The organism is Streptomyces sp. f51 (assembly GCF_037940415.1).
In the GTDB taxonomy this organism is placed as follows: Bacteria; Actinomycetota; Actinomycetes; order Streptomycetales; family Streptomycetaceae; genus Streptomyces.
The window spans coordinates 6,698,366-6,753,808 of record NZ_CP149798.1 but is presented as its reverse complement, the minus strand read 5'-3'; the positions used below and the strand labels follow the sequence as shown (position 1 = coordinate 6,753,808).

The window sequence follows — 55,443 nt, the reverse complement described above, 5'->3', positions numbered from 1 at the left end:
GTACGTCATCACGCGCCCGCTCGGCGCTTCCGTTGCCGACTGGATGGCGCTCAGCCACGCCCGCGGCGGTCTCGCGCTCGGCCTCGGCCCGGTCACCGCCTCCTGGACGGTCGCCATCGTCGGCTTCGTCGCCTTCCTCGCCCTGTCCCGCCGCGACGTCCAGAACGACTCGGCGGGCGAGATCCCGACCGTCTGACCCCCCACCCAGGACTGCGGCACGCCCAGGGAGGCGGCGGGTCCGGTTCCTCCCCGTCGAGCGAGCCCGGTCGCACAGGCGGCACCCGAACGGTGTCCCCCGACCGGGCTTCGCCTCATCCACCGCCACGTGGACTTCGGTCTTCCTCCCGCACCTCGGCCACAACAACCGTCGCCAGGCGTTCGTCACATGACCAGGCGGTCGGGGCCCACAGCTCCGCCCGGTCCGCAACACCCGTGAGCGCGCCTAATCCCCGGCCGCGTCCGCGCCGCTCCTCCGCACTTCCTCACCCTTCACTCAGCCAAGGGCAAAGCGGTCGCAACGGGGATGTCAGAGCCCCGACCACTGGCTCACGAGGGAAGCGACCTGCACGAAGGCCGTTGTGTTGGCGATCCTCGAGCAAGAGAAGCCGCAAGAGATCTCGCATGAGATGCGGCAAGAGTTGGTGCACGAGATGCCGTCGCGAGGTGCAGTCGCGGCGCGTTTCGAACGGGAGTTCCGTAGGGCCGTAGCATCGGTGTACCGCTCTGGTCGACGTCCGAGGCGAACTCGGTCAGGTCCGCGCGGATCCGTGGATGCTCTTCCTGCGGGTGCCGTGGTCGACCGAACCGCTGGACCAAGGGAGAGGCGCGAGAACCCTTGACGGATGCCCTTCCGCTCCGCCTCCCTCGGACTGGGATCCCGAGGATGCGGCGGATCCCGCCCGGCTGAGGGCGAGGCAGCGCGGACGCGCGGCGCCGATTGTCACCCGCGCGTACTGGAGCGGCTGCGCTCCGGGCGGTGTCTCAGTCCCGGGGGCGGACTCCAGCTCAGGAGTGCATGGCGGTCGACGCCACCGGTCGGACGCTGCCGGATTCCCGTACCCGTCGCGCGACATCAGATGCAAGACCAGATCAACCGCGAGCAAGCCGAGGTCGAGGGAACCGACTGGTGCGGCCGTGCCATCCCCCACGGACCAGGGCCCACACTCCTCGGATTGCGCGGGCGGTAGGCAGCAGGTCCCTTGCTGCGCAGTCCCACCGCAGCGCCATCGACAACGGTCTCACTCCGTGATGGGCAGGCGGACGATACGCGGGAAATGCTCTCCCCATCGTCAGCCCCTCCGCGTGTTCGTCTCTGCTTTCCACACACGAGCCCGACTACGCAACTCTGCCGAACAGCCAACCGCAGGACATCAGAAAGACGGCACAGCCTTCCCTCCTCAGTGCGCACTGCGCAGACAGGCTGCGCAACCCGTTGCACAACCAGAAGGGAGCGGCAGCTGCACAGTGCAGCGCCTGGTCGTGTTCACGGCACGACGTCACCTGCCGGCCACGGAGCACGACTTAGCCGCGCAGAGACTCCCCGACCACGACTGCCAGGTTCAAGACCACCTGGCGTCTGCGCTGGCCGTGGTGGCAGATCCACCGCAACCACGAGAGGCTCAAATACCCTCACCCGAAAACGTCCGCAGCACGATCTACACCGTAGACACCGCGACATCGACCACTGAGGAAATCACCTTCCGGCACATCACCAACGTCGGCTTCCCACCCTCGACCACAGCCCCCACCACAGCAGGTCGACGCCGTGCTGGACCCTCGGTGTCCCCGGGCACATGGACTCCGGAGCCCTGTGCGCAGGTTCGAATCCTGCCGGGGGCACCCCTTACGAGGTGCCGAAAGACCCCGTCACCAGCGGAAACGCTGAGGCCGGGGTCTTCGCGTATCTACGGTCATGCGCAGGCAGATGCCGCCGAAAGCAGCCGTTTGCCAGTGATCACGTTGTAATGACGTGTTGATCTTGAGGGGCTTCACGGCACGTCAGCACCTGTTCCGCGGTCCTCTGAGAGTCGAGGCGTGGACCGAGGGCTCACCGGTCACGCAACTCGGATCACGCATTGTCGCCGGGGTGGAGAACCGCCTCCGCAATCTCGCGCACGCGCTCGTACGTCATACCGGTCCGCTGATCGACTGCGAGGGGATGATCGGTGGGTTCCAGCTCAATGAAGGGGCGCTGACCGATGGGACGAGTGTGAGCGTTCGTCTTCAGGTTGAGCGTGCTGGGCGAATACAGACTCAGCTCAGTGGTCAGCCAGCCGAAGTACGGTTTCTCAGCTTCACGCCCAGGGGTGTTCCACATGTCCAGGGCTCGGGCGAAGCTGTCCCGGCTCAAGGAGACCCAGACGCCCCAGGAAAAGGGGTCTTCCCTGCCGACCACCGGTATCTCGATCAGGCCCTTGATGAAGTAGTGCTGGCCTTTGATGATGCACTGGTCACTAGAGAGCATGCTGTCGGGATCGTCCGCGAAGCTCTCGTGCCAGACGTCAGGGGCCGTGGTCGAGCAACCCATCGGAAGCTCCGCGTGGTACTCCCCGCAACATGAGCAGGTGAAGCCTAGATCTTTCGCCATGGCCGGGAGCTTAACCAGCCGCCCATGACATCCGATCAACCGGCCGCACATAGATAGCGCCCTCGGGTGGCGATCCACGGTTGCAGCGTCGAACGCGACACCAGCCGGTGCGTAACCCTTCGCGAGGAATCACCAATCGATCAAACACTAAGAAGAACTCAAAGCCATTTTGTCCTAAACATGACCGACTTTGCCAATGCATGATCAGCCCCCTGCTAGCGTGCGCCGGGTCCAAACAGCCACCACGGGGAGGGTCATTGATACAGGACAGAGTCCGCAAAGCAGTGCAGGCCGCAGGCGTCATCGGTGCAGCCACCGTACTAGGCCTTGCCACATCCACCTCTGCCAGCGCCCACGTTGTCTACGAGGACGAGGAGGTGTGGTCGAACTCCGATAGTTCAAAATGTGAGTACACCTATTCCGAGGTCTCTCACGGTGGCAGTGGCGGCTATACGAAGACTCAAGGCCATGCCGGACAAAACGGAAGCGGAATCGGCGGCTGCATTTTCCCCTATGAGCGCCCAGCTGGCGATCTCGAAGTGGGCTACCAGTACATGAAGTACGGCGGCGGTAAATGGTACGTCTGCCGTGAGTACATGAGCGGCATCTACAACTCTGCGAAGACCAGCATCCTCACGACCAGCTACAACTTCGGCATAGCCCCACCGTGTGGAGGCGGCGACTACGCCACCAAGGCGGGCTCTGGCCTCTACTACGGCGGCACCTGGTACGGCCGTAACGTCCCGATCTGGTCCGGGTCCCACTTCATCGAGCCGTAGAGCGAAAGGCAGTCACATGAGCAAGATTCTTACCGGAGCCGTCGCCGCAGCAGCGCTCATCATCGTCGGTGGGGCAGCAGCTTCATCTGCGATGGCAACCGATACACCGCACACGCCGCCGCCACCGCCGGCGTGGGTAAATGCCGACGGAACGACCGACGTCAGCAAGGTTCCCGACAAGCTCCCCGTCATGGGATCGGACGGGAACCCCCTTAAGGACAAGGACGGTAAGCAGGTCTACGTGCCAAGCGGCGTACAGCCGCCCGCTCCTGGATTAGGCCGTAGGGCTGCGGACGACCCCAATGCGAAGCGTTGGACTGAAACCGACAGTGAGGGGCATACCATCGAGCATGTTGACGTGGCGCCGACAGCTCCAGCAGCAGGCTGACATCGACTGGCGGGGAAGGGGAACGGAATGCGACTGGTCCTGATTCTGTGTGCAATATGGTACTTCCTCCTCGCCGTCCTATTGGTCGGAACTGGGTCCGCTTTCCTATCTGTCGCCGCTGCCGTCGCGCTCGGCGTCTGTTCGGCAACGCTGCTCAGAGCAGCCGCTGTATGGAACAGTGACCGCGAGCGTGCCGTAAACTCCGCGCGCCGTTCCTCCTGGGCGGTCCTGGCAATCTGCGGCATGTTCGTAGCGGTATGGGCCGCCTCTGTCATCTCGGCCGGCGCATACCCCATGTTCTATGCAGCACGAGCCAACGGAACGCTGCTCTCGCTCGGCGCCACCGTCTCACCTGCCCTTTTGGTACTCATTGCCTCACGGGTCTCGCGCCGACGACCGCACGATCACGCTTTCGGGTCACCAGAGTGAGCTGCACGCCGAACGGGAGCCCCGGACCAAAGGAGGTCCGGGGCTCCCGTTCGGCGGTCATGTGGTTGTGTCAGTCTGCGAGTTCGTCCTCCTCCCCCAGTCCTTGCATGATCCGGTCGTTCATCTCCCGCTCCTGGCCGTCGATGCACTTGGCGTAGATCTTCAGAAGGACGTCCACCGAGTGGCCCGCGCGGACGGCGACCTCCGGGGCCGGGACGCCGGAGTTGAGCCACTGGGAGACTCCTGCGTGACGGAGGTCGTACGGCCGGAAGGCGAGGACCGAGGCCACTTGATCGGGACGAGGGCGAGTTCCCGCGCCTGCTTCTACGCACGCGAGTACGAGGAGGCCGCGATCACGTTGCCCCGCTCGCTGGAGAACAGCCGGCCGTCCTTCGCCGTACCGAATTCCTTCAAGTGCTCTCGCAGTAGGCACACCAGCGGAGGCGGAATCGGCACGATGCGCACCTCGCCCTGGGCCCGCTGCTTCAACCCCCGCCGATCATGCGCCTCACCGGAGTCGGTCCACGCCTTCCCCGCCGAGGGACGCGTCTCCGCCAGCTCGATACGTCCCCAGCCCGACGCCGGAAGCGTGCAGTCGGACCGGCGGAGCCCGAGCGCCTCGCCCGGCCGCATGGCCGCGTAGTACAGGCATCCGAAGAACGCCCGCAGCCGCCGACCGCTTGCCGCCGGCCCCTGAGCTCTACACAGCGCTCGCCGAGCTGGGCCACGAACTCCGCTTCACGGAGTACATCCGCACCCGGATGCCGCTCCCGGACCAGGCCCAGTCCCTCCGACTCCCCGAAGGCGTCCCGCTGCTCCACATCATCCGCGTGACACTCACCGCGGCTGAGAAGCCGCTCGCACTGGAGGAGTTCCGCCTCCCAGGCAACGACCTGGGCCCTCCTTCAGGCTGTAGCAGAAGCCCAGTTGGCTCAGACTTTCTCTACCTCATCAAGCCCCGGCTGCGCTCCGCTCCGCCGGGCGCGCTCCCGGCTCCGCTGCGGGCGCCGCTCCTGCCTTCGGCCCGCTCCGCCCGCGCTGCGCCGACGCGCGCCCACATGTGGATAGGGCCGATGGCAATGAGCTGATCACTGCACGTTGCAGCAGCGGTCCAAGCATGCCTCCGGCGGGGGCGCTCAGGCTCCGAGATGGCGGGGGCACCGTTCGCGGGTGCCGGCCGAGTGTGGCGTGCGCGGGGGTGCTCCCATCCCGTCCGCCGTCGACCCAGGCAGAGCCGAGCAGTCGCGGCCCAGGGCGTCAAGGTCGTTCGTCCGGCAGGGCGCTCCACCTTGACGCCCTGAACCACGCCCGCTCCACGGTGTGTGGGTCGACGGCAGACGGGATGGGAGCCGGGGTGAGTGGTGGGTAGAGGCAGCCGTGAAGGCTGCGGTCGATGTATTGCCAGGTCAGGCCATACCCGCACACTCGATCTTGCGATACGGTGCGGATTCGCGTGGCGACCTTCGGGGGGCAGTGAAGTCTCTGAGCAACCGTGTCTCTCGTTGCGTGACGCTGGCCTTCCTGAGTCCGGCCTATCTCTGCCTTGTCGGCTGCAACCTGGATCCGACCGATCCCGAGAACGTCGCCCCGATCACCCTTGCGAACAACACACCCAACGCCGTGCGTGTCTTCTGGTGTGCCGGCGACGAGACAACGAGTGCTCGGAGCAAGTCAGCCTCAGAGCGATCGCAGCGGGCGGCACACGCCACATACGGATTTCGTCCTACGAGGTACTCCTGCGGATCACATCCACATCAGGCCCGGAGGGATACGTCTGCGGCGACAACGCACCAGGCAGTCGGATAGCACTCAGCCCGTCGTACTCCTCGGTGAAATCCGCATACGAGCACTGCGGCGGCGGATCGTCTCGGCGAGCCGGACATGTCGGCGATGAGGTCGTACAGCCGCATGATCTACAGGGCAAAGCGGCCGTAAGCATGCCCCTCGCGTACCCGATCGAGCGGGGTGCAACGGTGAACCGCGCGGATACCCATAGGGCCCGGCTGACATCAGCGACTGATACCAACAGGCACGAACACGAGCGGTCGACGCGGGACGTCAATGGACGATCGAGTGAGACGCGGGACGGGTTGAGCGACGCTGACAGGACCCTGTGGTCGACCTGATAAAGATGAGGCCAGACCTCAAAGCCCTTGTGCCTCGCGGGGCGCTGTCCTGAACCGATGGACAGCGCCCCGCGACGCCCTGCGGACCGAAGGGGCACTTGGGGTCAGACGCCCCAGGTGCCCTGGTTCACGGCGCAGGTCCAGCCGGTGCCGTGGAGGGCGAACTTCACCTTGTAGCTGTGGGTGTTGAGCAGGTGTGTCCGCACCTTCACGCCGAGGCTGCTGCTCGGCTTGAGGGTCCCCGTATACACGGAGACCGTCATCGACGTCTTGTTGGTGACCCGGCCGTTCTTGGGCGTGGCCGTGCCGAAGCGGATATTCGCGACGTCCGTGACGGTGAGCGTGACCTTCGTGAAGCTCTTGGTCGTGCTCTTGTTCTTGATCCCGAAGTACAGACCGCCGTTGGTCACCCAACCGTGCGAGTCGACGTAGAACCTCGCCGGGTAGACGAGGCTGACCGGGCAGCCGGTGCTCGTCGTAGCCGGGGTCGCGGCCGATGCCGTGCCGGCGAGACCGAGCTGGGTGGCGGCGACGAGCCCTGCGGCGGCGAGAACGGCCGCGGCGGCGCGCATGCGATGCATCGTGGAGAGACTCCCCCTCTGACTGGCCCGACCTGACGGGCCGTAGGCGGAAAGAGTGCCATCCCCGGCACCCGGGCGCGCGTGCCTGCCGGGGTTCGGCAGTGGTTGTTACGGCAGTAGTACAAACCGCCTCAGCACTCCGCGTGGCCGCTAGACGACGCATGACCAGACGGAACCTATCCCCTTGCATGGTGGTGGGTCCACGCATTTCCTCACGTGGGGCAGCAGCCTGCCCGGTAGAGCCGCCCGTCTCAGTTCCCGTCTCATTCAGCCCCATTCAGGACCGTTCACACGGGACCGTCAGCAGGTGTTGCCGCCCGCGCCAGCCGCCCATGAACGCAGGTGAACGACCCCGGATGCAGCCCACGAGGCCACCAACACAGTTGGAAAGCGTGTTGGCCAGGAGGCGGGGCGGTCGTACAGCAGCGAAGTACAGCAACCTCGGCAACCGGCAGTACCCCACACCGGTCGTCATGGGTTCCTCAGTGGCCTGTAGGACCTTCAATGACCGATCTCTCTAGAGCTACGGATCAGAAGGTGTCGCGCCCCAGTCGTGCCCGATCAAGCGGTAGTCCATCTCAGCTCTTCAGGTCCGGCCATCCATCCCCGTTGGAGTAGCTCTCGGAGCAGTACCGGGTCGAGCGGTCCCACTCCTTCCCGGTAGCGAGTTCGTACGCCTGATCCGGCACGTACAGCAGCCACTCCCCGTCAAACCGGGTGGAGGTGTACGGGACGAACTTGTCGACGTCGAAGAAGACGCCTTCCCACACGGTTTGGCCTGCGGCGACGACAGCGCAGCGGGCGTACAGGAAACCGTCGGCAGACTGCGGGAAGGGTTCGCCGTTCCGGTCCGTCATGTCGGCAACCGGAAGCGTCCCGAACTTCTCTTGGTCCAAGCGGTAGAGAGCCTCGGCATGACGTTCCGCGAAGCCGATGATGTCGGGGACGGAACGGCGGCTCAGCTCCTCGGCCAGGTGCCGGCAGCTCGCCTCCGTGGCTTCGCCGTTCAGGGTGGCTATCAGTGCCCAGAAGGCGGCCCATGTCATTTTCACTGGCGCAGGATGTCAGAGCCGTCTGACATCCACGGCTGACATCAACGAGGCCGGACGGCGGCATACGCCAGCGCCCCCGCACGACCGCCGGACCTGGCGACGACGACACCAGGGGCAGGTGCCGATCGAACTCCTAAAGCGGGTGTCGCAGGTTCGAATCCTGCTGGGGGCACAGGCAGAAGGGTCGGCTCAGGAGGGTTTCCTCTCGGGCTGGCCCTTCGTCCTACCCGGGGTCGTGCCACTACAGCTGCGTGGAGGCCGGACCCTCTAGCCGAAGGTGTGCTGTGAACCGCGGCGCGTACATCATCGCCCCCGCCCGGCGAGGTCAGGCGAGCTTCTTCAGCTGCGCGTCGACGACGTCCTGGGGGATGGTCGGGGGCTGCAAGGGGTTGAGGGACAGGAAGGTAGCGATGGTGGAGTCCTGGCGGACTACCAGGACGGTGACGGGGATGCTGGGTCCCCCGCCGACGATGACCTGGGTGGCGTCGAAAGCGAGGGCCTCGTCGCCGTAACCGGAAACGGGCCGGGACTGGGGACCGGAATACCCCAGCCCAGTATCGGGGTGGGCAGCGGACGGGCGCATCTTGGCGGTGCCGCACTTCGGAAGCGCTGCACGCAGTTCGGCCATCACCGTGCGGGCGTCGGCAAGGGCGTAAGACGTCAGGCCGACACTCGCGTGCTGCCCGAGATCGTCGGAGGCGGACACGACGTCCTGGCTGACCTGGGCCGTGAAATCGTGCAAGCTGCCCAACTGCGCGGCTGCGTAGACGGGTCGGCAAGGTGCGGGCGTGACGGCGCGGTAGGTCGTGAGTACGTCGTGGTCCACCGCGTTGCCCTTGCCCGTGACGGTGTCGACCGTATAGCCGGGGACATCGTGCACGGCCAACGCCAAGCGGTCGAGGCCCTTCTGGTCGAGGCCCTTCCCAGCCTCGGAGGCGGGCGATCCGGATGCCCGCTGCGACGCCGAGTTCGCAGGCGAGGCGGACTCGGCGGTCGCAGACTTCTCACCTCCCCCAGCATCGTCCCCGCTGTCAGCACCGCATGCGCCGGTCAGCGCCAGCACCGACACGGCACCCGCCGCTGCAACGACCCGTCTTCCGAACGCGGAAGCATTCATCATTCGCCCCTCCCCAGTGCCCTGACTCGGAGCACCCGCGCAAGAAGCCCCGGCGTGCGCCGAGGCTGAAGTTCACAGGGAGCCTAGCGGGAACCACCACCACAGTTGAAAGGCGTGCGCCTGCGGTGATCACGGCGGATAGCCCGGGCCTGGATGAGGGGTGGGACGCTTGAGCATGGTCCCTGAACCCCACATCGCTCCGTCAATGACCACTCACGTCGGTACGGTGACCGATGGAATCACCAGAGTCTTCATGTGGGAGGAAGCCGCACGCATCGAGGTACGCGCCCTGGGCGAAAAGAATCGTGATCGAGGCCAACGCCGCAGGGCTGAGAACCCTGGCCGGACACCTGCTCACACTCGCCCAGGACGGCACGCCGGATGGCACCCATCTCCACCTGGAGGAGCACAATGGACTCGAAGAGGGGTCTGCGAGCCTGGTTCTGGAGAGGTGCGACGAATGATGCGTGCCAGGTCGTGCGGGGAACCACGGGGAATAGCGAGCACTGACTCAGCGGCCACTGGGAACTCCAACGCCCCTTAGTTGCAGGTCAGTGACGCAACTGGCGCCAGATCACCTCAGCTTCCCAAGCTGATGTCCTACAGAGCGGATCCCTTTCCAAGCCCTACGTCCGTCCTTCGAAGCGTGGCGGGTCTGCCGTTCGTCCGGGCTGCGGCGCTGGGGCGCCGGTCCGGGCCGAGCGGCAGACCACAGACGACGGGACTCGCGGACAGCAGAAGGCCCCGCGCATCATCCGACGGGAACGGTGACGCACGGGGCCAGTCCGGCCGATCGCGCGAGCATGCTCGGACCGCGACCGACCGGGGTTTCTCGGGTCGAGCCGGTCAGGCAGCCGGCGAGTTGTGTCGGGCTCTCCCCGCCTCTTGCGTCAACGTCTCGGCATGCATCGGCAGCTCCGCCGCGAGGCCCGCCACAATCAACTCCGCCAAAATCAAGGCCGCATCAGGCCGTATGACACCGAGGCGTACCAGGCCGTCGCCCGAGACGTTCACGTCTGCCGTGAGGCCAGGGAAGTCCGGCTCCAGGCCCAGGACGGTCAGTTGCGCAGCGAGCTCGTCAGCGCCACGTCGAGCCTGTGACCAGCCCCGGACGTACGGCACGCCAGGCATCAGGTCCTCTGCGCGCTTGGCGACGACTCCCCGTCGGTCGGTGATTACGTCAGTCCTCTCCTGCGTGGTGCTCGGCAGCCCCGTCGCCGCTCTCTTCCAATCTCCGTAGCCCCGCGGCAAGCGCCAGTCGCAACAATCCCGCTAAACGTTCGGCGGTGGTCGGCGAGATGCGGCCCAGGTCGACCAGACCATGCCCGAACGCGTTCAAGTCGGCTCGCAAGTACGGGAAGTCCTTCTCCAGGCCGGCACGGAGCAGAGCGTCCCGAAGCGCAGTCGTGGCGTTGCGCGCGGCGTACCAGTCGTCAGTGTCCAGAGGCGACCAGGTGGCAGCGTCTTGCCGGTGGGTGGGGTCATCCCGCATCGGTCGGAGTCCCCTCGAAGATGGGGAGGGCGAGGGCAGCCGCAGACGGGTAGCGCTCGCCGTACCGGTCCACACGGGCGAGTAGTTCGGCGGAGGCAATCAGCATGGTGGCCAGAGCCACCGGACGCAGTGGGTTGGCGATGGGGCGTCGAGTCGGAGCCCGAAGCCACTGGTAGCGGTCACCGCTCATGGGCATGGGCCCCGGAACGACGACTACCGAGCCGTGCCCCAGATAGCGGTACGCGGGCGGAGCGCCGTCTTCCTGGTCGAGGTAGTGAACGAAGGTCTCCTGATTCCGCGAGCCGAGGAAGAAGCCCACGCGCCGGGCCTTGTGATCGAGTACCACGGGCCCGAACGGAAGCCCCCGGTGCAGAAGTTGGTCGAAGGTCTCCATGCCGACCCTCTGTTCGACCGTCACCACGTCGAAGAAGCGACCGGCCGCCAGCGCGTACGGTGCGCGTGGGTCGTCTGCCCAGGTCGCCCGGCAACTGGCCGGATCGTCGGCCGCCGCGGAGAGCCATTCGACGCCCCTGGTCGTCATCCTCTGCACTTCATCTCACCTCGGTCAGTCTCAGTCGCGACCCCAATGCCGCTCCGTCTCCAGACTCACGCTCGCCACCTTGGCCAGGGCAGATGACGAGGGGTGACGGGGGATGACGCCTCACTCGTTGACGCGTCATCCCCCGTCCTGGCTCAATCGCCGGCGATCTACAGCTACTTGGAGCATCCGGCCATGAACCGCGCGTACATTCGGTCGTACGGCCTCAGAGTCGTGCGTCCCAGTGGTCGCACCAGTTCACTCACCGGGAGAGGACGGTCACGTCTTCGATGGAATCGACCCGCGTTCGCTTATGGCAGGCCCGTTCGGATCGCGGGTGGAGTCAGCCGCGGTTGGTGCGCGAACTGCGCCAGGCTGCGGCCCGCCGTGGCCATCGGCTCCCGGCGGACGCCAGCGTCAAGCGACGTATTGCCAGTTGGGAAAACGGCCACAGCGTTCCGGACGACTTCTACGGGCCGCTCCTGTGCGATGCGTACGGCCTCAGCGCAGCCGAACTGGGGCTGAACCACGAGAGCGGCCGGGATACCTCGCTCATGGACGTCAGCTATCCAGCGAGCCCCGACGACGCGATCGAAGCGGTCGGCCAACTGTGGCGCGCCGATCTAAACCGGTACGAGCCCCTCTTACAGGCCGAGCCGTCCGAACCCGCGTGGAACGAAGCATCCCTCCGGTGGCTCGTGGCACCCGAGCCGACCGTCCCTCGGCAGCGCCGGGACGGAATCCGCGTCGGTCTCGGAGACGTGGCCGCCATCAAGACCACCGCGGACATGTTCGCCGAACTGGACGACCGGTTCGGCGGTGACCACGCCCGGCACGCGGCGATCCAATACCTCAGCACCCAAGTCGCCCCGCTCCTGCGCGGTCAGTACACCGAACAGGTCGGCCGCGCGCTGCTCTCCACCACGGCGGAAGCCACACTCCTCGCCGGTTGGATGTCGTACGACGCCTGCCGTCACGGTCTGGCACAGCGGTACTTCCTCCAAGCTCTCCGCTTGGCCCAGGACGCCAACGACCGCCGGCTCGCCGGAAGCATCCTGTCGGCCATGAGCCATCAGGCGACGTTCCTCGGTCGCTACACCCAGGCTGCGACGCTCGCCCGCGCTGCGCTCATGGGCATCTCTCCCGTGGCCACGCCCACGCTCCGCGCCCAGTTCCACGCCATGGAGGCCCGCGCTCTTGCCCGGACCGGGGACGTACGAGCCTGCGAAGCCGCCTTGAGCGCGGCCACGAAAGCGCTGGAGAGCAGGAACACCGACGACGAGCCCGAATGGATCAGCTACTTCGACGAGGCGGAGCTCGCAGCAGAGGCCGCCCACTGCTTCCGTGACGTCAACAGTGCCCGGCAGGCCGTCGCCCACGCCGAGAACGCGATGAGCGGCAACCATGTACGGAGCGACTTCTTCGCGACCATAGTTCTCGCCGACGCTCACCTACGGGCCGGGGACGTCGAGGAGGCTTGTCGCGTTGCGCTCGATGCGCTCGACCTGGGCGAGCAGCTCAAGTCGGCGCGGTGCGTCAGCTACCTGGCCGAGTTCCGACAGAACCTCGCAGGGGCCAGCGACAGCGCTCATGTCCAGGCGTTCGCCGAACAGGTCACAGACCACAGGCTGTGGATAGCCTCCGGTGTTCACGCCGCTGTCTGAGCCCACGTAGCCGCCCGATCAGAACGGGCCCCACTCGTCTCGGCCCTCCCCGGTACGGAGGGAGTGCACTCGCCGAGCGAATTCGGCGGCAGACCGCTCACTCGTCGCGACCTGGTGGCCGAGCCAGGCGACCATCATCAGCTCTCGCAGGTCAGCGAGCGTGTTGTAGCCCGGCCAGTTCATCAGGTCGAAGCCGTACCGGTGCACGAACTCGGCGTACTCCGCCTTGGTGTGCCAGCCGTACCTGTCGTAGAAGATCGCCGTCTGAATCAAGTCCCACTCACGCGGAGCAAGGACGAAGCCGTCCAGGTCGATGAGCACCGCGTGCCCGTCCCGGTGGCGGAGGATGTTCCCGATACTGGCGTCACCATGGATCATGCCGAAGGGAAGAACGAAGTCCAACCGGTCGTAATCCTTGGCGAGCCTCGCCGCTCGCTCCTCCAGGAACGTCCGGTCCTCCCCCGCGACGCCGTCCAGCCCTTCGAGCGACGCCGCCAGCTTGGCCAGCGGATCGAAGTACGACAGCCCCAGGAACTCAGGCTCTTCGAGCCAGTGCAAGCGGCGCACGAGGTCGGCCAGCTCACCGACCGTCGCGTACTCCTCGGTCTCCTGGACGCTCTCCCAGAAGGTGACCACCAGGCCCCCGACAACAAGCGGTTGAGCGATGGACGCCGGCACACGCGTGGCCGGGAAGTCCTGCTCCTCAAGCCACCGAGCCACGCCCACGGCCCGAGCCATCTCCGCTTCAACCGCCGGATCACGCGCGATGCGGACGATGACGCGTAACGACGTGAGGCGGTAGACCGCGTTCGATCCGAGCCGCAGCAACTCGGCGCCGCGGTAGTCGAGTCCGGCGGTCGCGCATGCCTCCCGGAGGACTGGCTCCAGGCCCTCCGCCGTGAACTCCGCGCCGCCGCTGCCCGTTCCCTCGCTGCTGCCCGAGATCATGCTTCGACGATACGGCCCGCACCGACCACCCGACAGGCCACCCGCGTAATAGGGGCGTGATGACCTTGCTCGGCACTCGCACGATCGGAGCCTTCGCCGCAGGTCAGGGCAGCAATGCCCCTGCGGTCTCACCTGGGCTCCGGAGCCGTGTGCGCAGGATCGAATCCTGCCGGGGCACCCCTCATCAGGTGCCCAAAGACCCCGTCACCAGCGGAAACGCTGGCGCCGGGGACTTCGCGTATCGACGGTCATGCGCAGGTAGATGCCGCCGAAAGCAGCCGTTTACTCTTCTCAGCACAAGGCATCGGATGGCGTCCGCCACGCTTCATGCTGCCAGCTGGGGAGAATTCGATTGAGTGAGCGCCGCCAGTTGCAACAAGCTGAGGGCCGTACGGCTCAGCGTGCACATCGACAGCAGCGACGTCTCCGGTCACGCCCTGACCACCCACCACGGCGCTGCGGTCACGGCTGTCGAAGAACGTCTGGAGCCCAACGGCACTGGGCGGCGTGTGCCCCGAGTGCGAGGCACACGCCGCCCCAACGTGGCCGTCAGGAACCAGCTTTGTCCGTTGACGCGGGTTCCTTACCCAACTCGGTCGGCTGGTGAGTGAAGACCACCAGGTGCCACGTGCCCTTCTGCCGCATCACGGTGAAGGTGTCCCGCATGGGTTTGCCCGACCGGTCCTCAGCAACGAGGCGGGCCGAGCCGGTGTCCGAACCCATGTCGCGCTCGATCTGGACCTCCTTGACCTTGCATCCGCGCCCGCCCCGGGCGGCGAGGATCTGCGCGGCCTCCTGCCTCGACCACTTCTCGTCCTTGACACCGCCGATGGCGATCAGGTCGGTGGCGCTGCGGGAGTGCAGGGCGTCCACGTAGGCTTCGACGGCCTCACGGGCCCCGTCGGAATATGCCGAACTCGAGGGTGACGATGTCGAATGTGAGGGTGTGGCCTCGTCGTCCCGGGACGAGCAGCCGGAGGCGACGACCAGAGCAGCCGCCACGGCCAAGGGGCGTCGACTGCAAAACCACCACAACACAGCTGAGGCTCCGTTAGGAAAACGCAGCTTTGCCCGTCGACGCGTTCCCGAGGTGCGATCGCGCCTCGGGAGCACCGGGTGCCGAGCAGGGACCACCGTGTCCCACGGGAGGCGTGCGCCAGAGCTGGAACCCCGGGTCAGCGCACCCTTCCGCGCGGCTTCAGCGGCAGTGGGGGCAGTTCCGGGGCGGACAGCGGTGCCCCGTCGTACCCCTTCACCTCACCGAAGCGCCCGCCCTTGGCCCAGTCCTCCCGGGCCTGTTCGATGTCCTCCTGGGTGCGGCCGATGAAGTTCCACCACATGATCAGCTCTTCCTCGAACGGCTCACCGCCCAGCAGCATCAGGCCCGCGTCGGTCGCGGCGCGCAGCGGGAGTTCGGTGCGGCCGCAGCCGAGGTAGAGCATCGAGCCGGGGAGCATCGGTACGCCGTCGACCCTGGCCTCGCCGGACATGGCGAGGACGGCGTACTCGAAGTCGGGCTCCAGCGGCAGGCGTACGTCCGCACCGGCCGTCAGGGCCAGGTCGGCGCCGACGATCGGCGTGTACGTCGTGCCGGGCGAGGCCGTGCCGTCGAGCGTGCCCAGCAGGAGCGTGGCCCGCAGGCCGGGGGCGGTGACGACGGGCAGCTCGGCGTGGTGCTCGAAGTGCGGGTCGGTGTGCCGGTGGCTGTCCGGCAGCGCGACCCAGAGCTGGGCGCCGTGCAGCAGGCGGGAGTGAGCACGGGGGCTCTCCTCGGAGTGGCTGATGGCGCGGCCCGAGGTCATGAGGCCGAGCTCGCGCGGGCGGATCGTCTGGAGACTGCCCGTGGAGTCACGATGCAACACCTCGCCCTCGTGCAGCCAGCTGACGGTCTGGAGGCCCATGTGCGGGTGCGGCGGGACCTGCATGCCGGGTTCGTCGGCGATGTCGTCGGGTCCGTAGTGATCGACGAAGCACCAGGCGCCGACCATGCGCCGGCCCAGGTTGGGCAGCAGACGACGGACCTCGGTGGCCTCGCCGAGCTTGACCCGGCGGGGGCTGAGGAGTTCGCGCACCGGCTCGGCCACCACGAACCCGCGGCCGCCGCAGGGGGCGGGAACCGGCTCCCGATCAAGATTGCTCATGACCCACAACCTAGACCCGCCGGGGGCCTCCCGTCAGTCCATCGATCGGCGCATTGAGGGGCACTTGACCCAGAACCGGCATGGTGGCCCGGGTCGTCCGGCCACCGGACCCGCACGCCACGGCCGGGGCCGTTCGAGGTCGAACCGGGCTCGTCGGCTGGTCGGCTCGTGGCTCGTGGCTCGTGGCTCGTGGCTCGTGGCTCGTGGCTCGTGGCTCGTGGCTCGTGGCTCGTGGCTCGTGGCAGCAAAATAGTAGCCATGGACATAGTATCCATGTACCGTTTCCTTCATGAGTTCAGCGAAGTCGGTTTCCGAGAACGCGACGCCCGGTTTCCTCGTCTGGCGGCTGTCGATGAAGTGGCGCGTCGCGGTGGACCGCGCCGTGGGTCCGCTGGGCCTGACACACGCGCAGTACTCACTGGTGGCGTCGCTGTACGGCATGCACCGGGCCGGAGAGCACCCCAGCCAGCGCCGGCTCGCCGACCACACCGGACTCGAACCGCTCTACGTCTCAAAACTCGCCCGCTCCCTGGAGGCGGCCGGCCTTCTCGACCGCGACCGGGATCCGGCGGACCCCCGAGCGGTGCGGTTGACCCTCACCGACAAGGGGCGCGAGGTCACCCTGCGCGCCATCACCGTCGTCCAGGGCCTCCTGGAGCAGTTGCTCGAACCCCTGGGCGGCCTCGGCGGGGAACGCACCCGGGCGTTCAGCCGCGAGCTGGCCGTCCTGCTCGACGTACCCCTCGACCTACCGCTCGGTCCGCCCAGCGGATCCGGGCCGCGCACCGGCCGGGCTTCACGACCCTCCGAACATTCCGGACATTCCGAAGAGGTTCCACCCGAGGAGTAGTCATGACCACCTCTGTTCCCCCTGTCAACGGCCAGGTCATCGGCCTCGCCCACTACGCGTCCCGCGCCGCCCTGGAGCGGGTGCTGGCCCGCAGCGGCACCACGTTCGAGCAGTCGGTGGCCCTGCGGGCCGTGTCGGACGACGGCGGGACCACCGAACGAGCCCGGGTCACGAACCGGCTCACCGCCAGCCTGAAGATCGACGAGCCGGCGGCCCTCAGGACCGTCGAGGAGCTGACGGCACGGGGCCTCCTGGAGGAGCCGGCACCGGGGCGGCTGTCCCTGACGGACTCCGGCCGGGAGCTGTTCGCGTCGGTCCGCACCGCGGGCGACGAGATCGCGGCCCGGGTGTACGCGGGGATCCCGGCCGAGGACCTGGCCGCCGCGGGGCGCGTCCTGGCCCTCGTGACGGAGCGGGCCAACAAGGAACTCGCCGGGGCGTGACCCCGCCGGCACGACGGCTTGCACACGTGCGGGCTCTCCGGCCCGCAGCCTCGGGGGCTTGTGGAATTTTCAACCAATCGCCTTGGTTGTGGCCCGTCGAAGGAGGTCAGTGGTGGACATGACGTACTACGACCACGGGACGGCCGCGGAGCGCTGGGAGCGCGGGCGGATGTTCTTCGAGGCCAAGGACTACGCGGCGGCCGCGCGCGTCCTGGGCGGACTGGTCGAGGAGGTGCCGGAGCAGACCGGACCCCGGCTACTGCTGGCGCGCTCCTACTACCACTCGGCCCAACTGCGCCGGGCCGAGACCGAGTTGCGCACGATCGTGGAGCGGGACCCGGTGGAGCACTACGCCCGTCTGATGCTGGGCCGCACCCTCCAACGGCTCGGCCGCCCCGAGGAAGCGGCCTCGCATCTGCGGATCGCGTCCGCGCTCGGGGGCGAGTTCGAGGAGGCCTGAGACGAGCCGCCGCCGGTGGTTACGGGGCCGGACCCGGCCATGTCGGGTCCGGCCCCGGCTGCCGTCGGGGCCGGATCCCGACCGTCGCGGCCCCGCGTTGTGACCGGTGCCATACGAGGAAAGTCGTCCGACTCCGCCCGTGCCGCCTCGATCGCTTTGCTTCCGCTTGGCATCCTGGCGGGATGGGATCCGAACCTGACGTCAGCCCCCCGCGCATCTCCCTCAGCGACCTGGTCGAAGAACTCCTCGGTCACGAGGGGCCGTTGCCGATCGTCGCGGCCGGCGATCCCGTGCTGCGCCGGCGAACGGAGCCGTTCGACGGGCAGTTGGACCCGGGACTGCTGGACCGGTTCGTCGCCGCCCTGCGCGCCACGATGCACGCGGCGCCCGGTGTCGGTCTCGCCGCGCCCCAGGTCGGCGTGCCGCTGCGGATCGCCGTCATAGAGGACCCGGCGCCGGTCTCGGACGAGGTCCGCCTCGTCCGCGGGCGGGTGCCACTGCCGTACCGCGTGCTGGTCAATCCGTCGTACGACGGGATCGGTCCGGGTCGGGCCGCGTTCTTCGAGGGCTGCCTGAGCGTTCCTGGCTGGCAGGCCGTCGTGGCCCGGCACGACCAGGTGCGGCTGACGGCGCTCGACGAGCACGGGCGAGCCGTCGACGAGGTGTTCAGCGGCTGGCCCGCGCGCATCGTCCAGCACGAGACGGACCACCTGGACGGCGTCCTCTACCTCGACCATGCCGAGCTGCGCTCACTGTCCTCGAACCAGGCGACGGCGGACCTGTGGTCCCAGCCGACACCGGAACTGGCGGCCGAGGCCCTGGGCTTCGACCTGCCGAACTGAGCCCCGGTCGCGACCCGCCCGCCCGGTCACAGCCTCGCCGCGCCATAGCCCCGGTCACGGCCCCGCCCCGTCACAACCCCGCCGCGCCGTGCCGTAGCCCCGTAGCCCCGTAGCCCCGTAGCCCCGTAGCCCCGTAGCGCCGTAGCGCCGTAGCGCCGTAGCGCCGTAGCGCCGTAGCGCCAGCCTCGCCCCGCACGGCCCGGCACGGCCACGGGCATCGCACCGCCGCGCCTCCCCCGTACATAAATCGCGAGCGCCCCGCCCCCGCCTCCGTTAGCCTGCCCGCATGTCAACGCCCCGCGTCTCTTAGCTCCAGGACCCGCTTCCACGCCACACGTGTGTCCTTGAGCCGATTGACCTCTGGAGCGTTCTCCCATGATCACCGTTCGCGGTGCCGACGTGCGCGTCGGTGCCCGTCTGCTGCTGTCCGGCATCTCCTTCACCGTCTCCCCCGGCGACCGCGTCGGCCTGGTCGGCCGCAACGGCGCCGGCAAGACCACGCTGCTCAGCACCCTCGCCGGGCTCCGGCGCCCCTCCGCCGGTTCCGTCTCCCTTACCGGCACGGTCGGCCACCTCGCCCAGGACCCGGCCGCGGCGGACCCCGCCGTCACCGTCACCGCCCGGATCCTCTCGGCCCGCGGTCTCGACCGCGCCGTACGGGCGCTGCGCGCGGCCGAGGCCGCGATGGCCGACGGATCCGAACGCTCGATGAACGCCTACGTGCGCGCCGAGGCCGAGTTCCAGGCGCGCGGCGGGTACGCGGCCGAGGCCGAGGCGGCCCGGGTCGCCGCGGGCCTCGGGCTGCCGGCCCGGGTGCTGGACCAGCGGGTCGGCACCCTGTCCGGCGGACAGCGGCGAAGGGTCGAGCTGGCGCGCATCCTGTTCGCGGACGACGGCGTCCTGCTCCTCGACGAGCCGACGAACCACCTCGACGCCGACTCCGTCGCCTGGCTGCGCGGGTTCCTCGCGAGCCGCCGGGCGGGGCTCGTCCTCATCAGTCACGACACCTCCCTGCTGGCCGACGTGGTCAACCGCGTCTTCCATCTGGACCCGCACCGCGCCACCCTCGACGTCCACAACACCGGCTGGTCGGCCTACCTCGCCCAGCGCGACGCCGACGAGCGGCGCCGCGCCCGGGAGCGGGCGAACGCCGAGCGGAAGGCGGCGGCGCTGCACGCCCAGGCCGACAAGATGCGCTCGCACGTGGCGACGGCCGTGGCCGCGAGGAACATGGACCGCCGCGCCGACCGTCTGCTCGCCGGTCTCGAACCGGTCCGGCGGACGGAGAAGGCGGCCCGGATCCGGCTGCCCGAACCGGCCCCGTGCGGGCGCATGCCGCTCGGCGCGGTCGCGCTGGCCAAGTCGTACGGCGATCTGCGCGTCCTCGGGGGCGTCGACCTCGCCGTCGACCGGGGCAGCAGGCTGGTGGTCCTCGGCCCGAACGGCTCGGGCAAGACCACCCTGCTGCGGCTGCTCGCCGGTCACGAGGACCCGGACGGCGGGCGCGTGGTGCGCGGGCACGGGCTGCGCCTCGGCTACTTCGCGCAGGAGCACGACACGCTGGACCCGGCCGGAACGGTCCGCGGCCACCTCGCCGCCGCCGCGCCGCAGCTCGGCGACGGGGAGGTACGCGGGGTGCTCGGCTCGTTCCTGTTCACCGGTGACGACGCCGACAAGCGGATCGGGGCCCTCTCCGGGGGTGAGAAGACCAGGCTCGCGCTTGCCGGGCTCGTCCACTCGGGCGCGAACGTGCTCCTCCTGGACGAGCCCACCAACAACCTGGACCCGGCCTCCCGCGCCGAGGTCCTGGCCGCCGTGGCCACGTATCCCGGCGCGCTCGTCATGGTCACCCACAACCAGGGAGCCGTCGACGCGCTGCGCCCGGACCGGGTGCTGCTGCTCCCGGACGCCGACGAGGACCTGTGGAGCGAGGAGTACCGGGAGCTGGTGTCCCTGTCCTGACCGTGTCCTGACGAGCGGGGCCCCGGGCGGTCCTGACCGCCCGGGGCCCCGGTCCGGCCGGTCCGGGGAGGCGCCGGGACCCGGTCGTGCGGGGCGGTGAGGCGCCGGCACCCGGTCGTGCGGGGCGGCGGCACGACGGCTCGCCGCCCCCGCCCCGGGGGCTCACGCGTCCCGGTACGCCTCCAGCAGCCGCAGCCAGACCTCACTGACCGTCGGATAGGACGGGACCGCGTGCCACAGGCGGTCCACCGGCACCTGGCCGACGACGGCGACGGTCGCGGAGTGGATCAGTTCGCCGACGCCGGGGCCGACCAGCGTGAGACCGAGGACGATCCGGCGGTCGAGGTCGACGATCATGCGGGCCTTGCCGCGGTAGCCGTCCGCGTACAGTCCCGCGCCCGCGACCGAGGACATGTCGACGTCCACGGCCCGGACCCGGTGACCCGCCTGCTCGGCCTCCGCGAGGGAGAGGCCCACGGCCGCCGCCTCCGGGTCGGTGAAGACGCACTGGGGTACGGCCGCGTGGTCGGCGGTCGCCGAGTGCGCGCCCCAGGGGTCCGTCTCCAGGAGCGGTACTCCCGCGGCGCGGGCCGCGATGGCGGCCCCCGCGATCCGGGCCTGGTACTTGCCCTGATGGGTGAGCAGCGCACGGTGGTTGACGTCGCCGACGGCGTAGAGCCATTCGCTGCCGATGACCCGGAGGCTGTCGTCGACCTCGATCCACCCGCCCGGCTCCAGGCCGACGGTCTCCAGGCCGATGTCGTCCGTGTGCGGCACCCGGCCGGTCGCGAACAGGATCTCGTCGGCCTCGATGCGGTCGCCGGCGTCCGTGAGGGCGACCACGGTGGAGCCCTCGCGCGAGACGGCGGTCACCGAGGTGCCGGTGCGCACGTCCGCGCCCGCCTCGGTCAGCGCCTCGGCGACGAGTTCCCCGGCGAAGGGCTCCATGCGGGGCAGCAGGCCCTTGCCGCGGACCAGGAGGGTGACCCGGGAGCCGAGCGCCAGCCAGGCCGTGGCCATCTCGGCGGCCACGACACCGCCGCCCACCACGATCAGCCGTCCGGGCACGGCGTGGGCGCTGGTCGCCTCGCGGCTCGTCCACGGCTTGACCTGGGCGAGGCCCGGCAGGTCGGGGAGCTGGGCGCGGGTGCCGGTGCAGACCGCGACCGCGTGCCGGGCGGTCAGCACGGTGCGTTGTCCGTCGGGGCCTTCCACCGTCACGGTGCGCGGTCCGGTGAGCCGGCCGTGTCCGCGGTGGAAGTCGGCACCGATGCCGTCGAGCCAGGCGAGCTGGCCGTCGTCCTTCCAGTCCGAGGTGAACCAGTCGCGGTGGGCGAGCACCGCGGAGGCGTCGAGGGGGCCTTGCACGGCGGCGGCGAGGCCGGGTACGCGGCGGGCGTCGGCGCGGGCGATCGCCGGGCGGAGGAGGGCCTTGCTGGGCATGCACGCCCAGTACGAGCACTCGCCGCCGACCAGTTCGCTCTCCACGACCGCGGTGGAGAGGCCGGCGGCGCGTGCGCGGTCGGCGACGTTCTCCCCCACGGGTCCGGCACCGAGCACCACGACGTCGTAGGCGATGGATTCCGTTTCCGTCATGGGGCCAGTCTGGTTGCTGGCGTGCGCCGTGGCCACACGGGTAGGGGCCCGGAATAGGCCCCCGGTGGGTGGCGTTGTGCTGACCGGCATGACCCGGACGTGAGGAAGAGGGAAATGGAATGAGCAGCACCGTTGAGCTCACCAAGGAGAACTTCGACCAGACGGTCACGGACAACGAGTTCGTCCTGATCGACTTCTGGGCGTCCTGGTGCGGGCCGTGCCGTCAGTTCGCCCCGGTCTACGAGAAGGCCGCCGAGGCCAACCCCGACCTGGTCTTCGCCAAGGTCGACACGGAGGCTCAGCCCGAGCTCGCGGCGGCCTTCGAGATCCAGTCGATCCCGACCCTGATGATCGTGCGCGACCAGGTCGCGATCTTCGCCCAGCCCGGTGCGCTGCCCGCCGCCGCCCTGGACGACGTGATCGGGCAGGCCCGGAAGCTGGACATGGACGAGGTCCGCAAGTCGGTCGCGGCCCAGCAGGCCAAGAACGCCGAATAGGGGCCGGTGAACCCCGGTCGCCGGGCCGGGAGCTCCTAGAACGGGTAGCCCGCCACGTCCCCCCGCACCGTCGTCCACCGCAGGTCGGTGAAGGCGTCCAGATTCGCCTCGCCGCCGAAGCGGGCGCCGGTGCCGGAGGCGGCCGTACCGCCGAAGGGCGCGACGGCCTCGTCGTTGACGGTCTGATCATTGATGTGCGCGATACCGGTCGGGATGCGCTCGGCGAGGTCGAGGCCGCGTGCAGTGTCCCGGGTGACGATGCCGAGGGAGAGGCCGTACGGTCCCGCGGCGGCCAGGGCCGCCGCCTCGTCCGGGGTGGCGAAGGAGCGGACCGGCGCGACCGGGCCGAAGACCTCCTGCGCGTACGCCGGGGTGGTGTCGTCGACGCCGGCGAGCACGGTCGGCCGGTAGAAGAGCCGCTCGTGCGTGCCGCCCGCCGCCAGTTTCGCGCCGTTCGCGGTGCTGGACTCCACCAGCCCCCGGATCTTGGCGAGTTGGGCCTCGTCGATGATGGGCCCGAGGTGCACCTGCTCGCGGTGCGGGTCGCCGACGGCCAGCGAGTCGGCCTTGGCGGCGAGCCGTTCCACGTACTCCTCGTACAGCGAGGCGTGGACCAGGTGGCGGCCGGTGGTCATGCAGATCTGGCCCTGGTGGAAGAACGAGCCCCAGGCCGCCGTGGAGATGACCGCGTCGAGATCGGCGTCCTCCAGGACGATCAGGGCGGAGTTCCCGCCCAACTCCAGGTGCGCGCGCTTGAGATGACGTCCGGCCGCTTCACCGACCGCACGCCCCGCGGCGGTCGAACCGGTGAAGGAGACGACCGGGACCAGGGGGTCGGCGACCAGGGCCTGGCCGGCCTCGGGGCCGCCGGGCATCACCTGGAGCAGCCCGTCCGGCAGGCCCGCCTCGGCGAACACGGCCCCGAGCGCGAGGCCGCCGCACACGGCCGTGCGGGGATCCGGCTTCAGCACGACGCCGTTGCCGAGCGCGAGCGCGGGGGCGACCGAGCGGATGGAGAGGATCAGCGGCGCGTTGAACGGCGCGATCACCCCCACGACGCCGACGGGGACCCGGCGCGTGTACGACAGGCGCGGGGCCTCCGAGGGCAGGACCTGGCCCGTCGGGCGTGAGGCGAGGGCGGCCGCCTCGTAGCACTCCTGGGCGGCCACGTGCAGTTCGAAGTCCGCCTTGCCGGGGATGGAGCCCGACTCCCGCACGATCCAGTCGCGCAGTTCGCCGGCGTGCGCGGTGAAGAGGTCGCCCGCCCTGCGCAGGACGGCGGCGCGGACGAAGTGCGGGGCCCTGGCCCATTCGCCCTGGGCGGCGCGGGCCGTCCGCGCCGCCGTCGCGATGTCCTCGGCGCCGGCGAGCGTGAGGGTGCCGAGGCCCTCGCCGGTGGCGGGCTCGGTGACGGTGTACTCGTCGCCCGTGAGCGGGTGGGACTGCCAGGTCGTGGGGTCGAGCAGCGGCATGTCGGCTCTCCGATCGTTCACTGATCAGCAGCGGGGGACTCGGCGGGCCCTGCGGCTCGGGGCAGCGGAAGTCCCGTGTAGTTCGCGGCCAGTTCGGCGGCGGCGGGGCGGGACACCGTGATCCGGCGCAGTCGCGCGAGCTGCATCCGGTGTTCGAAGGCATCCCCATCTGGTTGAGCGTGCAACATCCTAGTCATGTCGTACGAGAAGCGGGTGGCCTGCCACACCCGTTCGAGGGCCAACTCCGAATAGATGTCGAGGAGTTCGGTTGATCCGGTGCGGTGCAGATCTTCGAAGGCGCGGGCCAGGAGCCGTACGTCGGACACCGCGAGGTTGAGGCCCTTGGCGCCGGTCGGCGGCACGATGTGGGCGGCATCGCCGGCCAGGAACACCCGCCCGTGACGCATCGGCTCGTGCACCCAACTGCGCATGGGGGTGACCGACTTGGCCGTGACGGGCCCGCGTTCCAGCCGCCAGTCCCCGTCGACCGCGAAGCGCGCGGCCAGTTCGTCCCAGATGCGCCCGTCGGGCCAGTCGGCGGGGTCGGTGCCGTTCGGGACCTGGAGGTAGAGCCGGGACACCGACGGGGAACGCATGCTGTGCAGGGCGAAACCCCCGGCACCCCGGGCGTAGATCAACTCCTCGCAGGAGGGCGGCACATCGGCGAGGATGCCGAGCCAGGAGTACGGGTAGTCGTGCGCGTACGAGCGGCCCGCTCCGGCCGGGAACGCGGAGCGCGCGACGCCGTGGCCGCCGTCGCAGCCCACCACCCAGTCGCAGATCAGCGTCCGCTCGCGCCCCTCGTGCGCGAACCGCACGACGGGCGAGGCGCTCTCCGGCCCCTCCACGGCGAGCGCCTCGGCCTCGAACAACAGAGGCGGTCCGTCGGCGAGTTGGAGGGCGACGAGGTCCTTCACGATCTCCGTCTGGGCGTAGATCGTGACGGTACTGCCGCCGGTGAGCCCGGGGAAGTCGACGTGGTGGCGCTCCCCTTCGAAGCGCAGCTCGATCCCGTGGTGGACCAGGCCCTCGGCGTCCAGCCGCTCGCCCGCTCCGCAGGCGCGCAGGGCGTCGACCGTGCCCTGCTCCAGCATCCCGGCCCGCTGGCGCCGCTCGACGTACGCACGGGTCCTGCTCTCCAGGACGACGCAGTCGATCCCGGTCCGGTGCAGCAGCCGGGCCAGCAGGAGCCCCGCCGGGCCTCCGCCGATGATGCCGACCGTGGTCCGCATGGAACGCCTCCGCTGTCCGGTGCCGCCGGGTCCTGGCGCGGGGACCCGCCGGCCGCGCACGGGCCGGGCGGACGATGCCCGCCGCGGCACCAGCCTCTCTCAGCTCGACGCGCGGTGCACGACTCGTGCGCCCAGTACCTCGTGCGTCCCGGGCTCGGCACCCGGCTCGCGGACCGCCCGGTCGACGAGTTCCGCGAGGTCGCGGCCGGAGGGCAGCTCCAGGTGCACGGTGCTGAGCCGGGGCCTGAGCAGCCGGCCGAGCATGAGGTCGTCGGCGCCGACGACGGCGCTCTCCTCGGGCACGGCGACGCCCTCGTCCTGGAGCGCGCGCATCAGGAGCATCGCGTACTCGTCGTTGTACCCGAAGACGGCGTCGAGCCCGAGGGAGCGCCAGCGCGCGGCGAGCAGGGCCGCGGCCTCCTCCTCGTACGCAAGCGGCAGTTCCGTCACGGTCGCCTCCGTGCCGCTCACGGCCCGCCGGACGCCGTCGAGCCGGGGCCTGGAGAAGATCTCGAGGCCGCTCTCCTCGGGCATCACCACCCCGATGCGGCGGCGGCCCCCGGACAGCAGATGGACGCCCGCGCAGTGGCCGACCCGGTCGTGGTCCATGAGCAGCGCGTGGGCGCCCTCGACCCGTTCGGGGCCCAGGGTGAGCACGGCGCGGGCGCCGGCCCGCTTGAGGACCTCGACCCCCTGGGGGCCGAGACCGCTGCCGGGCACCAGGACGGCCACGGGGCGCAGTTCGGCCCAGGCGCGGGCGGCCTCGTCGCCGTGCAGGCCGACGCTGCCGTACTGCACGACGGTGTAGTCGAGCCGCCCGAGCTCCGACTGGAGTTCGGCGAAGAACTGGTGGTAGAGCGGGCCCACAGGGATCGCGGGGGCGGGCATCAGGACCATGCGGCTGTGTCCGGCGCGCAGACTGCGGGCGGCCGCGTGCGGAACGTATCCGAGTTCCTCGGCGGCCTCGCGGACCCGGCGCCGGGTGGGCTCGCTGATGCGGACGGCGCTGGTGTTGTTCAGGACGTACGAGACGGTCGCGCGCGAGACACCCGCGAGGCGTGCAACGTCGGCACTGGTCGGTACGGGCCGTCGGGCGGGCGCCGGCTGGGCGGACTGGTTCGGTATCTGCACCATGACGCCAGGCATCCTCGCAGAGGGCCGGGTCGCCTCCGCGCGCCGGGGCCCCCGATCGGCGCCGCCATTTCCCGGAACTCCCGCTTCCGCGAAGGGAGTTGCAGGCACCGTACCGCAGCGCCGCCGCAGAGGTTACCGTTCGGTAGACGACCGCTTCGGAGGTGGCCCGCATGACTCCCGACCGCGCCCCAGGACTGACGGAGAGCGCGCGTGCGCTGGCCGCGGGGGAGGTGAGTTCGCGCGAGCTGGTCGAGCGGGCGCTCGCCCGGATCGAGGCCACCCGGTCCACGGTGAACGCGTTCCGGCTGGTCCGGGCCGAGGCCGCCCTGGCGGAGGCGGACGCGGCGGACGCGGAACTGGCGGCGGGCGGGCGGCGGCCCCTGCTCGGGGTGCCGGTCGCGGTCAAGGACGACATGGACGTGGCGGGCGAGCCGACCGCGTTCGGCTGCCGGGGTGACTTCCCACCGGTCGCCGAGGACGGCGAGGCGATACGAAGGCTCCGCGCGGCGGGTGCCGTCGTGGTCGGCAAGACCAACGCCTGCGAGCTGGGCCAGTGGCCCTTCACCGAGGGCCCGGCCTTCGGCGCGACCCGCAACCCCTGGCATCACGGGCACACGCCGGGCGGATCGTCCGGGGGCTCGGCGGCCGCCGTGGCGGCGGGCCTGGTGCCCGCGGCGCTGGGCTCGGACGGTGCGGGCTCCGTGCGCATCCCGGCCGCCTGGACTCATCTGGTCGGCATCAAGCCGCAGCGCGGACGGATCTCGACCTGGCCCCGCCCGGAGTCCTTCCAGGGCATCACCGTCAACGGCACGCTCGCCCGCACGGTCGCGGACGCGGCCCTGCTGCTGGACGCGGCGAGCGGCAGCCACGAGGGCGATCTGCACCGGCCCGCCGCGCTGCGCGTCCATGACGCCGTGGGCCGCGACCCGGGACGGCTGCGCATCGCGCTGTCGCTGAAACCGCCCTTCACCGCGCTGCCCGCACGGCTCGACCCCGCCGTTCGGGCGAAGGTCCTCGCGCTCGCGGAGCGGCTGGCCGCGCTCGGGCACACGGTCGAGGAGGCCGAACCCCGCTATGGGCCGATCGGGCTCACGTTCGTCCCGCGCGCCACGGCGGGCGTCGCCGAACGCGTGCGCACCTCGCCGTTCCCCGAACTCCTCGACCGGCGCACCCACGACACCGCGCGCGTCGGCCGGCTGCTCGGCGGCGCCCCGCTGCGTGCGGCCCGCCGGGCCGAGGCGCGGCTTCAGCGGCGCGTCGGCGCGCTCTTCGGCGTCTACGACGTGCTGCTCGCGCCGACGACAGCCGCTCCCCCGCCGCGGATCGGCTCGATGCTCGGCCTGAGCGGCATCGGCACCGACCGGGCCATGATCGCGGCCTGCCCGTACGCCTGGCCGTGGAACATCCTCGGCTGGCCGGGCGTCAACGTCCCCGCCGGTTTCGTGGGCGAAGGGCTGCCGGTCGGCGCGCAGTTGCTCGGGCCCGCGGACAGCGAGCCGCTGCTGGTGTCGCTCGCCGCCCAGCTGGAGGCGGACCTGCGCTGGCACGAGCTGTGGCCTCCGCACGAAGCCGTCGCGGACTCCCCGGCCGCATAGGGGAGTTCGAGCCTTACGCTGAGGCCATGGACGATGCCTCGATGGTCGGTTTGATGGGACGGGTCACCGGCACGGTCGGACCCGGGCTCGTCGGCGAGGTGATCGTCCGGGTGCGCGGCGGCGCCGAGCACTTCCTCGCCTACCCGGCCGCGCCGCGGGACCGCATCGAGCGGGGCACGGTGGTGATGGTGGTGGAGTACCTGCCCCCGCGCACGGTGTACGTGTCGGCCGCCTACGACAGCTGACGGCGCCCCCGGCGGCTTCGGACGCCCACCTGGACGACGGGTCGACTCGCGCCGTACACACGACAGTTGAGCTGCACTCGTCCCAGGTGAGAGCCGTATGCGTCAAGAACGCAACAAGGATGCGCCGAGCCCTGTACCCGGGTGCCGCCGAGGAGCACACTCCCGTTCGTTCGGTGCCGAAAGGGCACCATGCAAAGGGGGCGTATGCCGATGGTCATCGGCGTCGTGGCGGGGACGGTTGTCCTCGCACTGATCTTCATCGTTGTGGTCTTCAAGCTCATGTGGCGCGTCGCGGAGCCCAACGAAGCGTTGATCATCTCCGGTTCGAAGCATCGGACCGAAGGCCTCGAAGAAGGTATGGGATTCCGCATCGTGACGGGGCGCGGCACGCTGGTCCTGCCGGGCGTGCAGGCGGTGCGGAAGATCTCGCTCGACCTCAACGAGACCGAACTGCACGTGGACTGCGTGACCACCCAGGGCATTCCGCTCAAGGTGCGGGGCGTGGTCATCTTCAAGGTGGGCGACGACTTCGTGTCGATCGCCAACGCGGGGCGTCGTTTCCTCGACCAGCAGAAGATGATGGCGGAGCGCGTGCACAACGTGTTCGCGGGCCATCTGCGGTCCATCGTCGGCGGGCTGACCGTCGAGGACATGATCCGCGACCGGGAGAAGCTCACCGGTCAGACCCGGGCCGCGTGCGGCACGGAGATGGAGAAGCTCGGTCTGATCGTCGACTCGCTCCAGATCCACGAGATCGAGGACCCGACCGGGTACATCCGGAACCTGGCGATGCCGCACGCCGCCGCCGTGCAGCGTGACGCGCGTATCGCGCAGGCCGAGGCGAACCGGCTGGCCACCGAGGCCGAGCAGAAGGCCGCGGCGCGCATGTCGGAGGCGACCCGGGACAGCGAGATCCAGCAGGCCGGTTACCAGGCCGAGCGGGACAAGGCGGCGGCGACGGCCCAGATGGCCGGCCCGCTGGCGGCGGCCGCGGCTCAGCAGGACGTCGTCGTCCAGGAGACCCGGGTCGCCGAGCTGGAGGCGCACCGCCGCGAGCAGCAGCTCCAGGCGGACGTCCGCAAGCCGGCGGACGCCCGCGCCTACGAGATCCGGGCACAGGCCGAGGCCGAGCGCGACGCGCGGATCTCGGCGGCGCAGGCCAAGGCCAAGGAGACCGAACTGGCCGCCGCGGCGGAGGCCACCCGGGTCAAGACGGCGGCCAACGCCGAGGCCGAGGCGACCAAGGCGCGCGGTTCGGCGGCCGCCCAGGCGACCCGGGCGACCGGTGAGGCCGAGGCAGCCGCCGCCCAGGCCAAGGGCCTCGCGGCGGCCGAGTCGACCCGGGCCCAGGGTCTCGCGGAGGCGGAGGCCATCCAGGCCCGCGCCGCCGCGCTGGCCGAGAACCAGGAGGCCGTCGTCGCCCAGCAACTCGCCGAGCACTGGCCGGAGATCGTCCAGGCGGGCGCGAGCGCGTTCGGCAACGTGGATCACATGGTGCTGCTCAACGGCGCCGACGGCATGTCGGACCTGTTCGCCAAGGCGCTCACCATGGGCGGCACCGGCCTCGGCCTGGCACGCCAGTTGCTCGCCTCGATGAACCAGGAGGGGAGCCAGGCCAAGAACTCCGCGGTGGAACTCAACGGGGTCGTGGCGCCGGTCAGCCAGAAGGTGCCCGTGGAGAAGGAGGGGTGAGACCGGCGCGCTGAGGCGCGCCGGCACCGAGAGATGTGAGCAGCAGGGCTCGGGCGTACGGGAGTTGGACCACAGCCCCCGTGCGCCCGGCGCCGTCTCCCCGGCGCGCGTGAGGCCGTACGGCGGGCGGCGCCGGGGAGTTGGACCGGGTCCCGGGTCCGCGCGGGGCCCTCCGGTCCCGGCCCCGCCCGCCGCGATCTCGGACGCGGCCTCTACGGTGGCCGACGTGAACGCCTTTACCGATGACACCGAAGAACAGGTCCCGGGCCGCTACGGCCCCTCCGCGACCACCGAGGCCGAGCCCCGCGAGGTCGGCCCCGTGCGGACCGAGTACTCCCCCGCGCACGACGGCGACCCCGATCCCGGTGAGATCGTCTGGACGTGGGTGCCCTTCGAGGAGAACGACGGCCGGGGCAAGGACCGCCCGGTGCTCGTCGTCGCCCGGGAGGCCGCGGGCACCCTGCTCGCCGTCCAGCTCTCCAGCAAGGCGCACAACGGCGACCGCGAGTGGGTGGCGATCGGCAGCGGCCCCTGGGACCGCACCGGCCGCGACTCCTGGGTGAACGTGGACCGCGTGATGCGGCTGCACGAGGACGGGATGCGACGGGAGGCGTGCGCGCTGGACCGGATGCGGTTCAACTCCGTGGTGCACCGGCTCAAGGAGCTGTACGGCTGGCGCTGAGCGCTCCTGCGCCGACCGCACCGGACGACACCGCGACGACCGGGGGGCTCACGCTCCCCGGAGCTCGGGCGCGAACACCTGGTCGAAGGCCTGGTGGGTGGTCCGGTGCGGGGTGCGGTCCAGGATGCCGAAGACCACGTGGTCGAAGTACCCCTCCAGGCGGCCCCCGGCCAGCACGCCGCGGAAGGCCCGCGCCACGTCTTCCGGCTCGTTCTGGAACACCCCGCAGCCCCAGGCCCCGAGGACCAGACGGCGGTAGCCGTGGTGGGCGGCCGTCTCCAGGACGCGTTCGGCGCGGATCGCCAGCGCGCCCGGCAGATCCGCCGCCCGCCGCGGGTCGGTGCGCAGGACGACCCCGGCGTTCGGGGCGGCCGCGGTCAGGAAACCGGCCGCGAACGGCTCGTCGAGGAGCCGGCCGCGGTCGTCCCGGAACACCGGTACGCCGGGCGAGTGAAGGACACGGTCCGTGTAGAACGCGTCACGGTGGGCGCGGTGATGGTCGTAGAAACCGCGGGCCCGCAGCAGACACGTGTACAGCGCGGAGGCCCGGCACAAGGCCTCTTCCTGGGCCTGCGCGCCGTTCAGATAGCCGCCGCCGGGATTGCGCGCCGAGGAGAAGTTCAGCACGGCCACCGGATCCCCGCCCCGCGAGGTCAGCCGACGGGCCGCCTCCAGGCTGCTCTCGCCCGTCACCTCGTACGAAGTGACGACCCGCGTCACCGACGGTATCCCCACCGGCTCCGGTCCGTGCAGCCGTGTCCCGGCCCGCGCGGCCTCGACGGCCGCGGCGATGGAAACGCTGCCTCCGGAGGGGGCGCGGTAGCCGCCGGCCGCCACGATCTCCTCGGTCTCCCGGGCGATCGCACGCAGGCGCGCGCTCATGGCGCCACCCCCGTACGCGCCACGGGCGCGGCCTGCGTGCGCTCCCCCGTCGTGCCCATGAACGCATCGTGAGCGATGCTGGTCCTCGGGCGCAACAGAGTTTCCCGGCGCCGCAAACAGCGCTTCCCGGTCCCCGAAGCGACGATTTGCACCCTTGTGCGAACCGGCGAGAGGGTCTTGGGTGGAACGGTCATTGTCGGTCCGGCCCACCAGACCCCGGGCCGGCGGCATGGTGGAATCTCAGGAGGATCCCGACATGTCCGATTCGGTGAGTGACTGTACGGAGCGACGACGCTCCGCTGTCACCGAGGCCGAGGTGGAAGCACTGGTCCGTGGCATCTGCTTCAAGACCGGTCCGCCCCGCCTCCTCGGTGTCGAGGTGGAATGGCTGGTCCACGAGCTGCGCGGACCGCGGCTGCCCGTATCACCCGAACGACTCGAAGCGGCCTACGCCGCACTGCGGACCCTGCCCCTGCGTTCGGCGCTCACCGTCGAACCCGGAGGACAGCTGGAGCTCAGCTCCGACCCCGCCGCCTCCCTGATGGAGTGCGTGCGGTCCGTCTCGGCCGACCTGGACGCCGTACGCGCGACCCTGCGCGAGGCGGGCCTCGGCCTCAGCGGTTTCGGCCAGGACCCCTGGAACCCCCCGAGCCGCTATCTCCATGAGCCCAGGTACGACGCCATGGAGCGGTATCTGGACCGCGCGGGGCCGGAGGGCCGCGCCATGATGTGCACGTCGGCGTCGGTCCAGGTGTGCCTGGACGCCGGGTACGAGGAGCCGGGCCCGCTCGGGCACGGGCGCCGCTGGTGGCTGGCCCATCAGCTCGGCGCGGTCCTCGTGGCCGCGTTCGCCCACTCGCCGATGGCCCGCGGACGGCGCACCGGCTGGCGCTCCACCCGTCAGTCGCTGTGGGCGTCGATGGACCCGGGGCGCACCGACGCGCCGCCGCTGGGCGGTGATCCGCGTGCGGCCTGGGCCCGGCGCGTGCTGGACGCGCCGGTGATGTGCGTACGAGGGACCGACGCGCCCTGGGAGGTCCCGGAGGGCCTGAGTTTCCGGGACTGGACGAGGTCCGACGCGCCACCGGACCGGACGGACCTCGACTACCACATGACCACGCTGTTCCCGCCGGTACGGCCGCGCGGGCATCTGGAGCTGCGCATGATCGACGCCCAGCCGGGCGAGGACGGCTGGATCGTGCCGCTCGCGGTGACGGCGGCGCTGTTCGACGACCCGGAGGCGGCCGAGATCGCCTACCGGACGGTCAAGCCGCTCGCCGAGCGGGCCGGCCGTGATCCGGCGCCGCGCAATCCGCTGTGGCAGGACGCGGCGCGGTTCGGCCTAGCCGATCCGGAGCTGCGCGAGGCCGCGGCCATCTGTTTCGCGGCCGCGTACGAGGCACTGCCCCGGCTCGGTGCCACCGCGGAGGTACTCGACGCGGTGGCCGAGTTCACCGACCGCTATGTGGCCCGGGGCCGCTGCCCCGCCGACGACCTGGTCGGCGCGGCCATGGCCCACCACGACGGCGGCCCGGCCCGCCACGACGGCCCCTCCGGGCGCGGCCCGGCCGGCGGCCCGCAGCGTCCGTCCGACGGGAAGGACATCAGCACATGACCGGCACGACCGCTTCCGATCCGCGCACGGATCCGGAGTCGCTCCGGCAGCGCGCCCTGGACGCGCTCATCACCGCCCGCGACCGCACCGCCCTGCTCACCTCGTGCGTGGAGGACCCCGAACTGACGGCACAGCACTCGCCGTTGATGTCTCCGCTGGTGTGGGACCTCGCGCACATCGGCAACCAGGAGGAGCTGTGGCTGCTGCGGGCGGTCGCGGGGCGCGAGGCGATGCGGCCCGAGATCGACGGGCTGTACGACGCCTTCGAGCACGCGCGCGCGGAGCGGCCGTCGTTGCCGCTGCTGCCGCCCGCCGAGGCCCGTACATACGCGGCCGAGGTACGCGGCCGGGCGCTGGACGTCCTGGAGAGCGCCGCGTTCGAGGGCACCCGGCTGACCGAGTCGGGATTCGCGTTCGGCATGATCGCGCAGCACGAACAGCAGCACGACGAGACCATGCTGATCACCCATCAGCTCCGGCACGGGCCCGCGGCCCTCACCGCGCCGGACCCCGCGCCCGCGGAGCCGTTCACGGGTCCCGCCGAAGTCCTGGTGCCCGGGGGCCCGTTCGTGATGGGCACCTCCACCGAACCGTGGGCGCTCGACAACGAGCGTCCCGCGCACCGGCGCACGGTCCCGTCGTTCTTCATCGACACCACCCCGGTCACCAACGCCGCCTACCAGGCCTTCATCGAGGACGGCGGCTACGGCGAGGAACGCTGGTGGACCCCCGCGGGCTTCGACCACATCCGTACGCACGGCATCGAGGCACCGCTGTTCTGGCGGCGCGAGGGCGGCCAGTGGCTGCGGCGCCGCTTCGGGGTGACGGAGGTCGTGCCGCCCGAGGAGCCGGTGCTGCACGTGTGCTGGTACGAGGCGGACGCGTACGCGCGCTGGGCGGGGCGGCGGCTGCCCACCGAGGCCGAGTGGGAGAAGGCCGCCCGCCACGACCCGGTGTCCGGCCGTTCCACGCGCTACCCGTGGGGGGACGAGGACCCCTCCCCGGCCCACGCCAACCTGGGCCAGCGCCATCTGCGTCCGGCCCCGGCGGGCAGCTATCCGGCGGGCGCGTCACCGCTCGGCGTACGGCAGTTGATCGGTGACGTGTGGGAGTGGACGTCGAGCGATCTGGAGCCCTACCCCGGGTTCGTCGCGTTCCCCTACCGCGAGTACTCGGAGGTGTTCTTCGGCCCGGAGTACAAGGTGCTGCGCGGCGGTTCGTTCGCGGTGGACCAGGTGGCCTGCCGGGGCACGTTCCGCAACTGGGACTACCCGATCCGGCGGCAGATCTTCTCCGGGTTCCGCACGGCCCGCGACGGAGCCGCCTGATGTGCCGTCATCTGGCGTATCTGGGAGACGAGGAGAGGCTCGGAGCGCTCCTCGTGGCACCGGAGCACAGCCTGTTCCGGCAGTCGTGGGCACCCCGGCGCCAGCGGCACGGGACGGTCAACGCCGACGGTTTCGGGGTGGGCTGGTACGCCGAGGGCGACCCGGTCCCGGCCCGCTACCGGCGCACGGGCCCGATCTGGGGCGACCAGTCGTTCGCGGACCTGGCCCGGGTGGTCGGGACGCGGGCGCTGCTCGCCGCGGTGCGGGACGCGACCGTGGCGGGCGCGGACGGGGAGGCGGCGGCCGCGCCGTTCGCCGCGGGTCCCTGGCTGTTCAGCCACAACGGTGCGGTCCGAGGCTGGCCCGGAACGCTCGCCCCGCTCGTGTCGGGCCTGCCCCCGGCCGAGTTGCTGTCCCTGGAGGCGCGGTGCGACTCCGCGTTCGTGTGGGCGCTGGTCCTGCGCCGGCTGCGGTCGGGCGACGAACCGGGCCAGGCGCTGGCCGACACCGTCGTGGAGGTCGCCGAGGCGGCACCGGGGTCGCGGCTCAACCTGCTGCTCACCGACGGCGAGGCGATCACCGCGACCGCCTGGGGCGACACCCTCTGGTATCTGATCGAGCCCGGCCGCCGCACCCTCGTGGCCTCCGAGCCGCACGACGACGACCCGCTCTGGCGTGAGGTCCCCGACCGCACCCTCCTCACCGCCGGACGTACCGACGTCCTGCTCACCCCGCTCAAGGACATGAGCGACGACATGGCATCCGCACAGCGCAAGGAGCCCCGTACGTGAGTCCGTTCGAGTTGAACCCCACCCTTCACGAGGACACCGCACAGGCACCCCCGTACGCCCTCTCCGGTGCACGAAGGGCACCCTCGGCCGCCGGTTCCGCCGCTTCGACGGGCGGACCGCGATCCCGGCACTCCGCCGATGTGACGTCGACGCCGACCGAAGAGAGGCACTCATGACCGGCACCTACGGCTACACCGACACGCTCGAGGCCGAGCACTACGCCAAGGCTCTGAACGCCGACATCCACGACGGGCTGACCAGCACCCCGAAGTCCACGGCGCCCACGTGGTTCTACGACGCCCGGGGCAGCGACCTGTTCGAGGAGATCACCCAGCTGCCCGAGTACCCCCTGTGGCGGGCCGAACTGGGGCTGCTGCAACGGCACGCCGACGAGATCGCGGCCCGGACGTCGGCGCGCAGCCTGGTCGAACTCGGATCCGGGAGTTCGACCAAGACCAAGCTGATCATCGAGGCGCTGGGTCCCGCCGGCCTGCGGTACGTCCCGGTCGACGTCAGCGCGGACGCGCTGCACCAGGCGAGCGCCCAACTCGTCGCGGACTACCCGGGGATCAGCCTGCACGCCCTGCGCGCCGACTTCACCGCCCCCCTCGTCCTGCCGGAACTGCCCGAGCGCGGCTCCCGTCTGATCGCCTTCCTCGGCAGCACGCTGGGCAACTTCCGCCGGTCCACCCGGGGCCCGTTCCTGCGCGGGCTGCGGGACATCATGCGCCCCGAGGACTTCCTGCTGATCGGCGCGGACCTGGTCAAGGACGTGGACGAGATGGTCACCGCCTACGACGACGCCCAGGGGGTCACGGCCGAGTTCGACAAGAACCTGCTGCACGTCCTGAACCACGAACTGGACGCCGACTTCGACCCGGACAGCTTCGACCATGTCGCGGTGTGGAACGGCGAGGAGAGCCACATCGAGATGAGGCTGCGCAGCCGGGCCGAACAGCGCGTCAAGATCCGGGGCCTGGGTCTGTCCGTGCCGTTCGAGCAGGGTGAGGAGTGGATCACCGAGCGCAGCGCGAAGTTCACGGTCGAAGGACTGCGGTCGGAGATGGCGGACGCGGGCCTGCGCACGGACGAACTCTGGGCCGACCCCGAGGCGGGGTTCACCCTGACCCTCGCCACCGCGGGCTAGCGCGGCCCGGGTTCGGGCGCACGCCCACGGCGGGCGACCGGGAGGGTTCCCGCGGGAGCCCTCCCGGTCGGCCGTCCGCCGGTGATCGATAGGCTCGCGCCGACGCCCGCGCGCCCTCGGGCGCGTCCGTGGCGTCGGCACGCGCCCGAACGGGAACCGGAACGCCGAGGGATGAGCGAGAAGACAGTGTTCGACTACGAGAAGGACGGCGCGGCCATCTACCGCGAGTCCTTTGCCACCATCCGCGCGGAAGCCGATCTCGCGGGCCTGCCCGCCGACGTCAGCCAGGTGGCGGTGCGGATGATCCACGCCTGCGGCATGGTGGACCTCGTCGGCGACCTCGCGTACACCCCGCACGTCGTGGCCCGCGCCCGCGAGGCCCTGCGCTCGGGCGCTCCGATCCTGTGCGACGTCTCCATGGTCGCGAGCGGGATCACCCGCAAGCGGCTGCCCGCGGACAACGCCGTGATCTGCACGCTCTCCGACCCGTCGGTGCCGGATCTGGCGGCCCGGCTGGGCACCACGCGCAGCGCCGCGGCCCTGGAACTGTGGCGCGAGCACCTGGACGGCGCCGTGGTGGCCGTGGGCAACGCCCCGACCGCGCTCTTCCGCCTTCTGGAACTGATCGAGGAGGGCGCCCCGCGCCCGGCCGCGGTCATCGGTGTCCCCGTGGGCTTCGTGGGCGCCGCCGAGTCGAAGGAGGCCCTGGCCCAACACCCCTCCGGCCTGGACCACTTGGTGGTACGCGGCCGTCGCGGTGGCAGTGCGATCGCGGCGGCCGCGGTCAACGCCATCGCGAGCGAGGAGGAGTGACGGCACCCGAAGCCCCCGCGGTGACGGTCGGTGACGTCGAGGAGCTCGCGGCGGACGGGCTGCGGTGGCTGGCCGGGACGGCGCGGGAGACCGCAGGGGGCGGTCTCGGCTGGGCCTCCAGGCCCTCGGACAGCGGCCTCGATCCGAGCCTCTACAGCGGTACGGCCGGGATCGTGCCCGTACTCCTGGAGGCATGGCGGCACTTCGGCGACGACTCCTACGCCGACAGCGCGCTGCGCGCCGGCCTCGGCCTCGCGGACCGCGCCGACGGCGTCGAGGACGACTCCCTCTACTTCGGCCGCACCGGCATCGCGCTCGTCCTGCGGACCCTTGAGCGGGAACTCGGTGACACGACCGCCGGGGCCGCCGCCGACCGCGCGCTGGAACGCCTGCGGTCACGCTTCGACGGCACCCGCTGGGGCGAACTGTACGAACTGATGGGCGGCAACGCGGGGATCGGCCTCGGCGCGCTCCTGGCCGGCGACACCGAACTCGCCGTCCTCGCCGTGGAGCCGTATCTGCGGACGGCGGAACCGACCCCGGCGGGCGTCCACTGGGCCCATCGCACGGGTGTCGAGGCCCGTCTGCACCACATCTCGCACGGCACGCTCGGCATCGTCGTGGGGCTCGCCCGGGTCGGCGGGGCCACCGGCCGCGCGGACCTGGTCGGCCTCGCGCTGGCCGGCGCCGCGGACGTCGTGGCGCGCGACGAGGCGGGGCCCGAGGGCTTTCTGGTGCGGCACTCGACCCCGCAGTACCGCCCCGATGTCGTCGAGCCCGTCAGCTACGGCTGGTGCCACGGCCCGGCAGGTGACGCCCAGGTGTTCCGGCTGCTGCGGGACGTCACGGGCGACCCCCTCTGGCCCGCCCTCGCGGACCGGTGCTGGCACACGGTCACCCGTTCCGGCCTGCCGCGGCGGCTGCGCCCCGGCTTCTGGGACAACAGCGGCCGCTGCTGCGGCACCGCGGGCGTCCTCGCTCTGGCCTGCGACCGCATCGCCGAGGGGCGGGACGTGGACGGCTTCGCCCGGGTCCTCGTCGCGGACCTCGCCGCCCGCGCGATCCGGGACGGCGAGGGCGCTCGCTGGTCCAACTCCGAGCACAGGGCCACCCCGAGCGACCTCGAACCGTGCGCGGGCTGGGCGATGGGCAACGCGGGCATCGTCCGTGAACTCCTGCGCTTCGTACGGCTGAGCCGGGGCGGTGATCCCCGGTACGCGTTCGCCTGGCCGGACCAGCCCCCGGTACCCGCTCGGGCCACGGCCCACGGCCCCGGCACCGGGGCGTGAGGGATCAGGGGGGTGTGCCGGGCGGCAGGAGCGGCCCGAACCGCTCGCTGAGCCAGTCGACCGCCGCCCCGGGGTCCGTCACGACGGGGACGCCCTCGGGCACCCGCGGTCTGCGGATCACGACGACCGGCAGTCCGGCCTCACGGGCCGCCGTCAGTTTCGGCGCGGTGGCGTGGCCTCCGCTGTCCTTCGTCACGACGACCTCGATGGCGTGACGCAGGAGCAGTTCCCGCTCCCCGTCGAGCGTGAACGGGCCGCGGTCGAGCAGTACCTCCATACGGGCCGGGGCCGGTGCCTCCGGCGCGTCCACGGAGCGTACGAGGAACCACAGGTCGTCCAGGGCCGCGAAGGCCGCGAGTCCCAGCCGGCCCGTGGTGAGGAACACGCGGCCGCCCAGCGCGGGCAGGAGACCGGCGGCCTCTTCCAGGGACCCGGTCTCGTGCCAGAGGTCGCCCGGGACCGGGGCCCAGCCGGGGCGCCTGAGGGCGAGGAGGGGAACACCGGTGGCGGCCGCCGCCGAGGCCGCGTTGGAGCTGATGGTCCCGGCGAAGGGGTGGGTGGCGTCGACGACCGCGTCGACGGCGTGCTCGCGCAGCCACCGCGCCAGCCCCTCGGTGCCGCCGAAGCCGCCCACGCGCACCTCGCCGGGCGGCAGCCGGGGCGCGCCCACCCGCCCGGCGAGCGAGTTCGTCACCCTGAGGTCCGGGCGGGCCGGCTCCGCCAGGCTCTCGGCGAGACGGCGGGCCTCGGTCGTACCACCCAGGATCAGTACGTGCACGACGTCCGGTTCCCTTCCGGGGAGCGAGTAGGGGGCGCGGGGGTGGCGAGGCCGGGGCGTTCGCGCCGCCGCCCACTCAAGCACACCGCCGCGCGGCCGGGACCGGAGGCGGGCGCCGGCCCGCGGGGTCCCGCTTCACCCGCGGCACCCCGCCGTCTCGCGGAGCGCCAGCCGGTGGGGCACCGTGGAATCACGCCTGGCACTCGCGCCACGGCGGAGAGGAGCAGCCGCATGTCCGAGCACACCTACCGGGTCACCGAGATCGTCGGGACCTCCCACGAAGGCGTCGACCAGGCCATTCGCAATGGGGTCACCCGGGCCTCGCAGACCCTGCGCAACCTCGACTGGTTCGAGGTCACGCAGGTCAGGGGCCAGATCGAGAACGGGCGGGTCGAGCACTACCAGGTCGGTCTGAAGCTCGGTTTCCGGCTGGAGGACGCCGACTGACCGACCCGCGCCGCCGGGTCCGCCGGCCGCCGAGAACTCCCCTCAGGTCCGCCCCTCCCGCTCCTGCGCGTCCTTCAGTGCCGCCGACGCGGCCGCCCACCGCGCTCGTACGACCGTGAAGCCGGCCCGCTCGGCCTCCTCGCAGACGCATGCGTCGTCGTCGACGAGCACGCGGATCTCCCGGTCGCGGGCCAGCCGGCGAAGGACCTCCAGCTTGGTGCGGCGGGCGGGCCTGCGGTCGTCGTCGCGCCGCATCCAGATGCGCCCCTCGGGCAGGCCGTGCGCGGCCAGCCATTCCACGGTCGCCCGCCTGCACCGCTCGGGGCGGCCGGTCAGATAGACCACCTCGCACTCCCGCGCGCTGCTCAGCGCCAGCTCGACGCCCTCGGTGAGCGGCGGATCATGGGGCGCGGCCGCGAAGAACGCGTCCCAGTCCCGGGGCGCGCGCTCCAGGAACCGCTGCCGGTGCGCGGTGTCCGCGAGCGTGCCGTCCAGATCGAAGACGGCGAGTGGTCTGCTGTTCCGTTCCTTCACACGGGCCAGCCTAGACAGCGGCGCCGACAACGGGCGGGCCGCAACACCCCGTCCCGGGACGGCGAAGAGGCGTGAACACGCTCAACTTCCGCCTCTCCAGGCCCTGTTCACATCATCGGCAAGCCCCTACCGTGGCACTCCGCACAGCATGTCGCACGACATTCGGTATACCGAACAGGGGAGGTCGGTCCCGACGTCCCCGCGTCCCCAGGAGACACCCCCATGTCCCCTCTGCGCAGGCTTCTCACCATCGCCGCGGCAGGAGCCGCCCTGCTGGGCGGACTGACCGCGACCCCCGCCACGGCCGCCGACTCCGGCACCTTCAGCGTGCTCACCTACAACGTCGCCGGGCTGCCCGACGGCATCTCCAGCGCCCCGACCCCGCGCCAGTCCGCGACCACGGCCATCGGCGGGCTCCTCGCCCCCTACGACATCGTGCACGTCGAGGAGGACTTCAACTACCACGCGGCCCTGTACGCGGCCGACACCGCGCACGCCTACCGCACCCCCACCAGCGGCGGCGCGGGCATCGGCAGCGGGCTCAACACCCTCTCGAAGGTCCCTTACGACACCGACGACTTCGAGCGGGTCGGCTGGAACTCCTGCCAGATCGACTCCGGCGACTGCCTCACCCCCAAGGGCTTCACCTTCATGCGCGAACGTCTCGCCGAGGGCGTCTACGTCGACTTCTACAACCTGCACACCAACGCGGGCACGAACGACGGCGACCTCGCCTCACGCGCCGACAACCTCAGCCAGCTCACCGCGTTCATCGCCACCCGTTCCGCGGGCAACGCGGTCGTCGTCATGGGCGACACCAACACCCGTTACACCCGCACCGGCGACACCATCGCGGAGTTCGCCCGCGCCAACGGGCTCTCCGACGCCTGGGTCCAGCTCGTCCGCGGCGGCAGCGCCCCGGCCAAGGGCAGCGACGCCCTCGTCTGCGACCAGAGCGGCACGACCGTGCCCGACACCTGCGAGGTCGTCGACAAGATCCTCTACCGCGGCAGCAGGTCGGTCACGCTGAATGCGACGAGCTACCACAACGAGCACACGCGCTTCCTGACCTCCGACGGCCTGATGCTCTCCGACCACGACCCGATCACCGCGTCGTTCACCTGGTCGCGCGATCCCGCCTTCCGGCTCAGCGACCAGTTCGGCGGCCCGCACGGCGACTACTTCGACGACATCGACCGGGTACCGGCCGGCGCCCGCGCGTCCGCCGTGTCCCTGAGCAGCGGAGCGCGGGTGGACCGGATGGGGCTGACCCTCAGCGACGGCACCTCGCTCGCGCACGGCGGCACCGGTGGCACCACGGCCTCACTCACGCTCGCGAGCGGCGAGTACGTGACCTCCGCGCAGCTCTGCGAGGGCGCGAAGGACGGCCATACCCGCATCTTCTACGCGAAGTTCACGACCAGCCTCGGCCGCAACCTGGCCGGAGGGACGACGACCTCGGACTGCGTGACCCGCGCCGCGCCGAGCGGCTGGCAGATCGCCGGCTTCCACGGCCGCGCGGGGGACGAGGTCGACAAGATCGGCTTCGTCTACACCGAGCGCTGACCGGACGGCGTTCCGCCCGGCCACCGCTCACGAGGCGTCCGACAGCCAGGGCCTGACCTTTCTGCGGGCCTCGTGCAGACGGGACTTGAGCGTGCCGAGCGGAATGCCGACCCGCTCGGCCACCTCCGCGTAATCCAGCTGGCAGATGTCGCGGTAGACCAACGGCTCCACCAGATGAGGGTGTTCCCGCTCCAGCCGCTCAAGGGCCTCCAGGAGGTCGATCCTGGAACCGGCGATGACACTCGTCGTCCGGGGATCGACCTGCTGCGCGGCCTCGATGACCTCCGGCCGTTCGGCGGAACGGCGCTTCAGCTCGCGGTACTTCTGCCGGGCGCAGTTGGCGACCACCGTGTACAGCCAGGTACTGAAGCGACTGCGCCCCTCGAACGCCGTTATCTTGCGGGCGACTTGGAGCAGCACGTCCTGCGCCGCCTCCTCCGCGTCCTCGCGGCAGGGCAGAAAACGCCCGCACCGCCGCACGACCTCGGGCCGGATCTGCCGGAGCAGGACGTCGAGCGCCGCCCCGTCACCGGCCGCCGCCCGCAGCGCGAGCTCCTCGGTCCTTCCCGCGTCCCCCACCCGGTGCTCCCCTCGATGCCGATCAGAGGCCAGGCATGATAGTCGTATGCACTCCCTGGAGCGGATCGGCCGCTACCGCCTCGAACGGCGCCTGGGCGCCGGTGGGTTCGGCGTGGTCTGGCTCGCCCACGACGACGTCCTCGACGCCCCCGTCGCGGTCAAGGTCCTCACCGAGAACTGGGTCGACCGCCTGGACATCCGGGAACGCTTCCTCTCCGAGGCCCGGCTGCTGCGCAAGGCCGACTCGAACCGGGTCGTCCAGGTCTACGACATCGGCGAACTCCCGGACGGAAGGCCCTACTTCGTCATGGAGTACGCCGACGGGGGCACCCTCGCCGACCGGATCGAGGCCGGTCCGCTGCCCGTCGCCGAGGCACTGCGGCTGACGGCGCTGGCGGCGCGGGGCGCCGAGGCACTGCACACGGCCGGGATCGTGCATCGCGACATCAAGCCGTCCAACGTGCTGCTGCGCACGACACCCGGCGGAGCGGACCGGGTGCTGCTGGCCGACCTCGGGCTCGCCAAGAGCCTGGCGCAGGCCTCCGGACTGACCATCGCGGCGGGCTCGGCCGGCTACACCCCGCCCGAACAGGGCCGCCCCGGCTCGGGGATCGACGCCCGCGCCGACGTGTACAGCCTGGGCGCCCTCGGCCACCACCTCGTCACGGGTTCCGTCCCGGGCCCGCCCGGCAAGGTCGAACGCCCCGACCGACTCCGTACGGACATCGGTCCCGAGGTCGGGCGGGCACTGCTGCGGGCCATGGAACCCGACCGGGAGCGGCGCTGGCCGAGCGCGGCCGTCTTCGCCGCGGAGCTGGAACGGCTGGCCGAGGGGATCACGGGCACGGCCGGCCCCGCTCCGCGGCCCCCGAGTCGGCGCAGGGCGTTCCTCGCGCTGACCGGCGTCGCCGTGGCCTGCGCCGCCGGCGTCACCGCCGTACTACTGACGCACGAGCCCGCCGCGAGGACACTCCAGGTCGAGGACGGCACGGGCCGGATCTCGGTACAGGTACCGGCCTCCTGGGGCGGGCAGTTGCGTGACTCGGGATGGAATCCGCGCTCGCTGGGCCTCGGCGGCGGCACGGAACCGGGGCTCGTCGTCGCGAACCGCCTGGCGGACTGGCCCGACCTCCGCGCCGGCGTCGACGGAGCCTTCGTCGGACTCGGCGAACACGGTGACGTGACCGGCGAGGTCCGCGCCATCACGCACCCGGGATGCCACTACGCGGGAAGCCGCTCCTACTCCGGCGCGCGCTGGCACGGGCTGATACGGACCTGGGACGCCTGTCCGGGCAAGGACGGCCGTGTCACCGAGGCCGCGCTGACCGCCGCGGGAGGCGGCGGGGAACCGCAGGTGTACGTACAGGTCCGCCAGGAGAGCGGCGGGGACGACACGGCCGACGGCGTGATCGGCTCCGTACGCCTCAAGGCCTGATCCTGGACGGGCGGTCCCCGGGAAACCCGTCAGACATCCCGAGAACTTTTCGGTCCCCGGGCGCATCCAAGAGTAGTGACGGGGGGCGACGCACCCCGCGCATGTGCGATGAGCTCGTACGCAGAATGGCAAGGAGTGGTGACATGTCGACCTTCCCGCGGACGGTGGCGGACACGGACCGGCACGGCACGGTGTCCACGCGCCGTCCTTCACCCGCCGCCCGGCGGGCCGCGCTGCTCGCGGGTGCCGCCCTGCTCAGCCTGCTGACCGGCTGCAACAACGGCTCCCCTCAGAGCGCTCCGAAGACCGTTCCCGGCACGGCGGGTCCGGCGTCCGGCGACACGGGCACGAAGGGGGGTTCCACCGGCGGCGCGAGCACGGCCGCGAGCACGCCGACGAAGAAGGCGGGGACGGGCACGGGGACAGGGACGGGGAAGGCGAGCGGATCCGCGTCGGCCCCGGCCGCCTCCGGGGGCACCCACGGTACCGCCCGCTGCCACACCTCGGAACTGCGCGCCTCCGTCGGCCGCAACGACCCCGGCGCTGGGCAGGAGAACTTCCCGCTCGTGCTGACCAACAGGTCGGGGCACACCTGCACCGTGCGCGGCTACCCCGGCGCGGCCTTCGTCGACGCCTCCGGCAAGCAGCTCGGACCCGACCCCCAGCGGACCCCGGGCACCCCGACGACGATCGTGCTCGCGCCCGGGCACAGCGCCTGGTCGGGCCTGACCTTCTCCAACCCGTCGATCAGCGGGGCGAACACGGCGACTCCCGCCTCCCTGATCGTCACTCCGCCCGACGAGCTGGACTCCCTCAAGGTGGCCTGGACCCAGGGCGAGGTGCCCGTGTCCGGCAACGCGTCCTCGGTCCGCCTGACCGTCCTCAGCCCCGGGACCGCCCCCTGACCGCACGCCCGTGACGGCACCCGGGCGGGCGCGAGGACGGCGACGGAGCGCCTGACCCGCCCGGTCGGCGCCCTGCCCGAGGACGTCCCCCTGCCCACCACCCGCCCCTCGGGTGGTGGGTTTGTCACAGAACGGCAACGCGTCCCGCTTCCCGCGACCCTTTCCGGAATTCCGCGCATCCCACCGTTTGACGCACCCCATGAACGGAGCGTCGTACCGACGATGGCGCCGGTCCCTCGACCCGGGCCGGCGCCGAGAAACACGGGGGATGAATCATGAGCGGTGTCTCACGCAGGCGGCTGCTGGCCGCGACGGCGTCGGCGGGCGCGCTGGGAGCCCTGTCGGCCTGCTCGTCGCGGGACTGGTCCGTGGGCGGCGGCGCCGCCGCGGCACGGCCCCCGAAGGCCAAACCGATCGGCGACGGCTCCACGGCCGACACCGGGGCCCAGCCGAAGCAGCCGAAGGCGGAGCGGCTGAAGCCGGGTGAACGGCCGCCGCAGTTCGTCGTCTTCTCCTGGGACGGCGCGGGCGAACTGAGCAACAAGCTCTTCTCCCGCTTCCGCAAGATCGCCGCCGACCACGGGGCGTCGATGACGTTCTTCCTCAGCGGCATCTACACCCTGCCGGAGTCGAAGAAGAACCTCTACCACCCGCCGCAGCACCCGGTCGGCGCCTCCGCCATCGGCTACCTCTCCGACCGGCACATCCACTCGACGCTCCAGCAGATACGGGCGGCCTGGCTGGAGGGCCACGAGATCGGCACCCATTTCAACGGTCACTTCTGCGGCCCGGACGGGGTGCGCCGCTGGTCCCCCTCCGAGTGGCGCAGCGAGATAGAGCAGGCGAAGACATTCGTCAAGGAGTGGCGGACCAACACCGGCTTCACCGACCTGGAACCGCTGCCGTTCGACTACGACAAGGAGCTGACCGGCGGCCGGACGCCCTGTCTCGAAGGGCAGTCGAACCTGCTCCCGACGGCGGCCGCCCTCGGCTGGAAGTACGACGCCAGCTCACCCGGCGGACTTCAGATGTGGCCCTCCAAGGTGCAGGGCGGCAAACTCTGGGACTTCCCGCTCCAGTCCATCCCCTTTCCCGGCCACTCCTTCCAAGTCCTGTCGATGGACTACAACCTGATGGCCAATCAGTCGCACGCCAACCCGCTCGGCGACCGCACGCAGTACGACGCCTGGCGCGCTCAGGCCCGCGACAGCTATCTCGCGGGCTTCCGGCGCGCCTACGAGAGCAACCGGGCCCCGTTCTTCATCGGCAACCACTTCGAGCGCTGGAACGGCGGCATCTACATGGACGCCGTCGAGGAGGCGCTCTCCCGGATGGCGGGCCACGACGAGGTCCGGATGGTCTCGTTCCGCCAGCTGGTGCACTGGCTGGAGGCCCAGGACCCGGCGGTCCTGCGGAAGTTGCGCACCCTCACTCCGGGACAGTCACCGCTCGGCGGCTGGGCCGAGTTCCTGGGCGCGGCAGGCTCCACGGGTTCCGCCCCGTCCTCGTCCGGCACCGCCACCTCCTGACGGCCCGGGGCAGGAGCCGAGGGGCCGCCGGAGTCCGTGACGTCAACGGCGGCCGCCCCGGCCCCCTCCGCCGGACGATCCGTAGCCGCCGGACCCGAAGCCCGTACCGTAACCGCCGTCCCGGGCCGTGCCGTTGACGCCGTCCCCCGAGCAGAAGGAGGACGCCGGGGCGCAGGGGTCTTCGGACGACTCCGCGGAGGGGGCGGTGTGGCCGGGGCTCGCGGTGGGCGTCGGGGTGGTGGTGGCCGGCGGTGGCATCGTGGACGGCGTCTTGGTCGAGCGTCCCTTCGCGTCGCCGGTGGTGGAGTCCCAGTTGACGACCTCCAGTTGGAGCGAGGGCGAGGAGGTGTCGAGCGTCCAGTGCTGGACCGGCTCGTCGTCGCGGAGTTTGAGGACGAGCGCCGACTCCCCCTCGGACGAGGCGGGGGCGAGGGCCAGATCCTGGTTCCAGCGCGGTACGAGCATGCCCTGGAGGGTGAAGTCGTAGCGGACGTTCTTCGTGGCCGGCTGCGACGGGCCCGTACAGGCGGCCAGTTGGACGGAGTAGCCGAGGTGCGAGTCGAGACACAGGCTCGGGTGGTCCGCTTCGCGCAGGAGTCCGTCGGGCGCGTACGACCACTGGGCGGCCGAGTCCGAGGAGCAGGTGACGAGCCGGGCCTCGGCCCCGCTCACGGGCGCTGTTCCGGCGAAGCCGACGCACAGCCCGGTCGCGGCGTTGCGCAGCCGGCCGCGCGCGGTGCCGTCCTTCTTCCCTCCGGTGCCGACCCACGACGGGTTCGTGCCCCGGCTCGGTGCCGCGCTGGAGTGGCCGCCGTCGGTCGTACCGTGCCGGTCCTTGGAGCCGCCGTCGGACGCCCAGAGGACCAGGGGGACCGTGATCAGCGCGCCGAGGGTCAGCACGGCGGTGGCGATGGTGCGGGGTCCCGGTGCGCGCCGGGACGCCTTGTGGCCGCCGGCCCTGCGGGAGGCCCGCGTTCCGCCGGAGCGGGGGGTGCCCCGGCGGCGGGCGGCGCGGTCCTCCTCCTCGGGGGCGGGTGCTTCCCGTTCGGACGGGAGGACCGACTGCCGCGCGGTCGCGTCGAGGCCGGCGGGCGGGGCGCCGGTGTACCCGGAGGTGTCCGCCGGGGCGTACGGGAAGGGGCCGGGCGGGCGTACGTCGCCGGTGTCGGGCAGGAACTCGACGATGGGGTCGCTCCCGGGGCCCGGACGGCCGCCGGCCCCCGCGACTGCGTCGCCGAACCCCGTGGCGCCGCCGGCACCCGTGACTCCGTCGCCGAAGCCCGCGCCCATCACTCCCCCGGCGAAACCCGGGCCACCGCCCGCACCCGTGACCCCGTCGTCGAAGGCCACGCCCTGGCCGGCCCCATCGGCGAAGGCCACGCCCTGGCCGGTCCCGCCGTCGGTCGGCTGTCCGGCCGTCTCCGCGGCGGCGGCCCGTGCCCGACGGGAGGCCGCGTAGGCGTGCGCGCCCCAGCCGAGCACCGCCTCGGCGAGCGGGAGGGCGAGGTCGCCGTTGAACCGGCTCAACTGGTCGGCCGCGTAACGACAGTGTCCGCACGCGTCCATGTGGCCGCGCAGATCGGGGTCGAGATCGAGGCCGCCGCGCCGGAAGGAGACGTCGAGCATGCGGTGGTAGCGGCGGCACTCCTGGCTGGGGGCGAGTTCGTGGTGGATCTCCAGACAGCCCTGGCGCAGCCGCTCCCTGGCCCGCTCCAGTTCGGTCACCGCGTCCTCGGGGAAGATCCCCAACAGGGCCGCCGGGACCTCGGGTCGCTCGGCCTCCACCTCACCGTGCCACAGCAGACAGCGGGCCGGTTCGGGCAGCCGCTGGAACGCGCGCGAGATCAGACGCCTGCCCTCCGGCGGCAGCAGGCGGGCGGCCGCCCGGTCCTCACCGCCCTCCCGGCCGGCCCCGGCCAGGAGCTCGGGATGGAGCAGGTCGCGCCGCTGGTCCGTGAGCCACTCGGCGGCTATGCGGCGGACGGTGACGAGCAGCTGGGGGCGCCAGGCGGCGCTCGGCCCGCCCTGGTGCAGCGAATCCCCGAACAGACGCGTGAATGATGCGGTGGTGAGCATTCCGGCGGGCCGTACACCGGCGGTGCACAGCCGCGCGTAAGAGAAGACGGCCTCCCAGTGGCGGTCCAGGAGTTCTCCGACGGGATAGTTCGCTGTCGCGCCTCCCTGCTTCTTCAGCTCGGCCGCGAGCCGTTCATCCGACACCTCGAACAAGCGGTCGGGGTCAGACGAATGAGACAGCGTTCCGTCATTCACGTCCGCTTTCCTTCCAAAGGCTGCGCGGCAAATAGTCCATACCAATCGGTATGGAGACCGCCCGCCAGATCCGGACGGTCCGCCCATGCGGGGTGACGTCGCGAACGATCACCCCTGGCAGCCCTTTCGGGCGAGGGGAAGCGGGCGCGCCGCACGCGTGCAGAACGAGACCACTATTGTCTGCACGCCGACAACGCTCACCTTTGCACAGGGCGACGAGCCGGAACAAGCGATCCCGGATTTTCTCCTAATGCGGCACCGCCGGGAATATTGACCAAATGTCAGCCGGTGCACTCCAAAAGAAATTCGGAAACCGGGCCACCCGACCTTCCGTCCCGAAGTCTCCACAATGGGAGCGCTCTCACGCGCTCATCCGAGCGCCATTCCGCACGTAATTCCCGTCGGTCCCGCGGCCCCTCGTACGCCTCAGTGACCGCTGATCGCGCGGGGCGTGTACGGCCGCTCCAGTTCCTCGGTCTCCTTGTCGGAGAGCTCCAGGCCGAGCGAGGCCACCGCGTCCTCGATGTGACCCGCCCGGGTGGCACCGACGATGGGCGCGGTCACGCCGTCGCGCCCCAGCAGCCAGGCGAGCGCCACCCTGGCACGCGGTACCCCGCGCTCGGCGGCGATGCGCCCGACGGCGTCGACGATCTCGCGGTCGCCCTCCTGGTACAGCTTGCGGCCGAACTCGTCGCCCCGGCTGCGCTCGGTGGACGTGTCCCAGTCACGGGTGAGCCGGCCGCGGGCGAGCGGGCTCCACGGCAGGACGCCGACCCCCTGGTCCGCGCAGAGCGGCAGCATCTCGCGCTCCTCCTCGCGATAGAGGAGGTTGTAGTGGTTCTGCATGGCCACGAAGCGGGTCCAGCCGTGCAGCGTGGCCGTGTACTGGGCCTTGGAGAACTCCCACGCGTACATCGAACTCGCCCCGAGGTAGCGGACCTTGCCCGCCTTGACCACGTCGTGCAGCGCCTCCATCGTCTCCTCGACGGGGGTGCGGTGGTCGAAGCGGTGGATCTGGTAGAGGTCGATGTAGTCGGTGCCGAGACGGCGCAGGCTGTTGTCGATCTCCGTCATGATCGCCTTGCGGGACAGACCGCGGCCGTTGGGGCCCTCGTGCATCGCGCCGTTGACCTTGCTGGCGATCACGATCTCGTCGCGGCGCGCGAACGCGCCGAGCGCACGTCCGACGATCTCCTCGCTGGTGCCGTCCGAGTAGACGTTGGCCGTGTCGAAGAAGGTGATCCCGGACTCCAGTGCCTGCCGGATCAGGGGGCGCGAGGCCTCCTCGTCCAGGGTCCACGTGTGGACGCCACGGTCGGGCAGACCGAAACTCATGCAGCCGAGGCAGATCCGGGAGACGTCGAGGCCCGTCGAACCGAGCTTCACATACCGCATGCTCACTCCTGCTCTCACTGCCGGTGGGGTGGGGGAGGTCCGGGGCCGGATCCCGGGGCGGGGGATCCGAGGACACATCCCTGCCCGCCTCGGACGCCCGGCAGCCCTACGACACCGGGGCTTCCACGTCGTCGTAGACCCGCGCCGACACGATCAGGCCATCACCGCCCCGGACGCACACCGCGAGGCCCGGCTGGGCCGGCAGACCGGCGTCGCCCCAGCGGTCGACCACATACTCGAACGCGCTGCGGGTGCCGTCCTCGGTCACGCCGCACAGCGTGAGCGGGATGCCGCCGCCCGCGGAGAACAGGGCGTCGTGGAACTCGGTCAGTTCCCGCGTCCCGGTGTGCCGGTCCGAGTCGGCACCCGGCCCGCGGTAGGTGCCGTCCGGCGCGAAGGCGGCGACGGCGGCCGCGGTGTCCCCCGCCCCGAGGGCGTCCAGATAGGCGCCCACGACGTCCGAGGGGCGCGCCGAAGGGTCCGGCGGCACCATGGGGCGGCGCACCACATGGCGGCCGAGGAGCGGCAGGCGGGAGTGGTGGATCCGCACCGGCAGCGTGGAGGTGAGGTCCACAGCGGCCGCCACGGGCAGCCCGATGCGTCCGCCGTCCTCGCCCTCCAGACGTACGATCCACTCCCCCACGGCCCGCCCCCCGCCGAACGTCGTGGCGACCTCCTCGATCTCCGCCTTGCGCTCCGCCCGCCAGGTGTCCTGCACGGCCAGCCAGGCCTCCAGCACACCGACACCGCTGATCCGGCCGGCCTCCGGGTCGTCGAGGGCGACGGGTACGGTGGCGGCCGCCGGGTCGCGCAGGGCGTCGGCGAGCTCGGCGGCGCCGAGCCGTTCGACGAGGCCGGAGATCTGCGGGATCCAGACCATGGGGACTCCTGGGCCGTTCGGAGTGGTCGACTTCGATCGTGTGCCCCCACCGGCCCCGGCGCGACCCCAGCGGAACGGAGAGGGCCCGTCCCGGGCGACCCCGGGGCACGCCCGGCCCAGCGCTCTGTCCGAATCCCGCCGGACGGAAGGCCGCGCAGGGCGCACTGTTGAGGATGAACACGCCGCGAGAACTCGGAAAGGACCGGACCGATGACGGTCTACACGACCATGGACAGCCCGCTCGGCCGACTGCTGCTGGTGGGTGAGAAGTCCGCCACCGCCAAGGGCGGCACCGCGCTCGCGGCGCTGTCCGTGCCGGACCAGAAGTACGGCGCGGTCGTCCAGGACGGCTGGCAGGAGGACGCGGACGCCTTCCGGGAGATCGTCGCCCAGCTGAGCTCGTACTTCGACGGCCGCCTGACCGCCTTCGACATCGAGTACGTGACGAGCGGCAGCGACTTCCAGCGCCGTGTCTGGAAGGCCCTGGAGACCATCCCGTACGGCACCACGGTCAGCTACGGAGAGGTCGCGGCGCGGATCGGCGCGTCCAGGGCCGCGGTCCGTGCCGTCGGAACGGCGATCGGCGCGAACCCCCTGTTGGTCGTCCGCCCGTGCCACCGGGTGATCGGCGCGAGCGGGGCGCTCACCGGTTACGCCGGGGGTCTGGAACGCAAGCGACAGCTCCTGGACCTGGAGAACGTGCCGTCCTGACCGGCGCTGGCCCGCCCGCGCCGGTCGTCCCTGAGCCCGGCAGGACCGGCCTCGGGGGCTCGCGCGAGGCATCCGGGTAGCGGGACCGGGCCCGGCCTAGAATCGTGGGGTTTGCCCCCGCCCCCGCCGACGGCCGGGCCGCGGCCCCATCGGCCGGCGGTACGGGCCGCCCCCAGGAGTTCCGCCGATGCCCAGCCCCGACGGCAGCCCCCACGACTCCCACGTCCGCGTGCGCGGTGCGCGGGAGCACAATCTGCGGGGTGCCGACGTCGACATCCCGCGGGACCTCCTCGTGGTGTTCACCGGTGTGTCGGGGTCCGGGAAGTCGTCGCTGGCCTTCGGCACGATCTACGCGGAGGCGCAGCGGAGGTACTTCGAGTCGGTCGCCCCGTACGCCCGGCGGCTGATCCACCAGGTGGGGGCGCCGAAGGTCGGGGAGATCACCGGGCTTCCGCCCGCGGTCTCCCTCCAGCAGCGCAGATCGGCACCCACCTCACGGTCTTCCGTCGGCACGGTCACCAACCTGTCCAACTCGCTGCGCATGCTGTTCTCGCGCGCGGGCCGCTATCCGCAGGGCGCCGAACGGCTCGACTCGGACGCGTTCTCCCCGAACACGGCGGCCGGGGCGTGCCCGGCCTGCCACGGCCTGGGTCAAGTCCACCGTACGACCGAGGAGTTGCTGGTCCCCGATCCCGCACTGTCGATCCGCGAGGGCGCGATCGCCGCCTGGCCCGGGGCCTGGCAGGGCAAGAACCTGCGGGACATCCTCGACACGCTCGGCCACGACGTGGACCGGCCCTGGCGCGACCTGCACGCCGAGGAGCGGGAGTGGATCCTGTTCACGGACGAGCAGCCGGTGGTCACCGTGCATCCGGTGCGCGAGGCCGACCGGATCCAACGCCCGTACCAGGGCACGTACATGAGCGCCCGGCGCTATGTCATGAAGACCTTCGCCGACACGAAGAGCGCCACCCTGCGGGCCAAGGCCGAGCGCTTCCTCGTCGCCGCGCCCTGTGCGGTGTGCGGCGGCAGCAGGCTGCGGCCCGAGGCTCTGGCCGTGACGTTCGCGGGGCGCGACATCGCCCGATTGGCCGCGCTGCCGCTGGTCGAGCTCGTGAAGTCCCTCACCGGTGGCGCCGGGACCTCCGAGAGCGCCCGCGTCCTGACGGAGGACCTCGCCTCCCGTATCGCGCCCGTCGTGGAGCTCGGACTCGGCTATCTCAGCCTCGACCGGCCCACCCCCACGCTGTCGGCGGGCGAGCTCCAACGGCTGCGGCTGGCAACGCAGTTGCGCTCCGGGCTGTTCGGTGTGGTGTACGTCCTGGACGAGCCGTCCGCGGGCCTGCACCCGGCGGACACGGAGGCTCTGCTCACCGTGCTGGAGCGGCTGAAGGCGGCGGGCAACTCGGTGTTCGTGGTGGAGCATCACTTCGATGTCGTGCGCGGAGCCGACTGGCTGGTGGATGTCGGCCCGGGGGCCGGGGAGCACGGCGGGCGGGTCCTGCACAGCGGGCCGGTCGCCGCGCTGGAGGGGGTGCGGGAGTCCGCGACGGCACGCTTCCTCTTCGAACGCTCCCCCGCTCCGGAACGCGCGGTGCGCCGGCCCCGGGGGCGGGTGTCGGTCGGCCCGCTGACCCGGCACAATCTGCGCGGGGTCACCGCCGAGTTCCCGCTCGGTGTGTTCACCGCGGTCACCGGCGTCTCCGGCTCCGGGAAGTCCACGCTGATCGGCGAGGTGACCGGGGAACTGCCGGGCGTCGGACGGCTGGTCGGCGTCGACCAGAAGCCCATCGGCCGCACTCCCCGCTCCAACCTCGCCACCTACACCGGGCTGTTCGACGTCGTGCGCAAGGTGTTCGCGGCGACGAAGGAGGCCGGGGCGCGCGGCTACGGAGTGGGGCGGTTCTCCTTCAACGTGCCCGGAGGCCGTTGCGAGACCTGCCAGGGCGAGGGCTTCGTCAGTGTGGAACTGCTGTTCCTGCCCAGCACGTACGCCCCGTGCCCGGACTGCGGCGGGGCGCGGTACAACCCCGAGACCCTCGAAGTGACCTACCGGGGACGGAACATCGCGCAGATCCTGGATCTCACGGTGGAGGCGGCGGCCCGGTTCTTCGCCGACGCGGACACCCCGGCCGTCACGCGCAGTCTCGGCACCCTGCTCGACGTGGGCCTCGGCTATCTGCGGCTCGGGCAGCCCGCGACCGAGCTGTCGGGCGGCGAGGCCCAGCGCATCAAGCTGGCGAGCGAGTTGCAGCGGATCCGGCGGGGGCACACCTTCTACCTCCTCGACGAACCGACGACGGGACTGCATCCGGCCGATGTCGAGGTGCTGATGCGCCAGTTGCACGGGCTCGTGGACGCCGGCCACACCGTCGTGGTCGTGGAGCACGACATGACCGTGGTGGCGGGCGCCGACTGGGTGATCGACCTCGGCCCCGGCGGGGGTGACGAGGGCGGCCGGATCGTGGCCTGCGGGCCGCCCGGAGAAGTGGCCCGGGCGGCGGGCCGGACGGCGCCCTACCTCGCCCGGGCACTCGCAGGCCGTCGCTAGCGCCTGTCGCCGGGACCGTGCCCCCTGTCCGTGTGGCAAGCGTCATATACCCCTCGACACAAGGAAGTCGGGGCGACAGCATGGTGCTGCGCCGAGGGCCGGGGCGGGGGGAGCGAGTCGGTGAGCACGGGGTTCGAGAGACTGCCACGCGAGTACCGGATGAGCCGGCCGAGGATGGTGACGGTCCTCACGGTCCTCGTCACCGGGACTCTGGGCCTGGCCAAGGGCCTGCTCGAACTCGACGGGCTGCCCACCTCGTTCACGTACCCCTTCCTCGTCGCGTGGGCGGGGCTGATGGGCTGGATCTTCTACACCACCCTGCGCTCCTCCACCACGGCGGACCTCGAAGCCATCCACGTGCACGGCGTGTTCAAGCAGCGGCGGCTCGCCTGGGCGGACATCCAGGACATCAGGGCCGAGGGGAACCCGGTCGCGGCCAGGAGGGAGCACGCGCCCAAGGTGCTGGTGTACGCCTACGGGCGGGACGGCCGCAGGATGCTGCTGCCCTTCCTCGACAACCTGCACGTGAACGTCGGGCGCGAGGTCGGGGCCCTGCTGGAGGCGTGGGAGGAGCTCCGGGGCGACGACTGGGCGCCGAGCCCCGAGGCCGCCGTCCGGATCGACCGGCGCGACACTCTGCGGCGCGCGCTGCTCAGCGGGGTCTCCACCGCCCTGCTGGCCGTCATCCCGCTGACCGTGCTGATGCTGCTGCCTCTCTTCGTGGACCTGCCCGGATGGCTGGAGCCGGTGCTGCGGCCGTTCGTGGTCGTCGTGGCCGGCCCTGCCCTGGTCTTCGCGGTGGCCGCGACCGCCTCGTACCGCAAGCGGACGCGCGACCGCTGAGGAACGCCGAGCGCGCGGCTCAGGGGTGCTCGGCGGCCGGCAGGCCGGGGGCTCCTCCGTACCCCGCACTCGTCACCAGAGGTGCCCGGCGGCCGACGGTCCCGGGTCTCCCCCGTGCCTCTGGGCCGCCTTCGCCAGCGACCGGCGGTCGGGGTGGCCGCCCGCCGCGAGCGGGGGCCGCAGACTCACCTCGGCCACCAGGCCGCGTGCCGACACCACCCGCCACAGCGAGGCGAGCAGCGAGTCCTCACCCACGAACGCGGGCGCGGTGCTCGCCGAGCCGTCCGCGGACCCGTACCGGATGCGCACCGGCTGGACCGGCGCACCGGCGTCCAGGGCGGCCTGGAAGAGGGCCCCGCGGTAGCGGCCGCCGGCACGGCCGCACCAGGTGCTGCCCTCGGGGAACGCGGCGACGGCCGAGCCACCGCGCAGGGCCTCGGCGACCTCCCGCACCGTGCCGGGCAGGGCGCGCAGCCGGTCGCGGTCGATGAACAGCGTGCCGCCGCGGGCCGCAAGCGCCCCCATCACGGGCCAGCCGCGCACCTCCGCCTTGGCGACCATCCGGGCCGGGCGGACGGCGGCGAGCAGCGGGATGTCCAGCCAGGAGACG

At 71.4% G+C, this 55,443-nt stretch carries 52 protein-coding genes and 1 pseudogene (2 of these 53 only partly in view); 31 read left to right on the top strand and 22 right to left on the bottom strand.

The window, feature by feature from the left end; all coding sequences use genetic code 11:
- A protein-coding gene (locus tag WJM95_RS29230) for a hypothetical protein (protein WP_339133103.1) crosses the window boundary here: on the top strand, window positions 1-196 show its 3' end. 614 nt of this gene lie to the left of the window's left edge; only the last 196 of its 810 coding nucleotides appear in the window; the start codon falls outside the window, past its left edge; it ends in the stop codon at window positions 194-196.
- 1,872 nt (window positions 197-2,068) lie between these two features.
- On the opposite strand, the gene WJM95_RS29225 is transcribed toward WJM95_RS29230, so the two are convergent.
- Entirely contained in the window at window positions 2,069-2,587 is a 519-nt protein-coding gene (locus tag WJM95_RS29225; protein WP_339133101.1) for a DUF2199 domain-containing protein, read from the bottom strand.
- 539 nt (window positions 2,588-3,126) lie between these two features.
- Between WJM95_RS29225 and WJM95_RS29220 the strand changes: the two genes are divergently transcribed.
- Complete coding sequence (locus WJM95_RS29220) at window positions 3,127-3,366, top strand: hypothetical protein (RefSeq protein WP_339133099.1); 240 nt, start codon at window positions 3,127-3,129, stop codon at window positions 3,364-3,366.
- Window positions 3,367-3,382: 16 nt separating this feature from the next.
- Window positions 3,383-3,754: a hypothetical protein gene (locus WJM95_RS29215; protein ID WP_339133097.1), complete on the top strand. Its 372-nt coding sequence runs from the start codon at window positions 3,383-3,385 to the stop codon at window positions 3,752-3,754.
- A 499-nt stretch (window positions 3,755-4,253) separates the two neighbouring features.
- Here WJM95_RS29215 and WJM95_RS29210 read toward each other — a convergent pair.
- A pseudogene (locus tag WJM95_RS29210) lies at window positions 4,254-4,867 on the bottom strand (tyrosine-type recombinase/integrase); the annotation flags it as partial.
- Between WJM95_RS29210 and WJM95_RS29205 the strand changes: the two are divergent.
- Window positions 4,864-5,271: a UTRA domain-containing protein gene (locus WJM95_RS29205; protein WP_339133095.1), complete on the top strand. Its 408-nt coding sequence runs from the start codon at window positions 4,864-4,866 to the stop codon at window positions 5,269-5,271. The pseudogene WJM95_RS29210 and the gene WJM95_RS29205 overlap by 4 nt on opposite strands.
- Before the next feature lie 1,142 nt (window positions 5,272-6,413).
- Here WJM95_RS29205 and WJM95_RS29200 read toward each other — a convergent pair.
- The 3 genes from WJM95_RS29200 to WJM95_RS29190 form a co-directional block, all read right to left on the bottom strand.
- Window positions 6,414-6,881 (bottom strand): hypothetical protein, encoded by a 468-nt coding sequence (locus WJM95_RS29200; RefSeq protein WP_339133093.1) that lies wholly within the window; start codon window positions 6,879-6,881, stop codon window positions 6,414-6,416.
- A 587-nt stretch (window positions 6,882-7,468) separates the two neighbouring features.
- A complete protein-coding gene (locus WJM95_RS29195; RefSeq protein WP_339135920.1) occupies window positions 7,469-7,936 on the bottom strand; it encodes a DUF4240 domain-containing protein in 468 nt (155 codons plus the stop codon).
- Window positions 7,937-8,267: 331 nt separating this feature from the next.
- Window positions 8,268-9,062, bottom strand: a complete 795-nt coding sequence (locus WJM95_RS29190; protein ID WP_339133091.1) for a hypothetical protein — start codon at window positions 9,060-9,062, stop codon at window positions 8,268-8,270.
- A 302-nt stretch (window positions 9,063-9,364) separates the two neighbouring features.
- On the opposite strand from WJM95_RS29190, the gene WJM95_RS29185 reads away from it, so the two are divergent.
- Together WJM95_RS29185 and WJM95_RS29180 are read left to right on the top strand one after the other, a co-directional pair.
- Window positions 9,365-9,523 (top strand): hypothetical protein, encoded by a 159-nt coding sequence (locus WJM95_RS29185; RefSeq protein ID WP_339133089.1) that lies wholly within the window; start codon window positions 9,365-9,367, stop codon window positions 9,521-9,523.
- A gap of 439 nt (window positions 9,524-9,962) precedes the next feature.
- Window positions 9,963-10,160 carry a hypothetical protein gene (locus WJM95_RS29180; RefSeq protein ID WP_339133087.1) on the top strand — a complete coding sequence of 66 codons (198 nt, stop codon included), beginning with the start codon at window positions 9,963-9,965 and terminating at the stop codon, window positions 10,158-10,160.
- Between the two features lie 79 nt (window positions 10,161-10,239).
- Here WJM95_RS29180 and WJM95_RS29175 read toward each other — a convergent pair whose 3' ends face one another.
- The gene (locus tag WJM95_RS29175) at window positions 10,240-10,551 is read right to left on the bottom strand and encodes a hypothetical protein (RefSeq protein ID WP_339133085.1); all 312 of its coding nucleotides are present in this window, start codon (window positions 10,549-10,551) and stop codon (window positions 10,240-10,242) included.
- Window positions 10,541-11,092, bottom strand: a complete 552-nt coding sequence (locus tag WJM95_RS29170) for a bifunctional DNA primase/polymerase (RefSeq protein ID WP_339133083.1) — start codon at window positions 11,090-11,092, stop codon at window positions 10,541-10,543. Before WJM95_RS29170 ends, WJM95_RS29175 begins: the two co-directional genes overlap by 11 nt.
- Window positions 11,093-11,379: 287 nt before the next feature.
- Here WJM95_RS29170 and WJM95_RS29165 point away from each other — a divergent pair, with 287 nt between their 5' ends.
- On the top strand, window positions 11,380-12,753 hold the full coding sequence (locus tag WJM95_RS29165; protein WP_339133081.1) for a hypothetical protein: 1,374 nt from the start codon (window positions 11,380-11,382) through the stop codon (window positions 12,751-12,753).
- Between the two features lie 18 nt (window positions 12,754-12,771).
- On the opposite strand, the gene WJM95_RS29160 is transcribed toward WJM95_RS29165, so the two are convergent.
- The 3 genes from WJM95_RS29160 to WJM95_RS29150 form a co-directional block, all read right to left on the bottom strand.
- A complete protein-coding gene (locus WJM95_RS29160) occupies window positions 12,772-13,701 on the bottom strand; it encodes an aminoglycoside phosphotransferase family protein (RefSeq protein ID WP_339133079.1) in 930 nt (309 codons plus the stop codon).
- A 549-nt stretch (window positions 13,702-14,250) separates the two neighbouring features.
- Complete coding sequence (locus tag WJM95_RS29155) at window positions 14,251-14,574, bottom strand: hypothetical protein (RefSeq protein WP_339133077.1); 324 nt, start codon at window positions 14,572-14,574, stop codon at window positions 14,251-14,253.
- Window positions 14,575-14,876: 302 nt separating this feature from the next.
- Window positions 14,877-15,842, bottom strand: coding sequence for a pirin family protein (locus tag WJM95_RS29150; RefSeq protein WP_339133075.1), 966 nt, complete (start codon window positions 15,840-15,842; stop codon window positions 14,877-14,879).
- A 289-nt stretch (window positions 15,843-16,131) separates the two neighbouring features.
- On the opposite strand from WJM95_RS29150, the gene WJM95_RS29145 reads away from it, so the two are divergent.
- The 5 genes from WJM95_RS29145 (at window position 16,132) to WJM95_RS29125 (ending at window position 20,399) form a co-directional block, all read left to right on the top strand.
- Window positions 16,132-16,692, top strand: a complete 561-nt coding sequence (locus WJM95_RS29145; protein WP_339133073.1) for a MarR family transcriptional regulator — start codon at window positions 16,132-16,134, stop codon at window positions 16,690-16,692.
- A 2-nt stretch (window positions 16,693-16,694) separates the two neighbouring features.
- Window positions 16,695-17,135 carry a MarR family winged helix-turn-helix transcriptional regulator gene (locus WJM95_RS29140; protein ID WP_339133071.1) on the top strand — a complete coding sequence of 147 codons (441 nt, stop codon included), beginning with the start codon at window positions 16,695-16,697 and terminating at the stop codon, window positions 17,133-17,135.
- A 112-nt stretch (window positions 17,136-17,247) separates the two neighbouring features.
- Window positions 17,248-17,595 (top strand): tetratricopeptide repeat protein, encoded by a 348-nt coding sequence (locus tag WJM95_RS29135; RefSeq protein ID WP_339135918.1) that lies wholly within the window; start codon window positions 17,248-17,250, stop codon window positions 17,593-17,595.
- A gap of 182 nt (window positions 17,596-17,777) precedes the next feature.
- Complete coding sequence (locus WJM95_RS29130; RefSeq protein WP_339133069.1) at window positions 17,778-18,437, top strand: peptide deformylase; 660 nt, start codon at window positions 17,778-17,780, stop codon at window positions 18,435-18,437.
- A gap of 375 nt (window positions 18,438-18,812) precedes the next feature.
- On the top strand, window positions 18,813-20,399 hold the full coding sequence (locus WJM95_RS29125; RefSeq protein WP_339133067.1) for an ABC-F family ATP-binding cassette domain-containing protein: 1,587 nt from the start codon (window positions 18,813-18,815) through the stop codon (window positions 20,397-20,399).
- Window positions 20,400-20,561: 162 nt separating this feature from the next.
- On the opposite strand, the gene WJM95_RS29120 is transcribed toward WJM95_RS29125, so the two are convergent.
- A complete protein-coding gene (locus tag WJM95_RS29120) occupies window positions 20,562-21,995 on the bottom strand; it encodes an NAD(P)/FAD-dependent oxidoreductase (RefSeq protein ID WP_339133065.1) in 1,434 nt (477 codons plus the stop codon).
- A 119-nt stretch (window positions 21,996-22,114) separates the two neighbouring features.
- Here WJM95_RS29120 and trxA point away from each other — a divergent pair, with 119 nt between their 5' ends.
- Window positions 22,115-22,492 (top strand): thioredoxin, encoded by a 378-nt coding sequence (gene trxA, locus WJM95_RS29115; protein ID WP_339133063.1) that lies wholly within the window; start codon window positions 22,115-22,117, stop codon window positions 22,490-22,492.
- 35 nt (window positions 22,493-22,527) lie between these two features.
- Here trxA and WJM95_RS29110 read toward each other — a convergent pair whose 3' ends face one another.
- The 3 genes from WJM95_RS29110 to WJM95_RS29100 all read right to left on the bottom strand — a co-directional run bounded on the left by WJM95_RS29110 (window position 22,528) and on the right by WJM95_RS29100 (window position 26,330).
- Window positions 22,528-23,964, bottom strand: coding sequence for an aldehyde dehydrogenase family protein (locus tag WJM95_RS29110; RefSeq protein WP_339133061.1), 1,437 nt, complete (start codon window positions 23,962-23,964; stop codon window positions 22,528-22,530).
- Between the two features lie 17 nt (window positions 23,965-23,981).
- Window positions 23,982-25,196, bottom strand: a complete 1,215-nt coding sequence (locus tag WJM95_RS29105) for a 4-hydroxybenzoate 3-monooxygenase (protein ID WP_339133059.1) — start codon at window positions 25,194-25,196, stop codon at window positions 23,982-23,984.
- A 99-nt stretch (window positions 25,197-25,295) separates the two neighbouring features.
- Window positions 25,296-26,330 carry a LacI family DNA-binding transcriptional regulator gene (locus tag WJM95_RS29100; RefSeq protein ID WP_339133057.1) on the bottom strand — a complete coding sequence of 345 codons (1,035 nt, stop codon included), beginning with the start codon at window positions 26,328-26,330 and terminating at the stop codon, window positions 25,296-25,298.
- 170 nt (window positions 26,331-26,500) lie between these two features.
- On the opposite strand from WJM95_RS29100, the gene WJM95_RS29095 reads away from it, so the two are divergent.
- The 4 genes from WJM95_RS29095 (at window position 26,501) to WJM95_RS29080 (ending at window position 30,544) form a co-directional block, all read left to right on the top strand.
- Window positions 26,501-27,925, top strand: coding sequence for an amidase (locus WJM95_RS29095; protein WP_339133055.1), 1,425 nt, complete (start codon window positions 26,501-26,503; stop codon window positions 27,923-27,925).
- A 26-nt stretch (window positions 27,926-27,951) separates the two neighbouring features.
- Window positions 27,952-28,170, top strand: a complete 219-nt coding sequence (locus WJM95_RS29090; RefSeq protein WP_339133053.1) for a hypothetical protein — start codon at window positions 27,952-27,954, stop codon at window positions 28,168-28,170.
- Window positions 28,171-28,374: 204 nt separating this feature from the next.
- The gene (locus WJM95_RS29085; protein ID WP_339133051.1) at window positions 28,375-29,862 is read left to right on the top strand and encodes an SPFH domain-containing protein; all 1,488 of its coding nucleotides are present in this window, start codon (window positions 28,375-28,377) and stop codon (window positions 29,860-29,862) included.
- A 226-nt stretch (window positions 29,863-30,088) separates the two neighbouring features.
- Window positions 30,089-30,544, top strand: coding sequence for a type II toxin-antitoxin system PemK/MazF family toxin (locus WJM95_RS29080; protein WP_339133049.1), 456 nt, complete (start codon window positions 30,089-30,091; stop codon window positions 30,542-30,544).
- A 48-nt stretch (window positions 30,545-30,592) separates the two neighbouring features.
- On the opposite strand, the gene WJM95_RS29075 is transcribed toward WJM95_RS29080, so the two are convergent.
- Window positions 30,593-31,426 (bottom strand): TIGR02452 family protein, encoded by an 834-nt coding sequence (locus WJM95_RS29075; protein WP_339133047.1) that lies wholly within the window; start codon window positions 31,424-31,426, stop codon window positions 30,593-30,595.
- Between the two features lie 256 nt (window positions 31,427-31,682).
- On the opposite strand from WJM95_RS29075, the gene egtA reads away from it, so the two are divergent.
- The 6 genes from egtA (at window position 31,683) to WJM95_RS29045 (ending at window position 38,409) form a co-directional block, all read left to right on the top strand.
- Window positions 31,683-33,041, top strand: coding sequence for an ergothioneine biosynthesis glutamate--cysteine ligase EgtA (gene egtA / locus WJM95_RS29070; RefSeq protein ID WP_339133045.1), 1,359 nt, complete (start codon window positions 31,683-31,685; stop codon window positions 33,039-33,041).
- On the top strand, window positions 33,038-34,369 hold the full coding sequence (gene egtB / locus WJM95_RS29065; protein ID WP_339133043.1) for an ergothioneine biosynthesis protein EgtB: 1,332 nt from the start codon (window positions 33,038-33,040) through the stop codon (window positions 34,367-34,369). The genes egtA and egtB overlap by 4 nt, the downstream gene beginning before the upstream one ends.
- Window positions 34,369-35,160 carry an ergothioneine biosynthesis protein EgtC gene (egtC, locus tag WJM95_RS29060; protein WP_339133041.1) on the top strand — a complete coding sequence of 264 codons (792 nt, stop codon included), beginning with the start codon at window positions 34,369-34,371 and terminating at the stop codon, window positions 35,158-35,160. The genes egtB and egtC overlap by 1 nt, the downstream gene beginning before the upstream one ends.
- A 172-nt stretch (window positions 35,161-35,332) precedes the next feature.
- A complete protein-coding gene (egtD, locus tag WJM95_RS29055) occupies window positions 35,333-36,307 on the top strand; it encodes an L-histidine N(alpha)-methyltransferase (protein ID WP_339133039.1) in 975 nt (324 codons plus the stop codon).
- A 186-nt stretch (window positions 36,308-36,493) separates the two neighbouring features.
- A complete protein-coding gene (locus WJM95_RS29050; RefSeq protein ID WP_339135916.1) occupies window positions 36,494-37,120 on the top strand; it encodes a precorrin-8X methylmutase in 627 nt (208 codons plus the stop codon).
- Window positions 37,117-38,409 (top strand): lanthionine synthetase LanC family protein, encoded by a 1,293-nt coding sequence (locus WJM95_RS29045; protein WP_339133037.1) that lies wholly within the window; start codon window positions 37,117-37,119, stop codon window positions 38,407-38,409. Before WJM95_RS29050 ends, WJM95_RS29045 begins: the two co-directional genes overlap by 4 nt.
- A 4-nt stretch (window positions 38,410-38,413) precedes the next feature.
- On the opposite strand, the gene WJM95_RS29040 is transcribed toward WJM95_RS29045, so the two are convergent.
- Window positions 38,414-39,187: a cobalt-precorrin-6A reductase gene (locus WJM95_RS29040; protein WP_339133035.1), complete on the bottom strand. Its 774-nt coding sequence runs from the start codon at window positions 39,185-39,187 to the stop codon at window positions 38,414-38,416.
- Between the two features lie 231 nt (window positions 39,188-39,418).
- On the opposite strand from WJM95_RS29040, the gene WJM95_RS29035 reads away from it, so the two are divergent.
- Window positions 39,419-39,634: a dodecin gene (locus WJM95_RS29035; RefSeq protein WP_339133033.1), complete on the top strand. Its 216-nt coding sequence runs from the start codon at window positions 39,419-39,421 to the stop codon at window positions 39,632-39,634.
- A 42-nt stretch (window positions 39,635-39,676) separates the two neighbouring features.
- On the opposite strand, the gene WJM95_RS29030 is transcribed toward WJM95_RS29035, so the two are convergent.
- On the bottom strand, window positions 39,677-40,168 hold the full coding sequence (locus WJM95_RS29030; protein WP_339133031.1) for a hypothetical protein: 492 nt from the start codon (window positions 40,166-40,168) through the stop codon (window positions 39,677-39,679).
- 231 nt (window positions 40,169-40,399) lie between these two features.
- On the opposite strand from WJM95_RS29030, the gene WJM95_RS29025 reads away from it, so the two are divergent.
- Complete coding sequence (locus WJM95_RS29025; RefSeq protein ID WP_339135914.1) at window positions 40,400-41,734, top strand: jacalin-like lectin; 1,335 nt, start codon at window positions 40,400-40,402, stop codon at window positions 41,732-41,734.
- Between the two features lie 27 nt (window positions 41,735-41,761).
- Here the strand turns inward: WJM95_RS29025 and WJM95_RS29020 are convergent, their stop codons facing one another.
- Complete coding sequence (locus tag WJM95_RS29020; RefSeq protein WP_339133029.1) at window positions 41,762-42,313, bottom strand: RNA polymerase sigma factor; 552 nt, start codon at window positions 42,311-42,313, stop codon at window positions 41,762-41,764.
- Between the two features lie 46 nt (window positions 42,314-42,359).
- Here WJM95_RS29020 and WJM95_RS29015 point away from each other — a divergent pair, with 46 nt between their 5' ends.
- From WJM95_RS29015 to WJM95_RS29005, 3 genes are all read left to right on the top strand, one after another.
- Window positions 42,360-43,748 (top strand): serine/threonine-protein kinase, encoded by a 1,389-nt coding sequence (locus WJM95_RS29015; protein ID WP_339133027.1) that lies wholly within the window; start codon window positions 42,360-42,362, stop codon window positions 43,746-43,748.
- 143 nt (window positions 43,749-43,891) lie between these two features.
- Window positions 43,892-44,653: a DUF4232 domain-containing protein gene (locus tag WJM95_RS29010; RefSeq protein WP_339133025.1), complete on the top strand. Its 762-nt coding sequence runs from the start codon at window positions 43,892-43,894 to the stop codon at window positions 44,651-44,653.
- Window positions 44,654-44,928: 275 nt separating this feature from the next.
- Window positions 44,929-46,182, top strand: coding sequence for a hypothetical protein (locus tag WJM95_RS29005; protein WP_339133023.1), 1,254 nt, complete (start codon window positions 44,929-44,931; stop codon window positions 46,180-46,182).
- A gap of 42 nt (window positions 46,183-46,224) precedes the next feature.
- Here WJM95_RS29005 and WJM95_RS29000 read toward each other — a convergent pair whose 3' ends face one another.
- The 3 genes from WJM95_RS29000 to WJM95_RS28990 all read right to left on the bottom strand — a co-directional run bounded on the left by WJM95_RS29000 (window position 46,225) and on the right by WJM95_RS28990 (window position 50,728).
- Window positions 46,225-48,258 carry a ricin-type beta-trefoil lectin domain protein gene (locus WJM95_RS29000; RefSeq protein WP_339135912.1) on the bottom strand — a complete coding sequence of 678 codons (2,034 nt, stop codon included), beginning with the start codon at window positions 48,256-48,258 and terminating at the stop codon, window positions 46,225-46,227.
- 621 nt (window positions 48,259-48,879) lie between these two features.
- A complete protein-coding gene (locus WJM95_RS28995) occupies window positions 48,880-49,848 on the bottom strand; it encodes an aldo/keto reductase (protein ID WP_339133021.1) in 969 nt (322 codons plus the stop codon).
- Window positions 49,849-49,954: 106 nt separating this feature from the next.
- Window positions 49,955-50,728, bottom strand: a complete 774-nt coding sequence (locus WJM95_RS28990) for a nuclear transport factor 2 family protein (RefSeq protein WP_339133019.1) — start codon at window positions 50,726-50,728, stop codon at window positions 49,955-49,957.
- Between the two features lie 210 nt (window positions 50,729-50,938).
- On the opposite strand from WJM95_RS28990, the gene WJM95_RS28985 reads away from it, so the two are divergent.
- The 3 genes from WJM95_RS28985 (at window position 50,939) to WJM95_RS28975 (ending at window position 54,833) form a co-directional block, all read left to right on the top strand.
- Complete coding sequence (locus WJM95_RS28985; RefSeq protein ID WP_339133017.1) at window positions 50,939-51,439, top strand: methylated-DNA--[protein]-cysteine S-methyltransferase; 501 nt, start codon at window positions 50,939-50,941, stop codon at window positions 51,437-51,439.
- 187 nt (window positions 51,440-51,626) lie between these two features.
- Window positions 51,627-53,990 carry an excinuclease ABC subunit UvrA gene (locus WJM95_RS28980; protein ID WP_339133015.1) on the top strand — a complete coding sequence of 788 codons (2,364 nt, stop codon included), beginning with the start codon at window positions 51,627-51,629 and terminating at the stop codon, window positions 53,988-53,990.
- Window positions 53,991-54,110: 120 nt separating this feature from the next.
- Window positions 54,111-54,833: a PH domain-containing protein gene (locus WJM95_RS28975; protein WP_339133013.1), complete on the top strand. Its 723-nt coding sequence runs from the start codon at window positions 54,111-54,113 to the stop codon at window positions 54,831-54,833.
- A 72-nt stretch (window positions 54,834-54,905) separates the two neighbouring features.
- On the opposite strand, the gene WJM95_RS28970 is transcribed toward WJM95_RS28975, so the two are convergent.
- On the bottom strand, window positions 54,906-55,443 hold the 3' portion of the coding sequence (locus WJM95_RS28970; RefSeq protein WP_339135910.1) for a lysophospholipid acyltransferase family protein. It continues 269 nt past the right edge of the window; only the last 538 of its 807 coding nucleotides appear in the window; the start codon falls outside the window, past its right edge — the gene reads right to left on this strand; it ends in the stop codon at window positions 54,906-54,908.

What these genes read in the sequence shown, in the direction of transcription:
- WJM95_RS28980 (WP_339133015.1), top strand. Translation starts at nt 51,627, where the DNA reads ATGCCCAGCCCCGACGGCAGCCCCCACGACTCCCACGTCCGCGTGCGC.
- WJM95_RS29180 (WP_339133087.1), top strand. Translation starts at nt 9,963, where the DNA reads ATGCATCGGCAGCTCCGCCGCGAGGCCCGCCACAATCAACTCCGCCAA.
- WJM95_RS29090 (WP_339133053.1), top strand. Translation starts at nt 27,952, where the DNA reads ATGGACGATGCCTCGATGGTCGGTTTGATGGGACGGGTCACCGGCACG.
- WJM95_RS29125 (WP_339133067.1), top strand. Translation starts at nt 18,813, where the DNA reads ATGATCACCGTTCGCGGTGCCGACGTGCGCGTCGGTGCCCGTCTGCTG.
- WJM95_RS28990 (WP_339133019.1), bottom strand. Translation starts at nt 50,728, where the DNA reads ATGGTCTGGATCCCGCAGATCTCCGGCCTCGTCGAACGGCTCGGCGCC.
- WJM95_RS29105 (WP_339133059.1), bottom strand. Translation starts at nt 25,196, where the DNA reads ATGCGGACCACGGTCGGCATCATCGGCGGAGGCCCGGCGGGGCTCCTG.
- WJM95_RS29150 (WP_339133075.1), bottom strand. Translation starts at nt 15,842, where the DNA reads ATGAGCAATCTTGATCGGGAGCCGGTTCCCGCCCCCTGCGGCGGCCGC.
- WJM95_RS29005 (WP_339133023.1), top strand. Translation starts at nt 44,929, where the DNA reads ATGAGCGGTGTCTCACGCAGGCGGCTGCTGGCCGCGACGGCGTCGGCG.
- WJM95_RS29035 (WP_339133033.1), top strand. Translation starts at nt 39,419, where the DNA reads ATGTCCGAGCACACCTACCGGGTCACCGAGATCGTCGGGACCTCCCAC.
- WJM95_RS29110 (WP_339133061.1), bottom strand. Translation starts at nt 23,964, where the DNA reads ATGCCGCTGCTCGACCCCACGACCTGGCAGTCCCACCCGCTCACGGGC.
- WJM95_RS29170 (WP_339133083.1), bottom strand. Translation starts at nt 11,092, where the DNA reads ATGACGACCAGGGGCGTCGAATGGCTCTCCGCGGCGGCCGACGATCCG.
- WJM95_RS29075 (WP_339133047.1), bottom strand. Translation starts at nt 31,426, where the DNA reads ATGAGCGCGCGCCTGCGTGCGATCGCCCGGGAGACCGAGGAGATCGTG.
- WJM95_RS29200 (WP_339133093.1), bottom strand. Translation starts at nt 6,881, where the DNA reads ATGCGCGCCGCCGCGGCCGTTCTCGCCGCCGCAGGGCTCGTCGCCGCC.
- trxA (WP_339133063.1), top strand. Translation starts at nt 22,115, where the DNA reads ATGAGCAGCACCGTTGAGCTCACCAAGGAGAACTTCGACCAGACGGTC.
- WJM95_RS29100 (WP_339133057.1), bottom strand. Translation starts at nt 26,330, where the DNA reads ATGGTGCAGATACCGAACCAGTCCGCCCAGCCGGCGCCCGCCCGACGG.
- WJM95_RS28985 (WP_339133017.1), top strand. Translation starts at nt 50,939, where the DNA reads ATGACGGTCTACACGACCATGGACAGCCCGCTCGGCCGACTGCTGCTG.
- WJM95_RS29175 (WP_339133085.1), bottom strand. Translation starts at nt 10,551, where the DNA reads ATGCGGGATGACCCCACCCACCGGCAAGACGCTGCCACCTGGTCGCCT.
- WJM95_RS28995 (WP_339133021.1), bottom strand. Translation starts at nt 49,848, where the DNA reads ATGCGGTATGTGAAGCTCGGTTCGACGGGCCTCGACGTCTCCCGGATC.
- egtB (WP_339133043.1), top strand. Translation starts at nt 33,038, where the DNA reads ATGACCGGCACGACCGCTTCCGATCCGCGCACGGATCCGGAGTCGCTC.
- WJM95_RS29130 (WP_339133069.1), top strand. Translation starts at nt 17,778, where the DNA reads ATGGGATCCGAACCTGACGTCAGCCCCCCGCGCATCTCCCTCAGCGAC.
- WJM95_RS29140 (WP_339133071.1), top strand. Translation starts at nt 16,695, where the DNA reads ATGACCACCTCTGTTCCCCCTGTCAACGGCCAGGTCATCGGCCTCGCC.
- WJM95_RS29215 (WP_339133097.1), top strand. Translation starts at nt 3,383, where the DNA reads ATGAGCAAGATTCTTACCGGAGCCGTCGCCGCAGCAGCGCTCATCATC.
- WJM95_RS29225 (WP_339133101.1), bottom strand. Translation starts at nt 2,587, where the DNA reads ATGGCGAAAGATCTAGGCTTCACCTGCTCATGTTGCGGGGAGTACCAC.
- egtA (WP_339133045.1), top strand. Translation starts at nt 31,683, where the DNA reads ATGTCCGATTCGGTGAGTGACTGTACGGAGCGACGACGCTCCGCTGTC.
- egtD (WP_339133039.1), top strand. Translation starts at nt 35,333, where the DNA reads ATGACCGGCACCTACGGCTACACCGACACGCTCGAGGCCGAGCACTAC.
- WJM95_RS29085 (WP_339133051.1), top strand. Translation starts at nt 28,375, where the DNA reads ATGCCGATGGTCATCGGCGTCGTGGCGGGGACGGTTGTCCTCGCACTG.
- WJM95_RS29120 (WP_339133065.1), bottom strand. Translation starts at nt 21,995, where the DNA reads ATGACGGAAACGGAATCCATCGCCTACGACGTCGTGGTGCTCGGTGCC.
- WJM95_RS29145 (WP_339133073.1), top strand. Translation starts at nt 16,132, where the DNA reads ATGAGTTCAGCGAAGTCGGTTTCCGAGAACGCGACGCCCGGTTTCCTC.
- egtC (WP_339133041.1), top strand. Translation starts at nt 34,369, where the DNA reads ATGTGCCGTCATCTGGCGTATCTGGGAGACGAGGAGAGGCTCGGAGCG.
- WJM95_RS29095 (WP_339133055.1), top strand. Translation starts at nt 26,501, where the DNA reads ATGACTCCCGACCGCGCCCCAGGACTGACGGAGAGCGCGCGTGCGCTG.
- WJM95_RS29165 (WP_339133081.1), top strand. Translation starts at nt 11,380, where the DNA reads ATGGAATCGACCCGCGTTCGCTTATGGCAGGCCCGTTCGGATCGCGGG.
- WJM95_RS29195 (WP_339135920.1), bottom strand. Translation starts at nt 7,936, where the DNA reads ATGACATGGGCCGCCTTCTGGGCACTGATAGCCACCCTGAACGGCGAA.
- WJM95_RS29190 (WP_339133091.1), bottom strand. Translation starts at nt 9,062, where the DNA reads ATGATGAATGCTTCCGCGTTCGGAAGACGGGTCGTTGCAGCGGCGGGT.
- WJM95_RS29000 (WP_339135912.1), bottom strand. Translation starts at nt 48,258, where the DNA reads ATGCTCACCACCGCATCATTCACGCGTCTGTTCGGGGATTCGCTGCAC.
- WJM95_RS29015 (WP_339133027.1), top strand. Translation starts at nt 42,360, where the DNA reads ATGCACTCCCTGGAGCGGATCGGCCGCTACCGCCTCGAACGGCGCCTG.
- WJM95_RS29010 (WP_339133025.1), top strand. Translation starts at nt 43,892, where the DNA reads ATGTCGACCTTCCCGCGGACGGTGGCGGACACGGACCGGCACGGCACG.
- WJM95_RS29160 (WP_339133079.1), bottom strand. Translation starts at nt 13,701, where the DNA reads ATGATCTCGGGCAGCAGCGAGGGAACGGGCAGCGGCGGCGCGGAGTTC.